The organism is Pseudomonas sp. 21615526, from assembly GCF_013386245.1.
Lineage (GTDB): Bacteria > Pseudomonadota > Gammaproteobacteria > Pseudomonadales > Pseudomonadaceae > Aquipseudomonas.
Window position 1 is genome coordinate 1 of the sequence record NZ_JACAOM010000074.1, and the last position, 57,671, is coordinate 57,671.

At 59.0% G+C, this 57,671-nt stretch carries 48 protein-coding genes, 2 tRNA genes and 1 other RNA gene (1 of these 51 running past the window's edge); 16 read left to right on the top strand and 35 right to left on the bottom strand.

Annotated features, from left to right (window positions below; translation table 11 throughout):
• Window positions 1-214 precede the first annotated feature (214 nt).
• The 16 genes from HX786_RS21105 to rlmE all read right to left on the bottom strand — a co-directional run bounded on the left by HX786_RS21105 (window position 215) and on the right by rlmE (window position 16,484).
• Entirely contained in the window at window positions 215-835 is a 621-nt protein-coding gene (locus HX786_RS21105; RefSeq protein WP_003212178.1) for a BON domain-containing protein, read from the bottom strand.
• A 295-nt stretch (window positions 836-1,130) separates the two neighbouring features.
• Window positions 1,131-3,236, bottom strand: a complete 2,106-nt coding sequence (gene pnp, locus HX786_RS21110; protein ID WP_003212180.1) for a polyribonucleotide nucleotidyltransferase — start codon at window positions 3,234-3,236, stop codon at window positions 1,131-1,133.
• Window positions 3,237-3,430: 194 nt separating this feature from the next.
• The gene (gene rpsO / locus HX786_RS21115; protein WP_003177875.1) at window positions 3,431-3,700 is read right to left on the bottom strand and encodes a 30S ribosomal protein S15; all 270 of its coding nucleotides are present in this window, start codon (window positions 3,698-3,700) and stop codon (window positions 3,431-3,433) included.
• Window positions 3,701-3,858: 158 nt separating this feature from the next.
• Entirely contained in the window at window positions 3,859-4,776 is a 918-nt protein-coding gene (truB, locus tag HX786_RS21120; RefSeq protein ID WP_003212182.1) for a tRNA pseudouridine(55) synthase TruB, read from the bottom strand.
• Window positions 4,777-4,779: 3 nt separating this feature from the next.
• Entirely contained in the window at window positions 4,780-5,181 is a 402-nt protein-coding gene (gene rbfA, locus HX786_RS21125; RefSeq protein WP_003212184.1) for a 30S ribosome-binding factor RbfA, read from the bottom strand.
• Between the two features lie 159 nt (window positions 5,182-5,340).
• On the bottom strand, window positions 5,341-7,863 hold the full coding sequence (gene infB, locus HX786_RS21130) for a translation initiation factor IF-2 (RefSeq protein WP_003212186.1): 2,523 nt from the start codon (window positions 7,861-7,863) through the stop codon (window positions 5,341-5,343).
• 27 nt (window positions 7,864-7,890) lie between these two features.
• Window positions 7,891-9,372, bottom strand: a complete 1,482-nt coding sequence (nusA, locus tag HX786_RS21135; RefSeq protein WP_003212187.1) for a transcription termination factor NusA — start codon at window positions 9,370-9,372, stop codon at window positions 7,891-7,893.
• A 47-nt stretch (window positions 9,373-9,419) separates the two neighbouring features.
• Window positions 9,420-9,878, bottom strand: coding sequence for a ribosome maturation factor RimP (rimP, locus tag HX786_RS21140; RefSeq protein ID WP_003235029.1), 459 nt, complete (start codon window positions 9,876-9,878; stop codon window positions 9,420-9,422).
• 140 nt (window positions 9,879-10,018) lie between these two features.
• Window positions 10,019-10,095: transfer RNA gene (locus HX786_RS21145), tRNA-Met, on the bottom strand.
• Window positions 10,096-10,191: 96 nt separating this feature from the next.
• A tRNA-Leu gene (locus HX786_RS21150) sits at window positions 10,192-10,277 on the bottom strand.
• Between the two features lie 21 nt (window positions 10,278-10,298).
• Complete coding sequence (gene secG, locus HX786_RS21155; RefSeq protein ID WP_026078118.1) at window positions 10,299-10,682, bottom strand: preprotein translocase subunit SecG; 384 nt, start codon at window positions 10,680-10,682, stop codon at window positions 10,299-10,301.
• Between the two features lie 4 nt (window positions 10,683-10,686).
• Window positions 10,687-11,442 (bottom strand): triose-phosphate isomerase, encoded by a 756-nt coding sequence (gene tpiA, locus HX786_RS21160; protein WP_178912552.1) that lies wholly within the window; start codon window positions 11,440-11,442, stop codon window positions 10,687-10,689.
• Between the two features lie 66 nt (window positions 11,443-11,508).
• Entirely contained in the window at window positions 11,509-12,846 is a 1,338-nt protein-coding gene (gene glmM / locus HX786_RS21165) for a phosphoglucosamine mutase (protein WP_003212196.1), read from the bottom strand.
• Between the two features lie 16 nt (window positions 12,847-12,862).
• Window positions 12,863-13,714: a dihydropteroate synthase gene (gene folP, locus HX786_RS21170; RefSeq protein WP_087693399.1), complete on the bottom strand. Its 852-nt coding sequence runs from the start codon at window positions 13,712-13,714 to the stop codon at window positions 12,863-12,865.
• An 8-nt stretch (window positions 13,715-13,722) separates the two neighbouring features.
• Window positions 13,723-15,633, bottom strand: a complete 1,911-nt coding sequence (ftsH, locus tag HX786_RS21175; protein WP_008436840.1) for an ATP-dependent zinc metalloprotease FtsH — start codon at window positions 15,631-15,633, stop codon at window positions 13,723-13,725.
• 200 nt (window positions 15,634-15,833) lie between these two features.
• On the bottom strand, window positions 15,834-16,484 hold the full coding sequence (gene rlmE, locus HX786_RS21180) for a 23S rRNA (uridine(2552)-2'-O)-methyltransferase RlmE (RefSeq protein ID WP_003212203.1): 651 nt from the start codon (window positions 16,482-16,484) through the stop codon (window positions 15,834-15,836).
• A 105-nt stretch (window positions 16,485-16,589) separates the two neighbouring features.
• Here rlmE and yhbY point away from each other — a divergent pair, with 105 nt between their 5' ends.
• On the top strand, window positions 16,590-16,898 hold the full coding sequence (gene yhbY, locus HX786_RS21185) for a ribosome assembly RNA-binding protein YhbY (protein WP_003212205.1): 309 nt from the start codon (window positions 16,590-16,592) through the stop codon (window positions 16,896-16,898).
• A gap of 8 nt (window positions 16,899-16,906) precedes the next feature.
• Here the strand turns inward: yhbY and HX786_RS21190 are convergent, their stop codons facing one another.
• From HX786_RS21190 to grpE, 8 genes are all read right to left on the bottom strand, one after another.
• Window positions 16,907-17,311 (bottom strand): hypothetical protein, encoded by a 405-nt coding sequence (locus HX786_RS21190; protein ID WP_003212207.1) that lies wholly within the window; start codon window positions 17,309-17,311, stop codon window positions 16,907-16,909.
• Window positions 17,312-17,339: 28 nt separating this feature from the next.
• Complete coding sequence (gene greA / locus HX786_RS21195) at window positions 17,340-17,816, bottom strand: transcription elongation factor GreA (RefSeq protein ID WP_003212209.1); 477 nt, start codon at window positions 17,814-17,816, stop codon at window positions 17,340-17,342.
• Window positions 17,813-21,034, bottom strand: coding sequence for a carbamoyl-phosphate synthase large subunit (gene carB / locus HX786_RS21200; protein ID WP_003212212.1), 3,222 nt, complete (start codon window positions 21,032-21,034; stop codon window positions 17,813-17,815). Before carB ends, greA begins: the two co-directional genes overlap by 4 nt.
• Before the next feature lie 105 nt (window positions 21,035-21,139).
• Window positions 21,140-22,276 carry a glutamine-hydrolyzing carbamoyl-phosphate synthase small subunit gene (gene carA / locus HX786_RS21205; RefSeq protein ID WP_003212214.1) on the bottom strand — a complete coding sequence of 379 codons (1,137 nt, stop codon included), beginning with the start codon at window positions 22,274-22,276 and terminating at the stop codon, window positions 21,140-21,142.
• A 259-nt stretch (window positions 22,277-22,535) separates the two neighbouring features.
• Entirely contained in the window at window positions 22,536-23,342 is an 807-nt protein-coding gene (gene dapB / locus HX786_RS21210) for a 4-hydroxy-tetrahydrodipicolinate reductase (RefSeq protein ID WP_134325716.1), read from the bottom strand.
• Between the two features lie 10 nt (window positions 23,343-23,352).
• Entirely contained in the window at window positions 23,353-24,477 is a 1,125-nt protein-coding gene (gene dnaJ / locus HX786_RS21215) for a molecular chaperone DnaJ (protein ID WP_003212219.1), read from the bottom strand.
• A 316-nt stretch (window positions 24,478-24,793) separates the two neighbouring features.
• Window positions 24,794-26,710, bottom strand: a complete 1,917-nt coding sequence (gene dnaK / locus HX786_RS21220; protein ID WP_003212222.1) for a molecular chaperone DnaK — start codon at window positions 26,708-26,710, stop codon at window positions 24,794-24,796.
• A 102-nt stretch (window positions 26,711-26,812) separates the two neighbouring features.
• A complete protein-coding gene (gene grpE / locus HX786_RS21225) occupies window positions 26,813-27,373 on the bottom strand; it encodes a nucleotide exchange factor GrpE (protein ID WP_003212224.1) in 561 nt (186 codons plus the stop codon).
• 253 nt (window positions 27,374-27,626) lie between these two features.
• Here grpE and recN point away from each other — a divergent pair, with 253 nt between their 5' ends.
• Window positions 27,627-29,300: a DNA repair protein RecN gene (recN, locus tag HX786_RS21230; protein WP_087693402.1), complete on the top strand. Its 1,674-nt coding sequence runs from the start codon at window positions 27,627-27,629 to the stop codon at window positions 29,298-29,300.
• A gap of 96 nt (window positions 29,301-29,396) precedes the next feature.
• Here the strand turns inward: recN and fur are convergent, their stop codons facing one another.
• Window positions 29,397-29,801: a ferric iron uptake transcriptional regulator gene (gene fur / locus HX786_RS21235; protein WP_003212228.1), complete on the bottom strand. Its 405-nt coding sequence runs from the start codon at window positions 29,799-29,801 to the stop codon at window positions 29,397-29,399.
• 98 nt (window positions 29,802-29,899) lie between these two features.
• Between fur and HX786_RS21240 the strand changes: the two genes are divergently transcribed.
• The gene (locus HX786_RS21240) at window positions 29,900-30,427 is read left to right on the top strand and encodes an outer membrane protein assembly factor BamE (protein ID WP_003212232.1); all 528 of its coding nucleotides are present in this window, start codon (window positions 29,900-29,902) and stop codon (window positions 30,425-30,427) included.
• Window positions 30,428-30,489: 62 nt separating this feature from the next.
• Here the strand turns inward: HX786_RS21240 and HX786_RS21245 are convergent, their stop codons facing one another.
• Both HX786_RS21245 and HX786_RS21250 read right to left on the bottom strand, forming a co-directional pair.
• Window positions 30,490-30,804 carry an RnfH family protein gene (locus HX786_RS21245; protein ID WP_178912553.1) on the bottom strand — a complete coding sequence of 105 codons (315 nt, stop codon included), beginning with the start codon at window positions 30,802-30,804 and terminating at the stop codon, window positions 30,490-30,492.
• Window positions 30,797-31,231, bottom strand: coding sequence for a type II toxin-antitoxin system RatA family toxin (locus HX786_RS21250; protein ID WP_003212236.1), 435 nt, complete (start codon window positions 31,229-31,231; stop codon window positions 30,797-30,799). The genes HX786_RS21245 and HX786_RS21250 overlap by 8 nt, the downstream gene beginning before the upstream one ends.
• Before the next feature lie 168 nt (window positions 31,232-31,399).
• Between HX786_RS21250 and smpB the strand changes: the two genes are divergently transcribed.
• On the top strand, window positions 31,400-31,882 hold the full coding sequence (gene smpB, locus HX786_RS21255) for an SsrA-binding protein SmpB (RefSeq protein WP_003212238.1): 483 nt from the start codon (window positions 31,400-31,402) through the stop codon (window positions 31,880-31,882).
• A gap of 55 nt (window positions 31,883-31,937) precedes the next feature.
• On the opposite strand, the gene HX786_RS21260 is transcribed toward smpB, so the two are convergent.
• A complete protein-coding gene (locus HX786_RS21260; protein WP_003212240.1) occupies window positions 31,938-32,705 on the bottom strand; it encodes an FCD domain-containing protein in 768 nt (255 codons plus the stop codon).
• 261 nt (window positions 32,706-32,966) lie between these two features.
• Here HX786_RS21260 and HX786_RS21265 point away from each other — a divergent pair, with 261 nt between their 5' ends.
• The 4 genes from HX786_RS21265 (at window position 32,967) to ssrA (ending at window position 38,510) form a co-directional block, all read left to right on the top strand.
• Complete coding sequence (locus tag HX786_RS21265; protein ID WP_178912554.1) at window positions 32,967-34,661, top strand: lactate permease LctP family transporter; 1,695 nt, start codon at window positions 32,967-32,969, stop codon at window positions 34,659-34,661.
• A gap of 70 nt (window positions 34,662-34,731) precedes the next feature.
• Window positions 34,732-37,542 carry an FAD-binding and (Fe-S)-binding domain-containing protein gene (locus tag HX786_RS21270; RefSeq protein WP_178912555.1) on the top strand — a complete coding sequence of 937 codons (2,811 nt, stop codon included), beginning with the start codon at window positions 34,732-34,734 and terminating at the stop codon, window positions 37,540-37,542.
• A gap of 186 nt (window positions 37,543-37,728) precedes the next feature.
• The gene (locus HX786_RS21275) at window positions 37,729-38,013 is read left to right on the top strand and encodes a hypothetical protein (RefSeq protein WP_008436825.1); all 285 of its coding nucleotides are present in this window, start codon (window positions 37,729-37,731) and stop codon (window positions 38,011-38,013) included.
• A gap of 103 nt (window positions 38,014-38,116) precedes the next feature.
• Window positions 38,117-38,510, top strand: a transfer-messenger RNA (tmRNA) gene (gene ssrA / locus HX786_RS21280).
• Window positions 38,511-38,587: 77 nt separating this feature from the next.
• Here the strand turns inward: ssrA and tatC are convergent.
• The 3 genes from tatC to HX786_RS21295 are packed head-to-tail and all read right to left on the bottom strand — an operon-like array spanning window position 38,588 to window position 39,937.
• Entirely contained in the window at window positions 38,588-39,364 is a 777-nt protein-coding gene (tatC, locus tag HX786_RS21285) for a twin-arginine translocase subunit TatC (RefSeq protein ID WP_043226579.1), read from the bottom strand.
• An 11-nt stretch (window positions 39,365-39,375) separates the two neighbouring features.
• A complete protein-coding gene (gene tatB / locus HX786_RS21290) occupies window positions 39,376-39,690 on the bottom strand; it encodes a Sec-independent protein translocase protein TatB (RefSeq protein WP_003212255.1) in 315 nt (104 codons plus the stop codon).
• A gap of 10 nt (window positions 39,691-39,700) precedes the next feature.
• Window positions 39,701-39,937, bottom strand: a complete 237-nt coding sequence (locus HX786_RS21295) for a twin-arginine translocase TatA/TatE family subunit (RefSeq protein WP_003212256.1) — start codon at window positions 39,935-39,937, stop codon at window positions 39,701-39,703.
• Between the two features lie 236 nt (window positions 39,938-40,173).
• Here HX786_RS21295 and HX786_RS21300 point away from each other — a divergent pair, with 236 nt between their 5' ends.
• A complete protein-coding gene (locus HX786_RS21300) occupies window positions 40,174-41,121 on the top strand; it encodes a GlxA family transcriptional regulator (protein WP_003212258.1) in 948 nt (315 codons plus the stop codon).
• 68 nt (window positions 41,122-41,189) lie between these two features.
• Here the strand turns inward: HX786_RS21300 and HX786_RS21305 are convergent, their stop codons facing one another.
• The 3 genes from HX786_RS21305 to HX786_RS21315 all read right to left on the bottom strand — a co-directional run bounded on the left by HX786_RS21305 (window position 41,190) and on the right by HX786_RS21315 (window position 43,525).
• Window positions 41,190-41,651 carry a DUF4440 domain-containing protein gene (locus tag HX786_RS21305; protein WP_003212260.1) on the bottom strand — a complete coding sequence of 154 codons (462 nt, stop codon included), beginning with the start codon at window positions 41,649-41,651 and terminating at the stop codon, window positions 41,190-41,192.
• Window positions 41,652-41,774: 123 nt separating this feature from the next.
• Window positions 41,775-42,629 (bottom strand): DJ-1/PfpI family protein, encoded by an 855-nt coding sequence (locus HX786_RS21310; protein ID WP_003212262.1) that lies wholly within the window; start codon window positions 42,627-42,629, stop codon window positions 41,775-41,777.
• Between the two features lie 149 nt (window positions 42,630-42,778).
• Window positions 42,779-43,525 carry an SDR family oxidoreductase gene (locus HX786_RS21315; protein ID WP_003212263.1) on the bottom strand — a complete coding sequence of 249 codons (747 nt, stop codon included), beginning with the start codon at window positions 43,523-43,525 and terminating at the stop codon, window positions 42,779-42,781.
• Window positions 43,526-43,953: 428 nt separating this feature from the next.
• Here HX786_RS21315 and HX786_RS21320 point away from each other — a divergent pair, with 428 nt between their 5' ends.
• The 3 genes from HX786_RS21320 to HX786_RS21330 all read left to right on the top strand — a co-directional run bounded on the left by HX786_RS21320 (window position 43,954) and on the right by HX786_RS21330 (window position 47,106).
• Window positions 43,954-44,982 carry a hypothetical protein gene (locus HX786_RS21320; RefSeq protein ID WP_003212264.1) on the top strand — a complete coding sequence of 343 codons (1,029 nt, stop codon included), beginning with the start codon at window positions 43,954-43,956 and terminating at the stop codon, window positions 44,980-44,982.
• An 18-nt stretch (window positions 44,983-45,000) separates the two neighbouring features.
• Entirely contained in the window at window positions 45,001-45,537 is a 537-nt protein-coding gene (locus HX786_RS21325) for a nucleotidyltransferase family protein (protein WP_178912560.1), read from the top strand.
• 111 nt (window positions 45,538-45,648) lie between these two features.
• Window positions 45,649-47,106, top strand: a complete 1,458-nt coding sequence (locus HX786_RS21330; RefSeq protein ID WP_178912556.1) for a glycosyltransferase family 39 protein — start codon at window positions 45,649-45,651, stop codon at window positions 47,104-47,106.
• Window positions 47,107-47,112: 6 nt separating this feature from the next.
• Here HX786_RS21330 and HX786_RS21335 read toward each other — a convergent pair whose 3' ends face one another.
• Window positions 47,113-48,336, bottom strand: coding sequence for an OprD family porin (locus tag HX786_RS21335; RefSeq protein ID WP_178912557.1), 1,224 nt, complete (start codon window positions 48,334-48,336; stop codon window positions 47,113-47,115).
• Window positions 48,337-48,508: 172 nt separating this feature from the next.
• On the opposite strand from HX786_RS21335, the gene HX786_RS21340 reads away from it, so the two are divergent.
• From HX786_RS21340 to HX786_RS21355, 4 genes are all read left to right on the top strand, one after another.
• Window positions 48,509-49,405, top strand: coding sequence for a LysR family transcriptional regulator (locus HX786_RS21340; protein WP_177040610.1), 897 nt, complete (start codon window positions 48,509-48,511; stop codon window positions 49,403-49,405).
• A 108-nt stretch (window positions 49,406-49,513) separates the two neighbouring features.
• Window positions 49,514-50,953: a YfcC family protein gene (locus HX786_RS21345; protein WP_178912558.1), complete on the top strand. Its 1,440-nt coding sequence runs from the start codon at window positions 49,514-49,516 to the stop codon at window positions 50,951-50,953.
• Window positions 50,954-50,972: 19 nt separating this feature from the next.
• A complete protein-coding gene (locus tag HX786_RS21350; protein ID WP_178912561.1) occupies window positions 50,973-52,775 on the top strand; it encodes a CocE/NonD family hydrolase in 1,803 nt (600 codons plus the stop codon).
• A 64-nt stretch (window positions 52,776-52,839) separates the two neighbouring features.
• Window positions 52,840-57,671 carry the 5' portion of a membrane-targeted effector domain-containing toxin gene (locus tag HX786_RS21355; RefSeq protein WP_178912559.1) on the top strand. It continues 913 nt past the right edge of the window, so 4,832 of the gene's 5,745 nt are visible here — the first part of the coding sequence; the start codon lies at window positions 52,840-52,842; the stop codon falls past the right edge of the window.

The window sequence follows — 57,671 nt, forward strand, 5'->3', positions numbered from 1 at the left end:
GCTACGCAGCCCAACGGGGGCAAGCCCCCTCGCCACAAGAGCCTCGCTGACCTCCCCACTTTTCTACCCACAATAGAACAGGCCCCGACACAAGTGCCGGGGCCTGTAATGACCACATCCGTGTGGTCGGTCGCATGAACCTGTGAGGTGCATTGAGCGGATAACTAGACTCGCTCGTGGCCGCCTCCGCCTAGCTCAGGCGATTCGTTAAGCGTTACTCTGCTTTCAGGCCGTCGGCCGATACAGCTTTAACGCCTTTGATTTTCTTGGTGATGTTCACCGCGGTAGTTTTCTGCGCTTCAGTCACTGCGACGGTCGACGACAGGGAAACTACACCTTTGTTGGTTTCGACTTTGATGTCGGTGCCAGGAATACCTTTCTCGGTTACCAGGTCAGCTTTCACTTTGGTGGTGATCCAAGTGTCCGAGGTGGACTCTTTGGCACCAGCAGCTGCACTTTTGGTTTTGTCGACGTTATCAGCCTTGGTAGCGCCGCCAGCCATCAGGCCGTCAGCCGAAACTGCGGTTACGCCTTTGATTTTCTTGGTGATCGCTACAGCAGTAGCTTTCTGAGCGTCGGAGATAGCAACTGTCGAGGACAGGGAAACCACACCTTTGTTGGTCTCAACCTTAATGTCCGAACCAGGAATACCTTTCTCGGTCAGCAGGTCAGCTTTGACTTTGGTGGTGATCCAGGTATCCGAAGTGGACTCTTTAGCCTTGGTGACTTCACCGGCCGCCAGCGTCATAGGGGCTTGGGAAGTCTGAGCAAAGGCTACGTTAGCACCCATGGCCAGGGTCAGAGCGGTAGCAGTAGCGAGAGCGAACTTCTTCATACGAGTAACTCCTGTTTTATTAAAAGTCTGCAGTACGTAAACCTTGATGCTGCAGCGTTAACAGGGATATTGCAGACAGTGTGCCAACTCGATGCGACCAATTAAATCCTTATAAAACAATACGTTATGAAAACAGGTGATTTTCGGAATCGTGCAACTTGCATGAAGACGAACGTGCCTGCATGCAAGTTGCGGCTTTTGGGGTATGGCTAAACGCCTGATTTCGCGACACTTTCCCGCAGGCATAAAAAAAGGACTCCGAAGAGTCCTTTTTCAGCTTGCAGCGACGGGGTGATTAAACGCCCGAAGCCTTGGCTGCTGCTACGTCCTTGATGGACAGCTTGATACGGCCGCGGTTGTCCACGTCCAGTACCAGTACTTCCACTTCCTGGCCTTCTTTCAGGATGTCGGTCACTTTCTCAACGCGAGCGTCGCTCAGCATGGAGATGTGAACCAGACCGTCCTTGCCCGGCAGGATGTTGACGAATGCGCCGAAGTCGACGATGCGCTCAACCTTACCGACGTAGATCTTGCCGATCTCGGCTTCAGCAGTGATACCCAGCACGCGCTGACGTGCCGCTTCAGCCGCTTCCTTGGTTTCGCCGAAGATCTTGATCGAGCCGTCGTCTTCGATGTCGATCGAAGCCTTGGTCTCTTCACAGATCGCACGAATGGTCGCGCCGCCTTTACCGATAACATCACGGATTTTGTCGGTGTCGATTTTCATCGCGATCATGGTCGGAGCATTTTCCGACAGTTCGGTACGGGACTGGCCAATGATCTGGTTCATCTGACCGAGGATGTTCAGGCGCGCTTCCAGGGCTTGGCCCAGAGCGATTTCCATGATTTCTTCGGTGATGCCCTTGATCTTGATGTCCATCTGCAGCGCGGTAACACCTTTGGCGGTACCGGCTACTTTGAAGTCCATGTCGCCCAGGTGGTCTTCGTCGCCCAGGATGTCGGTCAGGATGGCGAACTTCTCGCCTTCTTTAACCAGGCCCATGGCGATACCGGCAACCGGTGCCTTCATCGGAACGCCGGCATCCATCAGAGCCAGGGAAGCGCCGCAGACCGAAGCCATGGAGCTGGAACCGTTGGACTCGGTGATTTCCGACACAACACGAATGGTGTACGGGAACACGTCGGCGGCAGGCAACATGGCTGCAATCGAACGACGGGCCAGACGGCCGTGACCGATTTCGCGACGACCAGCACCACCCATGCGACCACACTCACCTACCGAGAACGGAGGGAAGTTGTAGTGCAGCATGAACGGGTCTTTTTTCTCGCCTTCCAGGGTGTCCAGCAGCTGTGCGTCACGGGCAGTACCCAGTGTTGCAACAACCAGGGCCTGGGTTTCACCACGGGTGAACAGGGCCGAACCGTGGGTTTTTGGCAGAACGCCGACTTCGATGTTCAGCGGACGTACGGTGCGGGTGTCGCGGCCGTCGATACGTGGCTTGCCGTTAACGATGTTTTCGCGAACGGTGCGGTATTCGATTTCGCCGAAGGCTGCTTTGACTTCGCTGGAAGAAGGCTGGCCTTCTTCACCGGAAAGCTTGGCAACAACCTGGTCCTTCAGTTCACCCAGGCGAGCGTAACGGTCGGCCTTGATGGTGATGGTGTAGGCGTCGGAGATAGCGGTGCCGAACTCGGAGCGGATAGCGCCCAGCAGTGCGGTAGCTTCTGGCTGAGGAGCCCAGGTCCAGGTTGGCTTGGCAGCTTCAGCGGCCAGTTCCTTGACAGCGTTGATCACAACCTGGAACTCGTCGTGAGCAAACAGTACAGCGCCCAGCATCTGGTCTTCGGTCAGCTCTTTGGCTTCCGATTCAACCATCAACACGGCTTCCGAAGTACCGGCAACGACCATGTCCAGGCTCGAAGCTTTCTGTTGTTCGTAAGTCGGGTTCAGCAGGTAGCCGGTGCTTTCGTGGAATGCAACACGGGCAGCGCCGATCGGGCCATCGAAAGGAATACCGGAGATGGCCAGGGCCGCCGAGGTACCGATCATCGCAGCGATGTCCGGATCGGTCTTCTTGCTGGTGGAAACGACGGTGCAGACAACCTGCACTTCGTTCATGAAGCCTTCTGGGAACAGCGGACGGATCGGACGGTCGATCAGTCGGGAAGTCAGGGTTTCTTTCTCGGAAGGACGGCCTTCACGCTTGAAGAAACCACCAGGGATCTTACCTGCAGCGTAAGTCTTTTCCTGGTAGTGAACGGAAAGAGGGAAGAAGCCTTTGCTTGGGTCAGCGGTCTTGGCGCCTACAACGGTCACCAATACGGTGACGTCGTCGTCAACGGTAACCAGCACTGCACCGGAGGCTTGACGGGCGATACGGCCTGTCTCGAGGGTAACGGTCGACTGACCGAACTGGAATTTTTTGATAACCGGGTTCACGGTGTCCTACCTTCTTTGTGGCTCTTGGGGAACTTGTCTTCTTGCGAAATTCTTGGGCAATGTCGGGAATCGGCCCAACGCCTGTCCAGGGTAAAACGTGTATCCAGATAAAACTTGAGGCTGGAAGCCTGCCATGGGCCAGCGGGAAACCCACTGACACACGACAGCCAACCAACCTCTAGCGCAATCGCTTATTAGCGACGCAGACCCAGGCGACCGATCAGAGTCTGATAACGACCCAGATCCTTGCCTTTCAGGTAGTCCAGCAGCTTACGGCGCTGGTTTACCATGCGGATCAGACCACGACGGGAGTGGTGATCTTTACCGTTGGCCTTGAAGTGACCTTGCAGCTTGTTGATGTTGTGGGTCAGCAGTGCAACTTGCACTTCTGGCGAACCAGTGTCACCAACAGCTTGCTGATAGTCAGCAACGATTTGTGCTTTTTCTTGAACGTCGAGAGCCATGAGGCAATCCTTTTTTCAGGAAACCACCCAAAGGGCAGTTTCAACAGGCCAGGGACAAATCCCTGTATCTAAAAATGAGTAGTGACCATGCCTGCTAACAGCCACCCTCGTTCCAGTTTGCGTAAAAGCTACTGCGCTTTACCACAAACTGGTTTCGGTCATTCTGACCGAATCAGTCGACGCGGCGCGATGCGCCCGTCTTCGCTCACTTCACCGATACCGATAAAGCGACCGTTGTGATCTTGTACCCGCACCATGCCGAACTTCGGGGCATCCGGTGCACGTACCGGCTGGCCGTTAAGCCAGTAGAACGCGCTGTGCTCCGAGAAGTGCAGCAATGGCCAATCCAGTAAACCGCTGTCCGATGGCATCAGGAAGCGATCAACCGCTTCGTTGCCGCCTTCGGCATGCACTGCCTCCAGTTCTTCCAGCGTGACCGTCTGGGCCAGGGTGAAAGGGCCTGCCTGGGTGCGTCGCAGTTCTGCAACGTATGCGCCACAGCCTAGTTGCTCACCGATATCTTCCACGAGGGTGCGGATATAGGTGCCTTTGCTGCAGTCCACCGCCAACCGGGCAGTGTCGCCTTCAGCGGCGAGCAATTCCAAGCGCGCAATAGTAACAGAACGCGGTTCGCGCTCCACCACTTCCCCTGCACGTGCCAGCTTGTAAAGAGGCTGGCCATCACGCTTGAGAGCCGAGTACATCGGCGGTATCTGACTGATTTGCCCACGAAAAGCAGGTAAGGCAGCTTCGATATCAGCACGACCAACGGTCACCTCGCGAACCTGCAAAACATCACCTTCGGCGTCTGCCGTGGTGGTGGTCTTGCCCAGTTGCATCAGGGTCTCGTAGCCCTTGTCGGAATCGAGCAGGTATTGCGAAAACTTGGTGGCCTCGCCGAAGCACAACGGCAACACGCCGGTGGCCAAGGGGTCGAGGCTGCCGGTGTGCCCTGCCTTCTCGGCATTGAGCAGCCAGCGAACCTTCTGCAACGCCGCATTGGAGGTAAAACCAATGGGTTTGTCGAGCAGAATGATGCCGCTGACATTACGACGGATGCGTTTGACCTGAGCCACCGATTACTCCTTGGCGTCTTCAGGCGTGGCGGATTCCGGGTGCTGATTGTCTTCAGCCACGGCCCGCTCGATCAGTGCCGACAGGTGCGCGCCACGCACGACACTTTCGTCGTAGTGGAAGTGCAACTGAGGAACGCTGCGCAGCTTCATTTCACGGGCCAACTGCATACGCAGGAAACCTGCGGCGGAGTTGAGCACCTTGATGCTTTGCGCGATTTCTTCGCTGTTGTCCTGGCCCATCACGGTGATGAAGATCTTGGCGTGACCAACGTCACGGCTGACTTCAACGGCGGTGATGGTGACCAGGCCAACACGTGGGTCTTTTACTTCACGACGGATCAGCTGTGCCAGCTCACGCTGCATCTGATCGCCGATACGTTGGGTACGGCTGTATTCTTTTGCCATGTCTTGTTACCTGTTGCTGCCACACGGTGAAACCCGTGGGGTCTGAAAGCGGCAAACGCCCGGCCTGACAAAAGCCAGACCGGGCGTTGCGTTTAGAGTCCGGACACAGCGCCAGGCATTTGCATGCCCGGGCGCTGCGTGGCCCTTGAAGTACGCGAGTTAGAGGCTGCGAGCAACCTGGACCTTCTCGTAGACTTCGATCTTGTCACCCGCCTTGACGTCGTTGTAGCTCTTGACGCCAATACCGCATTCCATGCCGGCACGTACTTCGGAAGCGTCATCCTTGAAGCGGCGCAGGGATTCCAGCTCGCCTTCGAAGATAACGATGTCTTCACGCAGTACACGGATTGGACGGTTACGGTGCACAACACCTTCGATAACCATGCAACCGGCGATCGCGCCGAATTTCGGCGAGCGGAACACATCACGCACCTCGGCCACACCCAGGATGTTCTCCCGGACGTCGCTGCCAAGCATGCCGGTGAGGGCTTTCTTGACGTCTTCGATGATGTCGTAGATGACGTTGTAGTAACGCATGTCCAGGCCTTCCTGCTCGACGATCTTCCGTGCGCCAGCATCGGCACGCACGTTGAAGCCGAACAGTACAGCGTTGGAGGCCAGCGCCAGGTTGGCATCGGATTCGGTGATACCACCGACACCGCCGCCGACCACACGCACTTGCACTTCGTCGTTACCCAGGCCATTCAAGGCGCCGTTCAACGCTTCGAGGGAACCACGAACGTCAGATTTGAGGACGATGTTAAGCGTCTTCTTCTCTGCCTGGCCCATGTTCTCGAAGATGTTTTCCAGCTTGCCGGCGTGAGCACGGGCCAGCTTGACTTCGCGGAACTTGCCTTGACGGAACAGAGCCACTTCACGGGCTTTCTTCTCGTCCGACAGCACGCTCATCTCGTCGCCAGCGTCCGGGGTACCGTCCAGGCCGAGGATCTCGACAGGGATGGAAGGACCGGCTTCCTTGATTGGCTTGCCGTTCTCGTCGAGCATGGCACGTACACGGCCATAGTTCGAACCGACCAGGACCATGTCGCCTTGGCGCAGGGTACCGTCTTGAACCAGAACGGTTGCAACCGGGCCACGACCCTTGTCGAGACGCGATTCAACCACAACACCACGACCCGGGGCCGATGGGGTTGCTTTCAGTTCAAGAACTTCGGCTTGCAGCAGGACAGCTTCGAGCAGTTCGTCTACACCGGTACCGACTTTCGCCGAAACCGAAACGAATGGCGTATCACCGCCCCACTCTTCGGAAGTCACGCCGTGAACCGACAGTTCGCTACGGATGCGATCGAGATCGGCGCCCGGCTTGTCGATTTTGTTCACTGCAACAACCAGAGGAACACCAGCGGCTTTAGCGTGCTGGACAGCTTCAATGGTCTGCGGCATTACGCCGTCGTCCGCTGCAACTACCAGGATCACGATGTCAGTCGCCTTGGCACCACGGGCACGCATGGCGGTAAACGCGGCGTGACCAGGGGTGTCGAGGAAGGTGACCATGCCGCGTTCGGTTTCAACGTGGTATGCACCGATGTGCTGGGTGATGCCGCCGGCTTCGCCTGCAGCTACCTTGGCACGACGGATATAGTCGAGCAGCGAGGTCTTACCATGGTCAACGTGGCCCATTACGGTCACGACTGGCGCACGGGAGAAAGTCTCGCCTTCAAACTTCAGGGACTCGGCCAGGGAATCTTCCAGGGCGGTGTCGCTGACCAGGGTCACTTTGTGGCCCAGCTCTTCAGCAACCAGTTGGGCAGTTTCCTGGTCCAGTACCTGGTTGATGGTCGCTGGGGTACCCAGTTTGAACATGAACTTGATGATTTCAGCAGCCTTGACCGACATCTGATTGGCGAGATCGCCAACAGTGATGGTCTCGCCGATCTGCACATCACGCACGACAGGGCCGGTTGGGCTCTGGAAACCGTGGGCGTTGCGCTTCTTCAGCTTGGCCTTGCCGCGACCACCGCGACGGAAGCTGTCGCTTTCTTCGTCGGTAGTACGTGGGGCAACGCGTGGCGCTGGCGCCTTCTCTTTGACCGAAGCACGGTGTGGAGCGTTTTTGCGCTCACCATCGCCACTGCCACGACGATTGTTATCGTCGGCACGTGGTTTGTCCGGGCGGCGAGGCTCTTCGCGTTTGCGAGCGTCGGCTGCTGGAGCTGGCGCGGCGGCAACCGGAGCGGCCTCACGAACAGCTTCAACAGGCGCGCTAGGCGCAGCAACGGCCTCAGTGTTAGCAGGTTGCGCAGCAGCAGGCTGGCGACGCGCTTCTTCTTCGGCGCGACGCTTGGCTTCTTCTTCAGCCTTCTGACGAGCAGCATTTTCTACTGCGCGACGTTCTTCCAGTTCGCGTTTGCGCTCGGCTTCGATTTCTTCCGGGCTGCGCTGTACGAAGACTTTCTTCTTGCGTACTTCAACGCTGATGCTCTTGCTGCCAGCAACACGCAGGGTGCTGGTGGTTTTGCGCTGCAATGTAATCTTGCGCGGTTCTTCCACTTTCGCCTTGTGGCTGCTCTTCAAGTGAGTCAGCAAAGACTGCTTCTCACTATCGCTCACACCTTCATCGGCGGCGGTGTGCGGCAGACCTGCCTCACGCATCTGCTGCAACAGGCGCTCTACCGGTGTTTTGACCTCATCGGCCAGTTGTTTCACCGTGACTTGCGTCATGCACTTCTCTCCTCAGGCCGCGCCTAATTACTCGAACCAATGGGCTCGGGCGGCCATGATCAACTTGCCGGCACGATCATCGTCAATGCCGTCGATGTCGAGCAGGTCGTCAATAGACTGCTCGGCCAGGTCTTCGCGGGTAATTACGCCGCGCACCGCCAGTTCCATCGCCAAATCCTTGTCCATACCCTCAAGCGAGAGCAGGTCTTCGGCCGGATGGGCGTCTGCCAGCTTTTCCTCAGTAGCGATGGCTTTAGTCAACAAACGATCCTTGGCCCGAGCGCGAAGCTCGTTGACGGTGTCTTCGTCAAAGCCGTCGATGTTGAGCATTTCTTCCAACGGTACGTAGGCAATCTCTTCCAGGCTGGTGAAGCCTTCATCTACCAGCACCTGTGCCAGGTCTTCGTCGACTTCCAGCTCGTCGATGAAGTTGCGCAGGATGTCACCGGTTTCTGCTTGCTGCTTAGCCTGGATGTCCGATTCGGTCATCACGTTCAGGGTCCAGCCGGTCAACTGGCTGGCCAAACGTACGTTCTGACCACCGCGACCGATGGCCTGAGCCAAATTGTCTGCGCCAACGGCGATGTCCATTGCATGGGCATCCTCGTCAACGATAATTGCCGCCACTTCAGCAGGCGACATTGCGTTGATCACGAACTGCGCAGGGTTATCGTCCCACAGGACGATGTCCACACGCTCACCGCCCAATTCGCCCGACACTGCCTGGACGCGCGAACCGCGCATACCAATGCAAGCACCTTGCGGGTCGATGCGTTTGTCCTTGGAGCGGACCGCGATCTTGGCGCGTGAACCCGGATCGCGGGACGCAGCCATGACTTCGATCAGGCCTTCGGCAATTTCCGGCACTTCGATGCGGAACAGCTCGATCAGCATTTCCGGCGCGGTACGCGACAGGATCAACTGAGGGCCGCGGTTCTCGGTGCGGATTTCCTTGAGCAGCGCACGCAAGCGCACGCCAACCCGGAAAGTTTCGCGGGAAATGATGTCTTCGCGGGCCAGCAACGCTTCAGCGTTGTTACCCAGGTCGACGATCACGTTGTCGCGGGTGACTTTTTTCACGGTGCCGGAGATGATTTCCCCCAGGCGCTCGCGATAAGCGTCAACGACTTGAGCGCGCTCGGCTTCGCGGACCTTCTGCACGATGACTTGCTTGGCAGTCTGTGCAGCGATGCGGCCGAACTCGATGGATTCGATCTTTTCTTCGACGACATCACCGACCTGGGCGCCCGGATGCGTTTCAGCAACCTTGCTCGGCCAGGTTTCGATGGCCGGATCATCAAGATCGGCTTCTTCGACGACCGTCCAGCGACGGAAAGTCTCGTAGGCACCGGTGTGGCGGTTGATTTCCACACGCAGATCAACTTCGTCTTCAAAACGCTTTTTGGTAGCAGTGGCCAGGGCCAGCTCCAGCGCTTCAAAAATCACGTTTGCCGGTACGCCCTTTTCATTGGATACCGACTCAACAACCAGCAGTACTTCTTTGCTCATCGTACGCCTCGCCTTTCGCAAGCCATTGGATCCGCGGGATCCGCGTCTCAGTCAAAACTGGGAATAATGTTGGCCTTGTCGATCATATCGATCGGCAACAGGAACTCATGGTCTTCTACCTGCACCACGACGTCCTGCTCTTCTACACCGCGCAGAAGGCCCTGAAAGTTGCGTCGCCCTTCAAAGGGAGAGCGCAGCTTGATCTTCACTTGTTCACCGGCAAATTTTGCAAACTGATCAATAGTGAACAGTGGGCGTTCCATGCCAGGCGAGGAAACTTCGAGGGTGTATTCAACGGAGATCGGATCTTCAACATCCAGGACACCGCTGATCTGACGGCTGACAATGGCACAATCGTCCACCAGCACGCCGCCCTCTTTATCGATATAAACGCGCAACATTGAGTGGCGACCTTGAGCCGAAAACTCAATACCCCAGCATTCATAGCCTAGGGCCACGACCACCGGGGCCAACAAGGCCTGCAACTCTTCTAGCTTGCTCGACACCTGAACCCCCTCGTGCATGTATGTGCATGCTGTGCAAAATAAAAAAATGGGCGAAACGCCCATCCTTGAAACGCCGTCGAACAGCGGCGTTGAAAGTGTCCAGCTAACAAAAAGCCCCTTAAAAGGGGCTCCGCTAAAACTGGTTGCGGGGGCCGGATTTGAACCGACGACCTTCGGGTTATGAGCCCGACGAGCTACCAGACTGCTCCACCCCGCGACAAAGCTGGGGCGGAAGTATACGACCGATCCCTTACAGGGTCAATGTAACCTTCCACCTACAAGAAAGCCCGCAACAGCGGGCTCTCCTGATAATTGGTACCGAGAAGGGGACTCGAACCCCTACACCCTATGGGCACAACCACCTCAAGGTTGCGTGTCTACCAATTCCACCACCTCGGCAATACAGCGTTTACAACCTTCTTACTTCTGCTCTTGAGCTGGAGGTACGTCAGTCGCTGGAGTAGCCGACTTTTGCTCTTGAAGCACCGGGACATCATCAGAAGCCGGTTTTGCTTTTGGTACTTCCAACACTGCTGGGTTTGGGAGACCTACTTGAGTCAGCACATGAGCTTTCTCTTTAGCAAAGTAACCTAACCCCAAGCTGGTTATGAAGAAACCGGCGGCAAGTATAGCAGTAAACTTACTAAGAAAGGTAGAGGAACCTTGGCTTCCGAACACAGTATTTGAAGCACCTGCCCCGAAAGACGCACCAGCGTCCGCACCTTTACCCTGCTGCAGCAAAACCAGAGCAACTACGCCCAGTGCACCCAGCAGATGAAAAACAACGATGACTGTTTCCAGCATTTTTTCAGTTTCCCGCGGCGCGACAAATCGCACCGAACTCATCTGCATTCAGGGAAGCTCCACCAATGAGCCCCCCATCGATATCCGGCATGCCGAACAGTTCGACCGCATTGGCCGCCTTCACGCTGCCGCCGTATAGAAGCCGCACACCTCGTGCGACCTCAGAATTCTCTGCCGCCAACTGCGCGCGGATGGCTGCGTGCACATCCTGCGCCTGTTGCGGCGAAGCAGTCAGCCCGGTGCCAATGGCCCAGACCGGCTCGTAAGCAATTACTGCATTTGCAAAGGCACCGACTCCCAGCTCCTCGATGATGCTGCCCAGCTGACGCCCGACAACCTCAAGAGTTTTACCGGACTCACGCTGCTCAAGGGTCTCCCCTATGCACAACACCGGAACCAAGCCGCAAGCCTGTGCCGCCGCGAATTTTCGATTGAGTGTCCCATCACGCTCGCCCATGATCTGGCGGCGCTCGGAGTGCCCAACAAGCACCAGGGAACAACCCGCATCAACCAGCTGACTCGGTGCAATCTCACCGGTCAACGCACCTTGCATGGATTCCACCGCAGAGTTCTGCGCGCCGATCTGGATCGACTTGCCTTTCAAGCCATCAATCACTTGATTGATATACAAGCAAGGCGGGAATACCGCGACATCAACACCGCTAGGCAAGGCCAAATGACGAAGGCCATTGATCAGCTCAGCGACACTGGCGCGGGTACCGTGCATCTTCCAGTTACCAGCTACCATAGTGCGACGCATGCTGTACCTCGTCGGTCAAAGTGGGCGCAGATGTTACCCAACCACATCATCACTGGCAAGCCGAATTCAGGCGCAAACTTCAGTTACCAGTTTTGCCAGCTCTTCGGCATAGCCGCGAACCTGTGTTTCGTCCTCGCCCTCGACCATTACACGCACCAAAGGCTCGGTACCCGACTTGCGCAGCAAGACCCGGCCACGCCCCGCCATGGCGGCAGTCACGCGCTCACTGGCCTCTTTGACAGCCGGATGCTCGATAGGGTTGTCACCGCCTGCAAAGCGCACGTTGAGCAGCACTTGCGGGCACTTGCGCAACGCCTGCCGCGCCTGGGCCAGGCTTTCTTCACGGCGACGCAGCGCCAGCAGCACCTGCAGCGCCGCAATGATCGCATCCCCGGTAGTCGTGTGCTGGAAGCAGACGATATGACCGGAATTTTCGCCACCCACCTGCCAATTACGCTCCAGCAGGTCGGCAATCACGTAGCGGTCACCGACATTGGCGCGCACAAACGGGATCCCCAGATCTGCCAGGGCCAGCTCCAGGCCAAGATTGCTCATCAAGGTACCGACGACGCCGCCTTGCAGCTTGTTACGCTCATGCAGGTCACGGGCGATGATGAACAACAGGTCGTCGCCATCGACGATCGCGCCAGTGTGGTCGACCATCAATACGCGGTCGCCATCACCATCGAACGCGATGCCCAAGTCGGCATGCTCAGCCAGGACAGCCGCCTGCAACTGCCCCATGTGGGTTGAGCCGCAGTTGTCGTTGATGTTCAGGCCGTTCGGCTGCGCCGACAGTACAGTAACGTCTGCGCCAAGCTCCTTGAACACACTCGGTGCGACTTTGTACGTCGCGCCGTGGGCGCAGTCGATGACGACCTTCAACCCGGCAAAATTGGTGCTGCTAGGCACGCTGCTTTTGCAAAACTCGATGTAACGGCCGGAAGCGTCGTTAATCCGCGAAACCTTGCCCAGCTTGCTCGATTCGACGACGGTCATCGGCGCATCCAGCAACTCTTCGATCATATGCTCGATCTCATCCGGCAGCTTGGTGCCCTGGCCTGAGAAGAACTTGATGCCGTTGTCATCGTGGGGATTGTGCGAAGCGCTGATCACGATACCGGCTTCAGCATGAAAGGTACGCGTCAGGTAAGCGATCGCCGGCGTAGGCATCGGCCCCAACAGCATCACATCAGCGCCGGCAGCAGACAGACCTGCCTCCAGCGCAGACTCAAACATATAACCCGAGATACGCGTGTCCTTACCCACCAGGATACGGCAGGCCCCCATGCTGCGGAACGCCATGCCGGCGGCCCAGCCCAGCTTGAGCATGAAATCGGGAGTAATCGGGAATTCGCCGACCCGACCGCGAATGCCATCGGTGCCAAAATACTTTTTAGTCATAAGTGCTCCATCATTCTTATTCGGCTGATTCAACCGCTGCGATCATCCGCACTACATCTATCGTCTCGGCCACGTCATGCACGCGCAAGATGCGCGCACCCTTGACCACGGCAAGTGCCGCAAGTGCCAGGCCGCCATGCAGCCGCTCACCCACGGGACGATTCAACGCCAGACCTATCATGCTCTTGCGCGAAACCCCGACCAACAAGGGGCGACCAAGGGCATGCAGGGATTCCATATGCTTGAACAGGCTTAAATTGTGCTGCAAGGTCTTGGCAAAGCCAAATCCCGGGTCGAGGATTATCCGCTCGGGAGCAATCCCCACCGCCGCGCATTGAGCCATGCGCTCGGCAAGGAAGCCTTTCACTTCACCGACCAGATTGTCGTAATGCGGGTCGTCCTGCATCGTGCCCGGCTCGCCAAGCATATGCATCAGGCAAACCGGCAGCCCCGTCGCGGCGGCCGCATCCAGAGCGCCATCGCGCTGCAAAGAGCGCACATCGTTGATCAACCCTGCACCCAGCCGCGCAGTTTCGCGCATAACAGCAGGGGTCGAGGTATCGACAGAGATGATGACGTCCAGCTCTTGATGGATGCGCTCGACAATCGGAGCAACCCGCTCCAGTTCCTCCAGGGGAGAAACTGCGCGCGCGCCGGGCCGGGTTGATTCGCCACCGACGTCAATCAGAGTCGCACCGGCAGCCACCATCGCTTCCGCATGGCGCAACGCAGCATCAAGCTGACTGAAGCGACCACCATCGGAAAAGGAATCAGGGGTTACATTAAGAATGCCCATAACGTGTGTATGGGCCAAATCAAGAACCCGGCTGCCGCAAGGCAACCGGGTCGAGGACAACGCAGAAGTCATTTCAAACCTTAATGGTCAGCAGCCGGGCCGCCGATCGGGGCTTCAGGGCGTTCGTTCTGTACCACTGGCGGCGTGCCCGAAGTACCCGAACCACCTTCCCAATCGCGAGGCTCGCGAGGCGTACGACCAGCCATGATGTCGTCAATCTGCTCGGCATCAATGGTCTCGTACTTCATCAGGGCATCAGCCATGGCGTCGAGCTTGTCGCGGTTGTCGGTGAGGATCTGCTTGGCCGTGCCGTAGCACTGGTCAATGATGCTGCGCACCTCGGAGTCGATCAGCTTGGCTGTCTCGCCGGAGAAGCTGGCAGCTTGACCACCACCACCGCGACCCAGGAATACTTCGCCTTCTTCCTCGGCATACATCAAAGGACCGAGTTTCTCCGACAGACCCCACTTGGTCACCATGTTCCGTGCAATCTGGCTGGCACGCATGATGTCGTTGGAGGCACCGGTGGTAACACCGTCGAAGCCCAGGGTCATCTCTTCGGCGATCCGGCCGCCATACAGCGAGCAGATCTGGCTGATCAAGGCACGCTTGGAGAGGCTGTAGCGATCCTCTTCCGGCAGGAACATGGTGACGCCCAGCGCCCGGCCACGAGGAATGATCGATACCTTGTAGACCGGGTCATGCTCAGGCACAACGCGACCAACAATGGCGTGACCGGCTTCATGATAAGCGGTGTTCTGCTTCTCTTTCTCGGACATGACCATGGATTTGCGCTCGGCGCCCATCATGATCTTGTCTTTCGCCAGCTCGAACTCCTTCATTTCAACGATGCGCTTGCCGGTACGGGCGGCAAACAGCGACGCCTCGTTCACCAGGTTGGCAAGGTCGGCACCGGAGAAGCCTGGAGTACCACGGGCAATCACGGCCGGAGCCACGTCGTCGCCCATTGGCACTTTGCGCATGTGTACTTTCAGGATCTGCTCACGACCGCGGATGTCTGGCAAACCGACAACGACCTGACGGTCAAAACGGCCCGGACGCAGCAACGCGGGGTCGAGTACGTCTGGACGGTTGGTTGCGGCGATCACGATGATGCCGTCGTTCATTTCAAAGCCGTCCATCTCAACCAGCAACTGGTTAAGCGTCTGCTCACGCTCATCATGACCGCCGCCCATGCCGGCGCCACGATGGCGACCAACGGCGTCGATTTCATCGATGAAGATGATGCACGGAGCGTGCTTCTTGGCCTGTTCGAACATATCGCGAACACGGCTGGCACCTACACCGACGAACATTTCGACGAAGTCGGAACCGGAAATGGTGAAGAAAGGTACTTTGGCTTCGCCGGCAATGGCCTTGGCCAACAGGGTTTTACCGGTACCTGGCGGGCCAACCATCAGCACACCGCGAGGAATACGGCCACCCAGGCGCTGGAACTTGCCCGGATCGCGCAGGAATTCAACCAGTTCGCCCACTTCTTCCTTGGCTTCGTCGCAGCCGGCAACGTCAGCCAGGGTGGTTTTCACCTGATCTTCGGAAAGCAGGCGTGCCTTGCTCTTGCCGAAGCTCATCGGCCCGCCCTTGCCTCCCGCACCACCTTGCATCTGGCGCATGAAGAACATGAACACGGCGATAATCACCAGTATCGGGAAGCTGGCCACCAGGAGCTGGGTCCAGATGCTCTGCTGCTCAGGCTGCTTGCCTTCGACAACCACATGGTTATCCACCAGGTCGCCGATCAGGCCATTGTCCTGGATTGCCGGACGGATGGTCTTGAAGCTGTCGCCATCGTTGCGCTTGCCGGTAATCACGTAGCCATCAACCGCTACGCGCTCGACCTTGCCATCCTTAACTTGCTGGATGAAGTCGGAATAGTTGAGGGTCTGCGGCTCGTTAGGGCTGGAGAAGTTGTTCATCACCGTCACGAGGACAGCCGCGATGATCAACCACAGGATCAGATTCTTTGCCATATCGTTCAATTAACTACCCTCTGAAGCAAGCTCCGCTACTGGCGCGTGCTTCGCATGATATTCACCGGCCTAACTTACTACATTACCTACAACTCTGGCAGGCGCCGTCTGTAACCCTTTGTGAAACTTTGACTACACAATATTCGTAAAGCTTCGTGACGAAAGCGATATAAAAAAACCTATCGCCTCCGTCAAATTTCTCAAAAACGCTCTTCACTGGCAGCGCCTTCAATGCCACGGAAGCCGCGACCCAGCAAATACTGCTCGCGAGACCTGTCCCGGGAAGAGTCAGGCTTGCGTGTCTGTACCTTGTCGAACAGTTTGCGGATGTTCTTGTGATACTCGTCGAAGCCTTCACCCTGGAAGACCTTGACCAGGAAGTCACCACCCGGACGCAGTACCCGTCCTGCCAGGTCCAGTGCCAATTCACACAGGAACATGGCTCGCGGCATATCAACAGCCGGTAATCCACTCATATTGGGGGCCATATCGGAAATCACAAGGTCTACCTGCGAATTTCCGACGGCCTCAAGGATCTGTGCCAGCACTTCGTCCTGGGTAAAATCGCCGTGAACAAAGGTCACGTCAGGGATGCTGTCCATTTCCAGGATGTCGGAAGCGATCAAACGACCTTGTCCACCAATCAGACGACTGGTCACCTGGGACCAGCCACCCGGGGCGGCACCCAGGTCGATAACGCTCATGCCAGGACGGATCAACTTGTCCTTTTCCTGGATCTCCAGCAGTTTGTAGCTGGCCCGGGAACGGTAGCCATCCTTTTGCGCCATTTTGACGTAAGGGTCGTTGAAATGCTCTTGCAGCCACTTAAGGCTAGTTTTGGAACGGGCCACGGGCCACCTCGAAAATAAAACGGGTCGTGATTAACTGGGCGGTCCCGGACTCGCTCGGGTAAACTGGCCGCCGCTTTTTACAAGATCAGACGCAGGGGTCAGATTATGCCGCTCACTCAAGAGCAGAAGAAACAGTACAAATCCATTGGCCACCATCTGAAACCAGTTTTGATTGTGGCTGACAACGGTTTGACTGAAGGTGTGTTAGCCGAACTTGAACGCGCATTGGGCGATCACGAGCTAATCAAGATCAAGGTCAGCATCCTTGATCGCGAGGCGCGCCTGGCAGCTATTGCAGAACTGTGCAAGGCTGGCAAAGCGGACCTGGTTCAGGTCATCGGCAAGATGGCGCTGCTGTATCGCAAGAACTTCAGCGCCAACAAGCAACTGTCGAACGTACACCGCTTCAAGTGAAACAAGGGTCACGGGCGTGCTTCGCACGCCCTGCCACTCCATCCTGGCGCCGGCTGTACAACCAGCACCAACCCGGAAAACCCTAGCACAAGATAGCTGAACAGCTGCCAGCGCAACGCCTCCGGCAGAAAGATGCGCACCACGCAAAACATTGCGCACGCATACAGCGCCATCAACAGCAGTTGCCCGCGAATATCCCGCCACAGACTCCCCAAGCCTTCGGCCTTGATCAGCACCAGCGCCTGAAGCGTCACGCACGCCGCTGCAAAACCTACCAGCAACGCGCTTAATAATCCGCTGACCTCATCGATCAGCAACGGTGCCAGGCCAATCAGGCCCAGCGCCGGCAGCACACCAATATGTAACAGCCATAGGCCGCCAACCCAAAGCATCTGGGCAAACTGCCAAAGCATGGCGCCCGCACGAAGCGGGCGCCGTCTTTCAGATGTGACGAACTTCGACAATCTCGTACTCGATCACGCCACCAGGCGTCTTGACGGCCACCACGTCACCCTCTTCCTTGGCAATCAAGGCGCGGGCCAGCGGCGAACCGACGGAGATCTTGCCGAGTTTGAAGTCGGCCTCGTCTTCACCCACGATGTGGTAAACCACGCTTTCGTCAGTCTCGACGTTGGCGATTTCCACGGTGGTGCCGAAAATCACCTTGCCGGTATGCGGGATGGTCGTGACGTCGATAACCACCGAATTCTGCAGGCGGCCTTCGATGTCACGGATCCGCGCCTCGACCATACCTTGCTGCTCGCGGGCAGCATGGTATTCAGCGTTTTCCTTCAGGTCACCCAATTCCCGGGCCGTACCGATGTCCTGGCTCAGCTTCGGACGGACGACCTTGGTCAGGTGGGCGTGCTCTTCTTCCAGGGCTTTTGCGCCCTGAACGGTCATTGGGTATTTGATCATGCCTTCAATCCTGCGTGTAGATCCTGCAAGCGACGCACGGTTTTTTCAGGACCGAACTTCAGCGCTTCGCAGATAGCTTCGCCAGCAGCAATGGTGGTGGTGCAGTAGATCTTGTGCTGCAAGGCGTTACGACGAATGGAGTAGGAGTCCGCGATCGACTGGCGACCTTCGGTGGTGTTGATGATCAAGGTGACTTCGTCATTCTTGATCATGTCGACCACGTGTGGACGGCCTTCCGTTACCTTGTTCACGCGACGCACTTTCAGGCCGGCAGCCTCGATCAGCTTGGCGGTCCCGGCAGTGGCCACGACTTCGAAGCCCAAGTTGATCAGATCACGGGCCACGCCTGCAACCAGCGGCTTGTCATCATCGCGCACGCTGATGAACGCAGTACCGCCGGTAGGCAGCACTTCGCTGGCGCCCATCTGGGCTTTGGCGAATGCTTCACCGAAGGTATCGCCCACGCCCATCACTTCACCGGTGGACTTCATCTCCGGGCCCAGGATCGGGTCCACACCAGGGAATTTGGCGAATGGGAACACCGCCTCTTTCACACTGTAGAAGTTCGGAATGATTTCCTTGGTGAAGCCGATTTCCTTCAAGGTCTTACCGGCCATCACACGGGCAGCAATCATTGCCAGGGAAACACCGATGCACTTGGAAACAAACGGCACGGTACGCGAGGCGCGCGGGTTGACTTCGATGACGTAGATGTCTTCGCCTTGCAGCGCCAACTGTACGTTCATCAGGCCGACCACGCCCAGCTCCAGGGCCATTTTCTTGACCTGTTCGCGCATCTCGTCCTGGATGTGTGCAGGCAGCGAGTATGGCGGCAGCGAGCAAGCGGAGTCACCGGAGTGAACGCCAGCCTGTTCGATGTGCTGCATGATCGCGCCGATCACCACGTCGGTGCCGTCGCAGACCGCATCCACGTCCATCTCGATGGCGCAGTTGAGGAAGTGGTCCAGCAGCACCGGGCTGTCGTTGGACACTTTCACCGCATCACGCAGGTAACGCTTGAGTTCGTCTTCTTCGTAGACGATTTCCATCGCCCGGCCGCCCAGCACGTAGGACGGACGCACCACCAGCGGGTAACCAATCTTGCTGGCCGCGCGGATCGCTTCGTCTTCGCTGCGCACAGTGGCGTTTGGCGGCTGACGCAGGTTCAGGCGCTCAACCATCTGCTGGAAGCGCTCACGGTCTTCGGCGCGGTCGATAGCGTCAGGGCTGGTACCGATGATCGGCACGCCAGCAGCTTCAAGTGCGCGCGCCAGTTTCAACGGGGTTTGGCCGCCGTACTGGACGATCACGCCTTTTGGCTTCTCGACACGGCAGATTTCCAGTACGTCTTCCAGCGTTACCGGCTCGAAGTACAGACGGTCGGAAGTGTCGTAGTCAGTAGAAACAGTTTCCGGGTTGCAGTTGACCATGATGGTCTCGTACCCGTCTTCGCGCAGGGCGAGAGCGGCGTGTACGCAGCAATAATCGAACTCGATGCCTTGGCCGATACGGTTTGGACCGCCGCCCAGGATCATGATCTTGTCGCGGCCCGACGGCGCGGCTTCGCACTCTTCCTCGTAGGTGGAGTACATGTATGCAGTGTCGGTGGCGAACTCGGCCGCACAGGTATCAACGCGCTTGTAGACCGGGAAGATGTCCAGCTTGTGGCGATGGGTGCGCAGGTTCTTCTCGGTCACGCCCAGCAGCTTGGCCAGACGCATGTCGGAGAAACCTTTGCGCTTGAGGCGGAACATCAGGTCGCGGTCGATGGAGGACAGACCGAGGGTCTTGACCTTCTCTTCTTCCTTGATCAGATCTTCGATCTGCACCAGGAACCACGGGTCGATCATGTTCATGCCGAAGATGTCTTCGACGGTCATGCCGGCGCGGAAAGCATCGGCCACGTACCAGATACGCTCGGCACCCGGCACGGTCAGCTCGCGCTTGAGCACGCTCATGCTTTCCGGGTTGCTCAGGTCGAGCTTCTCGTCCAGGCCGCAAACGCCCACTTCCAGGCCGCGCAGGGCTTTCTGCAGGGACTCCTGGAAGGTCCGGCCGATGGCCATGACTTCACCAACCGACTTCATCTGAGTGGTCAGGCGGGCGTCGGCTTTCGGGAATTTCTCGAAAGCGAAGCGTGGCAGCTTGGTGACGACGTAATCGATCGACGGCTCGAAGGAAGCCGGTGTTGCGCCGCCGGTGATTTCGTTCTGCAGCTCGTCCAGGGTGTAACCGATCGCCAGCTTGGCGGCGATGCGCGCAATCGGGAAGCCGGTAGCTTTCGATGCCAGCGCCGAAGAACGCGATACACGCGGGTTCATCTCGATCACAACCATGCGGCCAGTGTCCGGGCAGATGCCGAACTGGACGTTGGAGCCACCGGTTTCCACACCGATCTCACGCAGCACCGCCAAAGAGGCGTTACGCATGATCTGGTATTCCTTGTCCGTCAGGGTCTGTGCCGGCGCAACGGTGATCGAATCACCGGTGTGCACGCCCATCGGGTCGAAGTTTTCGATCGAGCAGACGATGATGCAGTTGTCCTTCTTATCGCGGACAACCTCCATCTCATATTCTTTCCAGCCGATCAGGGATTCGTCGATCAGCAGCTCTTTGGTCGGAGACAGGTCCAGGCCGCGGGCGCAGATTTCTTCGAACTCTTCACGGTTGTAAGCGATACCGCCGCCGGTGCCGCCCATGGTGAAGGACGGACGGATGATGCACGGGAAGCCCAGGCGCTCCAGGACCGCGTTGGCCTCTTCCATGCTATGGGCGATACCGGAACGCGGGCAATCAAGACCGATGGACTTCATGGCCTTGTCGAAACGCGAACGGTCTTCAGCCTTGTCGATGGTGTCGGCATTGGCGCCGATCATCTCTACGCCGAACTTCTCCAGGACGCCTTCGCGCTCCAGGTCCAGTGCGCAGTTCAGGGCGGTCTGGCCACCCATGGTTGGCAGCAGTGCGTCCGGACGCTCTTTCTCGATGATCTTGGCAACGGTCTGCCACTTGATCGGCTCGATGTAGGTGGCGTCGGCCATGTCCGGGTCGGTCATGATGGTGGCCGGGTTGGAGTTCACCAGGATGACGCGGTAGCCCTCTTCGCGCAGGGCTTTACAGGCCTGGGCGCCGGAGTAGTCGAATTCGCAGGCCTGGCCGATCACGATCGGGCCAGCGCCGAGAATCAGGATGCTTTTTATGTCTGTACGTTTTGGCATGGGTTTGTCACTCAAATCCGCAGGTCAGTCGGCAAGCCGTCTTGAACAATCTTTGAAGAGCCCGAGGGGGCCGCCGGTTTCCCGGGCCGCCCTCAGGCCGCTCAGTTAGCGTCGCTTGGCCATCTCATTGATGAAACGGTCGAACAGCGGCGCTACGTCGTTCGGGCCCGGGCTTGCTTCAGGGTGGCCCTGGAAGCTGAACGCGCTCTTGTCGGTGCGCTCGATACCTTGCAGGGAACCGTCGAACAGCGACTTGTGAATCGCCCGGACGTTGCCCGGCAGCGTCGCTTCATCCACCGCAAAACCGTGGTTCTGGCTGGTGATCATCACGACGCCAGTGTCCAGGTCCTGCACCGGGTGGTTGGCACCGTGGTGGCCGTGACCCATTTTCAGGGTCTTGGCGCCGGAAGCCAGGGCGAGCAGCTGGTGGCCGAGGCAGATGCCGAATACCGGGATCTCGGTTTCCAGCACTTCCTTGATCGCCTTGATGGCGTAGTCGCAAGGCTCCGGGTCACCCGGGCCGTTGGACAGGAACACGCCGTCCGGCTGCAGGGCCAGTACGTCGTTGGCCGGGGTCTGCGCAGGCACCACGGTCACGCGGCAACCGCGCTCGACCAGCATGCGCAGGATGTTGTGCTTGATACCGTAGTCGTAGGCCACGACGTGGTACGGCAGTTCGGAAGCTTCGATGGTCGCGTGGCTGTCGGTCTTCAAGTCCCAGACGGTGGAGCGCCACTCGTACGTTTCCTTGGTGCTGACGACTTTCGCCAGATCCATGCCTTTCAGGCCAGGGAAACCTTGGGCCGCTGCAATCGCTGCTTCTTCGGAGATGTTGTCACCGGCCATGATGCAGCCGTTCTGCGAGCCTTTTTCACGCAGGATGCGTGTCAGGCGACGCGTATCGATACCGGCGATCGCCACAACGTTGTTGGCTTTCAGGTAATCGGACAGGGACATCGTGTTACGCCAGTTGCTCGCTACCAGTGGCAGGTCACGAATGACCAGGCCAGCCGACCAGACACGATCAGACTCGGCGTCTTCCGGTGTAGTACCGGTGTTGCCGATGTGCGGATAGGTCAGGGTAACGATCTGTTGGGCGTAGGAAGGATCAGTAAGGATTTCCTGATAGCCGGTCATGGCGGTGTTGAACACCACCTCTCCAACGGTCTGACCGTCGGCTCCAATGGCTTCGCCGCGAAAAATGCTGCCATCAGCAAGGGCGAGTATGGCTGGCTTAGTCAAGAAGACCTCCCGTAAATAAAGCCTGAAAGGGCGATCGCAGGTTGTAAAAAAGCGGAGTGACGTATGGACACGTCACCCCGCTTCTTCACTGAATTATTCTGCGCGCTTTTAGTGGACACACTAAAGCTGTAGCTTACAGAAAAAGGCTTTTTTGGTCCACCGCTAATGAGCCTTAAAGGCAGGGGAATGCGACAGGACGTCGCCTAGCGGGTAAAAACGGGGCCTCAGCATATTCCTGAGACCCCGTTTTAGCTACTTCTTAATGCAGGTCCAGCACGTCGCGCATGTCGTACAGGGCCGGCGTACGACCCTCCAGCCACAGCGCCGCACGTACGGCACCCTTGGCGAACGTCATGCGGCTAGACGCCTTGTGGGTGATCTCAAGACGCTCACCCTCGGTTGCGAACAGCACGGTGTGATCGCCCACCACATCACCGCCGCGAACGGTGGCAAAACCGATGGTGTCGTGGGCGCGGGCACCGGTATGGCCTTCGCGGCCATACACCGCCACCTTCGACAGGTCACGACCCAGGGCATCGGCAATCGCCTCGCCCATACGCAATGCCGTACCGGACGGCGCATCGATCTTGTGCCGGTGATGAGTCTCGATGATCTCGATGTCAGCCTCATCACCCATCACCCGCGCCGCCATGTCGAGCAGCTTCAGCGACAGATTGACGCCGACGCTGAAATTGGCCGCGAACACGATTGGAATATCCTTGCCCGCCTCCACCAGCAGCTGCTTTTGCTCGGCGCTCAGGCCCGTTGTGCCGATCACCATGGCCTTGCCCGCCTTGCGGCAGAACGCCAGGTTTTTCAGCATCACGTCCGGCAGGGTGAAATCGATCAGCACGTCGAACTCGTCGGCAACCTGCTCCAGATTGCCGGACAACGAAACGCCGATCCGCCCCAGGGACGCCAACTCACCGGCGTCCGCACCAATCAAGGTGCTGCCGGGACGAACAATCGCCGCCGTCAGCCCGGAGGCCGGCGAGCGCGCCTGCACGGCCTCGACCAGGGTCTTGCCCATGCGCCCGGCAGCGCCCATCACCGCGATACGTCGCATACTCACTTCCTTACAGGTCGCCGAAGAAGCGCTTCACGCCTTCGAACCAGCCGGTGGTTTTTGGCGAATGAGTGTCATCGCCGGCCAGGGAGCTGCGGAACTCTTCCAGCAGTTCGCGCTGACGACGCCCCAGGTTCACCGGCGTCTCTACCGCCACACGGCACATCAGGTCACCAGCACCGCCACCGCGCACCGGCGCAACGCCTTTGCCACGGATACGGAATTGCTTGCCGGTCTGCGTACCCTCAGGGATCTTCAGCTTGACCCGACCGTCCAGCGTCGGAATCTCGAGCTCGCCACCCAGGGCCGCATCGACAAAGCTGATCGGCACTTCACAGAACAAATGCTTGCCGTCGCGCTGAAAGATCGAGTGCTCGCGCACATTGATCACCACGTACAGGTCGCCCGTCGGGCCGCCCTGAGTGCCCGCCTCGCCTTCGCCCGACAGACGAATGCGGTCGCCGGTATCAACACCCGCCGGCACTTTCACCGAGAGGGTCTTGTACTCTTCGACACGCCCTTCGCCGTGGCACGAGTCGCACGGATCGGAAATGATCTTGCCCTGCCCGTGGCAGCGCGGGCAGGTTTGCTGCACCGAGAAGAAGCCTTGCTGCATGCGTACCTGGCCGATACCGCCGCAAGTCGGGCAAGTGATCGGCGAGGAGCCCTTCTTGGCGCCCGAACCGTCGCACGGCTTGCAATTGACCAGCGTCGGAACACGGATATTGACGCTGGTGCCGCGCACCGCTTCTTCCAGGTTCAGCTCCAGGGTGTAGCGCAGGTCGCTGCCACGCTGGGCACCGCCACGCTGGCCACCGCGGCCGCCGCCAAAGAAGTCGCTGAACACGTCGCCGAAAATATCGGAGAAGTTCTGCCCGCCGAAACCGGCACCGCCGCCACCCATGCTTGGGTCGACACCGGCATGGCCATACTGGTCGTAAGCGGCGCGCTTGTTCGGATCACACAGGCATTCGTAGGCCTCATTGGCCTCTTTGAACAGCTCTTCGGATTCTTTGCTATCCGGATTACGGTCCGGGTGGTGCTTCATCGCCAGGCGACGGTAAGCCTTTTTCAGGTCCGCCTCGCTGGAGCCACGCTCCACACCCAACACTTCGTAATAGTCACGCTTTGCCATAAGTCTTTGCACTCTTAAGGACGTCCGGCAAAACCCTCCTGAGCCTTGCCAAACTCGTTGAGCCCCAATACAGGCCCGGACCCAACTCACGTCAATTCAACGATCCTGGTCGTTACTGCTTTCAACCGGAAACCGGCCAAAAACGCGGTGACTGTCGTCCGGAAAGCAGGAGCATTCCCGATCACACCGCCAGCATCCGAGCGTTGTCGCATGCTGTAAAAATTCGCGTACCCCAGACACGCCAACGCGGGAGCAAGCTCCCGCGCGGCGACATCCTACCAGTCACCGCTTGTGAGCGGTCAACCGGGCGACCAAGTTACTTCTGGTCTTTGACTTCTTCGAACTCGGCATCGACAACATCGTCGTGCTTGGCTTCAGGTTCTGCCTGGTGTGCAGCACCATCAGCCGGCTGGCCTTGTTCGGCGTACATTTTCTGAGCCACTGGCGCAGAGACTTTCGACAGCTCTTCAACCTTGGCTTCGATAGCAGCCTTGTCGTCGCCTTTAACGGCGGCTTCCAGGGCAACTACTGCGGCTTCGATTGCAGTTTTCTCTTCGGCAGTCACTTTGTCGCCAGCGTCAGCGATCATTTTGCGAGTCGAGTGAACCAGTGCATCACCCTGGTTACGGGCAGCGGCCAGCTCTTCGAACTTGCGGTCTTCGTCAGCGTTGGCTTCAGCGTCACGGATCATCTGCTGGATTTCTTCCTCGGACAGACCCGAGTTAGCCTTGATCACGATCGACTGAGTCTTGCCGGTGGCCTTGTCTTTGGCGCCTACGTGCAGAATGCCGTTGGCGTCGATGTCGAAGGTCACTTCAATTTGCGGCACGCCACGTGGTGCTGGTGGAATCTCGGCCAGGTCGAACTTGCCCAGGGACTTGTTCTGACCGGCTTGCTTACGCTCACCTTGCAGCACGTGAATGGTCACGGCGCCCTGGTTGTCATCGGCAGTCGAGAACACTTGCGATTTCTTGGTAGGAATCGTGGTGTTTTTCTCGATCAGCGCAGTCATCACGCCGCCCATGGTTTCGATACCCAGGGTCAGCGGGCTTACGTCCAGCAGCAGAACGTCTTTCACGTCGCCGGCCAATACCGCGCCCTGGATGGCAGCACCCATGGCAACTGCTTCGTCCGGGTTCACGTCTTTACGCGCTTCTTTACCGAAGAACTCGGTCACCAGCTTCTGAACCAGTGGCATACGGGTCTGACCGCCCACCAGGATCACGTCGTTGATCGCGCCAACGTCGATACCCGAGTCTTTCAGCGCAATGCGGCAAGGCTCGATGGTGCGTTGAACCAGGTCTTCTACCAGCGCTTCCAGCTTGGCGCGGGAGATTTTCACGTTCAAGTGCTTAGGACCGGTAGCGTCTGCAGTGATGTACGGCAGGTTCACGTCGGTCGAATTGCTCGAAGACAGTTCGATCTTGGCTTTCTCAGCGGCTTCTTTCAGGCGCTGCATGGCCAGCGGGTCACCCTTGAGGTTCATGCCGCTTTCTTTCTTGAATTCGTCAACGAGGTAGTCGATCAGACGAATGTCAAAGTCTTCACCGCCCAGGAACGTGTCACCGTTGGTGGCCAACACTTCGAACTGGTGCTCGCCATCGACTTCAGCGATTTCGATCACGGAAACGTCGAAGGTACCGCCACCCAGGTCGTAAACGATCACAGTGTGGTCGCCCTTGGCCTTGTCCATACCGTAGGCCAGAGCGGCTGCGGTTGGTTCGTTGATGATACGTTTCACGTCCAGGCCAGCAATACGGCCGGCGTCTTTGGTCGCCTGGCGCTGGCTGTCGTTGAAGTAGGCCGGAACGGTGATCACCGCTTCAGTCACGGCTTCACCGAGGTAGTCTTCGGCGGTTTTCTTCATCTTTTTCAAGATTTCAGCCGAGATTTGTGGCGGCGACATTTTCTGGCCGTTCACTTCAACCCAGGCGTCACCGTTGTCAGCCTTGGCGATTTTGTACGGGACCATCTTGATGTCTTTCTGTACGACTTCTTCGTCGAACTTACGACCGATCAGACGCTTCACCGCGTACAGGGTGTTATGCGGATTGGTCACAGCTTGACGCTTGGCGGACTGGCCCACGAGGATTTCGCCGTCGTTGGCATAAGCCACGATGGACGGAGTGGTGCGTGCGCCTTCGGCGTTTTCAATAACTTTGGATACGCCGTTTTCCAGCACGGAGACGCAGGAGTTGGTAGTCCCCAGGTCGATACCGATAATTTTGCCCATGATTTACTCTCCCGAAACTTAGATTTTTTTGCCGCAGCAGTGGTGGCTAACTGCGGCAGTACTTAAACGCTTGACTTATAGATGGGGCCGTTACGACTTATTTCAAGCCTGCTCATCAATAGAAGGTGCAACCGGTGCAGGAGCCTTGCTCACCACAACCATTGCCGGGCGCAGCAAGCGACCGTTGAGCTGGTAACCCTTCTGGAACACCTTCAATACGCTGTTCGGCTCAAGATCAGCGTTTTCCTGCATCGCCATTGCCTGGTGATGCTCGGCATTGAACGGCTCGCCGCCTTGCGGATCGATGGCTTCCAGCTGATAACGCTTCAGGGTGTCCTGGAACATTTTCAGGGTCAGTTCGATCCCTTCGCGCATTGGGCGGATGTTTTCGTCGTCCGGGTTGGACAGCTCAAGGCCACGCTCCAGGCTGTCGATGATCGGCAACAGATCACCGGCAAATTTTTCCAGGGCGAATTTGTGAGCTTTTTCTACATCCTGCTCGGCGCGGCGGCGGACGTTCTGCAGATCGGCGGCAACACGCAACGATTGATCCTGTGCGCCTGCCAATTGCTCTTCGAGCACTTGCACACGAGCGGCCAGGTCTTCACCTGCGGCCTGGTTGGCGTCTGGATTTTGCGTATCCTGCGTCTGTTCGTCAGCCATAGATTTCTCCTTTCAAAATCATGCGCGAACTCGACTCGCGCTTCTGTTCCGGTATATGGGGCCACAATTTTCAGGTTCAAGGGTTGAGGCGTTACCAAAAGTCTTTCACTTGTCCTGGATCAATTCTTATCAATCATTCCCTGTTGCGCTTAAAAAGCGATTTATTCAAGCAAATCGGACTAAGCATCAGGATTGTCACCTCCAAATAAAACACTGTATAAATAACCAGACCTAAAGCCTGGGAGCGGCCGTCATGCTGGTGCACCTGTCCGTACATAACTACGCCATCGTTGAACATCTGGATCTTGAACTGGATCGCGGGATGAGCGTAATCACAGGCGAAACCGGCGCCGGCAAGTCGATCATGCTCGACGCTCTGGGCCTGACCCTGGGTGATCGCGCCGACAGCGGGGTGGTACGCCCGGGCGCCGACAAGGCCGACATCCTCGCCACCTTTGACCTGGCCGATATCCCGGAAGCCGAGGCCTGGCTTGCCGAGCGCGACCTTAACAATGAAGGCCCGTGCATCCTGCGCCGGGTGATCACGGCCGAAGGGCGCTCCCGCGGCTATATAAATGGCACGCCCTGCCCGCTCGGCGATTTGAAAGCCCTGGGCGAACTGCTGATCGATATCCACAGCCAGCATGAACACCAGTCCCTGCTGAAAACCGACACCCATCGCCGACTCCTCGACGAATACGCCGGTGCCACCGATCTTGCGCGCCAGGTGCAATTGGCTGCGCAGCGCTGGCGCCAGACCCGCCAGGAGCTGGAGCGCCTTTCCAACTCCGGCGATGAGCAGCGTGCCCGCCACCAATTGCTCAGCTACCAACTGGAAGAGCTGGAAAGCCTGGGGCTCGGCGAGACGGAACTGGAGCAACTGGAACAGGAACACAAGAACCTCACCAACGCCGAAACCCTGCTGGGCATCTGCCGGCAAGTGGTGGAGCAGTGCAGCGAAAGTGATTCCGGCAATGTGCTCAACGCCCTGACTGCAAGCCTGAACCGACTATCCAGCGTGAATAACGCATCAGGCTCGCTGAACGAAGCCACCACCTTGCTGACCAGCGCGCAAATCCAGGTAGAAGAAGCCGTGGGCGAGCTGAACCGCTTCCTCGATCACTTCGATGCCGACCCAGCCCGCCTGCAGGATATAGAAGAGCGCCTGGATACCATCTACACCCTGGCGCGCAAACACCGGATCCAGCCGACCGAAGTCGCAACCATGCAGCAAAAGCTGCTGGATGAAATTGAAACCCTGAACGCCAACGACGAATCCATCGAGCGGCTGGGTGAAGAGCTGGCGTCCTTCGCTCGCCATTATCACGAGAAAGCCCGAGAGCTCAGCGACCTGCGCCATCAGGCAGCGACCGGCCTGGCCAGCGCGGTGGAGCAGGAAATCCAGCGCCTGGGCATGCCCGGCGGGCGCTTCACCATCGAGCTGCACACCAATACCAGCAATGAGCTGCTGCCCAACGGCCTTGAACAGGTAGAACTGTTGGTCAGCGCGAACCCGGGCCAGCCACTCAAGGCACTGGCAAAGGTAGCTTCCGGCGGCGAGCTGTCGCGGATCAGCCTGGCGATTCAGGTGATCACCGCCCAGACCTCTCGCGTGCCCACGCTGGTATTCGATGAAGTGGACGTAGGGATCGGCGGCCCGACTGCCGAGATCGTGGGCCAGTTGCTGCGCCGGCTGGGCGATCGCGGCCAGGTACTGACCGTCACCCACTTGCCACAAGTAGCCGCCCAGGGGCATCAGCACTTGTTCGTGCACAAGGTGCGAGGCAGCGATGCGACCCATACCGCCGTGTCCAAGCTGAACAAGACTGAACGGGTAGAAGAAGTGGCGCGGATGCTCGGCGGCATCGACCTGACCAAGGAGTCCTTGGCTCACGCGAAAAAAATGGTGGTAACCGCGAAGGTCTGAAGCCTGGCTTACTGAGTATTTTCTTTCTATAGAAAGCACGAAGGCGACCCTAGGGTCGCCTTCGATCGTTTCGCAGAGCGAATCTGCGTAGCTTTCTTACTTTTTCTTACGTATGTAGAGAACCAGATTGTGGTCCACCAAATCGAATCCATGCTGCTCAGCGATCATATGCTGGAGCTTCTCGATTTCCGGACTGGTGAACTCGATAACCTCATTGGTATCCAGGTCAACCATGTGGTCGTGATGACCGCCGTCGGCCAATTCGAACACTGCATGACCGCCGTCGAAATTATGACGAACCACCAGTCCTGCTGCTTCAAACTGGGTCAGAACACGGTAAACCGTGGCCAGGCCGACGTCCTCGTTAGACTCCATCAGCGCCTTGTATACATCCTCGGCACTCATGTGGCGCTGCTCAGCAGAATCGAGCATTTGTAGAATCTTGACTCGTGGCAGAGTCACTTTAAGACCGGCTTTGCGTAGTTCGCTATTTTCAACCATGGTTAGCTTTCTCGCGGATGCTGCTTCGCAGCTTCTCTTAATACGGGTATGATCGGCGTTTACGTTGTCCCAGCCAAGATAGTGGAAGTCGCCCACCGATGCAAAACACCAAGCTCTTGCTAACCAGTTTCACCTTTGTGGGACTGCTCGCACTCGCCGGTTGTTCATTCCCCGGGGTTTACAAAATCGACATCCAGCAGGGCAATGTCGTCACGCAGGACATGATAGACCAGTTACGCCCGGGAATGACCCGACGGCAAGTACGGTTTATCATGGGCAATCCCCTGCTGACCGACACATTCCATGCCGATCGCTGGGATTATCTCTATAGCATCCAACCTGGTGGCGGTGAACGCCAGCAGGAGCGGGTCAGTGTCATCTTCAATGGCAATGACCAGCTCGTCAGCCTGTCGGGGGACTTCAAACCGGGCGTAAGCCGCGATGAAGCCTTGCTGGGCAAGGACAACGGCACCACCGCTCCTGCGCCCGCGCAGAACGAGGAGAAGCCCAAGTCCGAGGTACCGGCCAAGCCCGGCTCCTTGCTGGACGAGATCCAGAAAGGCGTCGACGGCGTACAAACCGTTCCGGTGCCGACTCCAGAACCCCTGGATGCCAGCCCGCAATAAGTTTGCAGCGCTCGATAAAAAGCCCGGCATGCCGGGCTTTTTGTTGCCTGCTGTTTCGCAAGCTATGAATTCTGCTGCTTTGCCTTGGCAGCCTTGGCTGCACGCAAACGACGTATCTCCATCGGATCTGCGAGCAATGGCCGATAGATCTCGATTCGGTCTCCAGCCTGCACCACACGCACGTCAGCGTCTGCCACCACCTTGCCGAAAATCCCCAAGGGGCAATCCTGCAGATTCAGCTCCGGAAATTGCGCAGCCATCCCCGAGCCCAACACTGCGGCCCTGAGGGTTGAGCCCGGTGCTACTGCCAGGCTCATCAACACCTGGCGATCCATCGCGGCATACACCACCTCGATTTCAACCAATGGCTCAGCCATGCATTTGCTTGGCGCGCTGGCAAAACGCGTCCACCAGAGTATTGGCCGCCTGATTGAACAGTGGCCCCAGGGTGGCACGCACGATAGGGCCGGCATAGTCGAACGACAGGTCCAGGCTGATCTTGCAGGCTTTCTCGTTCAACGCCTTGAACACCCACACACCGTGCAACTGAGTGAACGGACCTTCTTCGAGATTCATCTCGATGGACTGCCCGGGCACCAGCGTGTTGCGCGTGACAAAGTGCTGGCTCAAGCCGCCCTTTGCCACCCCCACGCTGGCAACCATGTGCTCATCACTGCTCTCCAACACCTCGGCAGTCGAACACCAAGGCAGGAACTCCGGGTAACGCGCCACGTCGTTGACCAGGTCATAGAGCGCCTGTGCCGGATAAGGCAGCAGGGCCGAACGTTGAATATGCGTCGTCATGTGAGCGTTATTTCCACAGCTGAGCGGCAAACATCGCGAAAGGACAACAGGATTCGCGAAAGAAAAAAATCAAAAACCAGCCTGCATTGTCCGGGATTCATTCAACACGCTCAAGCACGCAGGTTGACCGTAGCCGACGCGCTCGCAACTCCCTATAATGCCGCCCCTATGGCTAAACAAAAGAAACACCCAACAGGGACCATCGCGCAAAATAAAAAGGCGCGACACGATTACTTCATCGAACATCGTTTCGAGGCTGGTCTGGTCCTGGCCGGCTGGGAAGTAAAAAGTCTGCGTGCCAGCAAGCTGCAGCTGGTCGACAGTTATGTGCTGCTCAAAGACGGCGAGGCATGGCTGCTCGGCAGTCATATCACGCCGCTGATGACCGCGAGCACCCACGTGATCGCCGACCCGGTGCGCACGCGCAAGCTGTTGCTCAATGCCCGCGAGCTGGAAAAGCTCCACGCCGCCGTGCAGCAAAAGGGCTACGCCTGTGTCTGCCTGTCGTGGTACTGGAGCAAGCACCTGGTCAAGTGCGAGATCGCACTGGGCAAGGGCAAGAAGGAATACGACAAGCGTGATACCGAGCGCGAGCGCGATTCCAACCGGGAATTGCAGCGTGCCGTGCGTAACAAGGGCAAGGAAGACTGACTTTCTTGTGACTTGATGTGGATGAGGGAGCCGGCTCCCTCATCCACAGCATTTGCTACATCCCTTTGCGCCGCTCCGCCCGGGCCATGCGCTGAACCTCCTGCCGCACTTCCTCCAGCACTTCCTGCACATACAGCAGGTGACGTGTTGAGACTTCCCGTGCCTGCTCTGCACGCCCCTCGATAATCGCCAGATACAGGTCCCGATGCTGATTGATCAGCATGTCGCGGGTCTCCGTACGCTGCTGGTACATGCCGCCAATATTGGTCACCACATTACGCTTGAGCAGGTCGAACAAGCCGCGAATGGTGTGCAGCAATACCGCGTTATGGCTGGCCTCGGCGATGGCCAGGTGAAACCTCGCATCCGCCGCGCCCTCTTCCGCCCGGCTCACTTCATCCGAGCGCGTGTAGCAATCCTGCAACTCCTCGAACGCTGCCGTTAGCCGCTCGCGGTCCACCTCAGTGGCACGCAACGCTGCGTAATACGCGCACGAGGCCTCCAGGGTCTGACGAAACTCCAGAAGATCACGCTGAGCCTCCGGATTATTTTCCAGCAGATGCAGCAGCGGATCACTGAAGGTTGAACCCAGCGACTCCACCACATAATTGCCACCACCTTGGCGACTGATCAGCAAACCTTTTGCCACCAGCTTCTGGATCGCCTCACGCAACGACGGCCGCGACACCCCGAACTGCTCGGCCAGTGCGCGCTCGGCCGGCAAGCGCTCGCCCGACTTCAGCGTGCCCTCAAGGATCATGCCCTCAAGCTGCTCGACGATGTCGTCAGACAAACGGCGCTGACGCACCTGATCAAACCCCATAACTCACTCTCCACCATCCCGACCACTCGCCGGGGCCCCTATTCTGGCCTATCGCCGCGTATCCGGCACCTATCAGAACGCCCTCGTTTAAGCCAATCAGCCCCCACCAACCCCGACCTACGACCAAAGATTCACAAGCGGCAAATTGACACATCCCCCAGAAGGCTTTTAACCTAGCCAACGGTGATTGTAAATTGGTAATACCAATTACCCAAATCATCCAAGCAGTGCCTGACCAACAACAATTAGGGGCCACCCCATATGCAAACCTGGCAACAGCTCTACAGCCCGCTCGGCAGCCTCGGCCTGTCCGCACTGGCCGCCGTCATTCCTATCGTATTTTTCTTCCTGGCCCTGGCGGTGTTTCGCCTCAAAGGCCACGTTGCGGGCAGCATCACCCTGGCACTGTCGATCCTGGTGGCGATCTTTGCCTTCCAGATGCCGGTCGACATGGCGCTCGCCGCCGCCGGTTATGGCTTCGCCTACGGCCTATGGCCAATCGCCTGGATCATCGTCGCCGCCGTATTCCTGTACAAACTGACGGTCAAGAGCGGCCAGTTCGAAATCATCCGCAGCTCCGTGCTGTCGATTACCGACGACCAGCGCCTGCAAGTGCTGCTGATCGGCTTCTGCTTCGGCGCGTTCCTGGAAGGCGCCGCCGGTTTCGGCGCACCGGTGGCGATTACCGCCGCACTGCTGGTAGGCCTGGGTTTCAACCCGCTGTACGCCGCCGGCCTGTGCCTGATTGCCAACACCGCCCCCGTTGCGTTCGGCGCACTGGGGATTCCGATCATCGTGGCCGGGCAAGTGACCGGGATCGACGCGTTCAAGATCGGCGCCATGGCCGGCCGCCAGTTGCCGCTGCTGTCGCTGTTCGTGCCGTTCTGGCTGGTGTTCATGATGGACGGCCTGCGCGGCGTCAAGGAAACCTGGCCTGCCGCGCTGGTTGCGGGCCTGAGCTTCGCCGTTACCCAGTTCTTCACCTCGAACTACATCGGCCCGGAACTGCCGGACATCACCTCGGCCCTGGCCAGCCTGATTTCCCTGACCCTGTTCCTGAAAGTCTGGCAGCCCAAGCGCAATGCCGGCGCGCAAATCGTTGGCGCAACGTCCGGCACTGCCGTCACTGCCAGCGCCGGGGGCTTTGGCCTGCCTCGCAACACCCTGGCTTCGCCTTACAGCCTGGGGGAAATTTTCAAGGCCTGGTCGCCGTTCCTGATCCTGACCGTGCTGGTCACCATCTGGACCCTCAAGCCGTTCAAGGCGATGTTCGCCGCCGGCGGCGCGATGTACAGCTCGGTATTCAACTTTGCGATCCCGCACCTGGATCAACTGGTGATCAAGGTTGCGCCCATCGTTGCAACCCCGACAGCCATCCCGGCGGTATTCAAGCTTGATCCGATTTCCGCGACCGGCACGGCGATTTTCTTCTCCGCCCTGGTATCGATGCTGGTGCTGAAGATTGATTTCAAAACTGGTCTGACCACCTTGAAAGAAACCTTTTATGAGCTGCGCTGGCCGATCCTTTCCATCGGCATGGTGCTGGCCTTTGCCTTCGTCACCAACTATTCGGGCATGTCATCAACCATGGCCCTGGTGCTGGCGGCTACCGGCGCGGCATTCCCGTTCTTCTCGCCATTCCTTGGCTGGCTCGGGGTATTCCTGACGGGTTCTGATACTTCATCCAACGCCCTGTTCAGCTCGCTGCAAGCCACCACCGCGCACCAGATCGGCGTCAACGACACCTTGCTGGTAGCAGCGAACACCAGCGGCGGCGTGACCGGCAAGATGATCTCGCCGCAGTCGATCGCCGTGGCATGCGCCGCGACTGGCCTGGTGGGCAAGGAATCCGACCTGTTCCGCTTTACCCTCAAGCACAGCCTGTTTTTCGCGACGATCGTCGGGCTGATCACCTTGGCCCAGGCTTACTGGTTCACCGGTATGCTGGTGCACTAAGACCTGCACGCGATAGGGTAAGAACCGACGCCGGGCAGCGATTCCGGCGTCTGCTATTTCTGGAGGACCGATGAGCCTGCCTGCTGCTTTTCTGAGCGACGCCGCACAACTGATCCCGAAAGATCGTCGTTTCGACGATCCACTTTCCACACTCGCCTTCGGCACCGACGCGAGTTTTTACCGACTGATCCCACAACTGGTAATCCGTGTTGAGTCGGAAGATGAAGTGGTGGCGTTGCTGCAACTGGCTCAACGCGATCGCGTGCCGGTGACCTTTCGTGCGGCGGGCACCAGCCTTTCCGGCCAGGCCATCAGCGACTCGGTACTGATCGTGCTGGGGGACAATTGGAACGGGCGCGAGATTCGCGGCCAGGGCACACAAATCCGCTTGCAGCCCGGCGTGATCGGGGCGCAGGCCAACGCCTGGCTGGCACCGTTCGGGCGCAAGATCGGCCCGGACCCGGCGTCGATCAATGCCTGCAAAATTGGCGGCATCGTCGCCAACAATGCCAGCGGCATGTGCTGCGGCACGGCGCAGAATACCTATCACACCCTGGCGGGCATTCGCTTGGTACTGGCCGACGGCAGCCGCCTGGACACGGAAGATCCGGCCAGTGTTGCGGCCTTTCGCCAACGTCACGGCGACCTGCTTGAACGCCTGGCAACCCTGGGTCGCGAAACCCGGGCAAATGCTGAACTGGCTGCAAAAATCCGCCACAAATACCGTCTGAAAAATACCACCGGGTTGTCACTCAACGCCCTGGTGGATTTCGACGAGCCACTGGATATCCTCAGCCATTTGCTGGTCGGCTCCGAAGGCACCCTGGGCTTTATCAGCGCAGTGACCTACGACACGGTGATCGATCACCCCAACAAAGCCTCGGCCCTGATCGTGTTCCCGGATGTGGAAACCTGCTGCAACGCGGTGACCGTACTCAAAACCCAACCTGTTTCAGCGGTTGAACTACTGGACCGCCGCAGCATGCGTTCGGTGCAGGACAAACCCGGCATGCCGGCTTTCGTACAGCAGCTATCGGAAAATGCCTGCGCCCTGCTGATCGAATCCCGCGCCGCCTCGCCCTCGCTGCTGCATGAGCAACTGGCGCTGATCATGGCCTCCCTGGCCAGCTTCCCAGTGGAGAAACAAGTCGACTTCACTGAAGACCCGGTGGAAAACGCCCGCCTGTGGGCGATCCGCAAAGACACTTTCCCCGCCGTGGGCGCCGTGCGTAAAACCGGCACCACCGTGATTATCGAAGACGTGACCTTCCCGGTGGAACAACTGGCCATTGGCGTTAATCGCCTGATCGAGCTGTTCGACAAACATCACTACGACGAAGCGATCCTTTTCGGACACGCCCTGGAAGGCAATCTGCACTTCGTCTTCACCCAAGGCTTCAACAGCGCGCAAGAAGTCGCACGCTACCAGGCGTTCATGGACGACGTCGCCCAGTTGGTGGCCGTGGAGTTTGGCGGCTCGCTGAAGGCCGAGCATGGCACCGGTCGCAACATGGCGCCCTTCGTCGAGCTGGAATGGGGCAGCAATGCCTACCAATTGATGTGGCAGCTCAAGCGCCTGCTCGACCCCAACGGCATTCTCAACCCGGACGTGGTGCTCAGCGAAGACCCGCAAATCCACCTCAAGCACCTCAAGCCACTGCCCGCCGCCGACGAGCTTGTGGATAAGTGCATCGAGTGCGGTTTCTGCGAACCGGTTTGCCCGTCGAAAGGACTGACCCTGAGCCCGCGCCAGCGCATTGTGATCTGGCGCGATATCCAGGCCAGGAAACGCGCCGGTATCGACACCACTGAACTGGAAGCGGCGTATCAATACCAGGGCATCGATACCTGCGCGGCCACCGGGCTTTGCGCCCAACGCTGCCCGGTAGGCATCAATACCGGCGACCTGGTGAAAAAGCTGCGCAGCCGCGACGCCGACCGTACGAAAACCGCCGAATGGTTGTCGACGCATTTCGCCACGGCACTGCAAGGTGCGCGCTTCACCCTGCACGTAGCCAACGGCGCGCGCATGCTGCTGGGCGCGCCGCGACTGGCGAAGCTCTCGGCCACGGTAACCCGGCTGTCCAAGGGGCAAATCCCCCAGTGGACCAACGCCATGCCGCAACCGGAAAAGGCCATTCGCTTCAGCCCCGCCGTGAGCGATGAGCGACCCCGCGTGGTGTACCTCGCCGCCTGCGTATCACGCGCGATGGGCCCGGCAGCCGGCGACCACGAACAGATGTCGCTGTACGACAAAACCCGTGGCCTGCTGGAAAAAGCCGGTTATCAGGTAGTCTTCCCCGACAATCAGGACAACCTCTGCTGCGGCCAACCATTTGCATCCAAGGGCTACGCCGAACAAGCCGAACACAAACGCCAGGAACTGATCGGCGCCCTGCTCCACGCCAGCCGTGGCGGCCTCGACCCGATCTACTGCGACACCAGCCCGTGCACCCTGCGCCTGGTCCAGGACCTGGCCGAAACCCGTCTCGACCTCTACGACCCCGTGCGTTTTATCCGCACGCACCTGATGGACCGCCTCGACTTCACCCCCCAGGAAGCCCCGATCGCCGTGCACGTCACCTGCAGCACCCAACACCTGGGAGAGAGCCAGGCGCTGATCGACCTGGCCAGGCAGTGCAGCAAAAACGTGGTGATCCCCGAAGGCATTCATTGCTGCGGGTTTGCCGGCGACAAAGGCTTCACCACGCCCGAACTGAATGCCCACTCGCTACGCAGCCTGAAGGACGCGGTGCAGTATTGCAGCGAAGGCATCTCCACCAGCCGTACGTGTGAGATTGGCCTGACACAACACGGTGGAATTGATTACCACGGCCTGGTGTACCTGGTGGATCGAGTGACTCAGGCGCGCGCCCACTAGGGCCGCCCTCTTTGGGTGCAAAACCTAATGTTTTCGGGGTTTTTCGACTAATCCAGCGACAAAACAGAACCCCTGCGCGCCGGCGTAGTCATCTGCATAGGCCTCGACAAACGAGGCTTATCAGTGACCTCGCTGGCTGCACGGAAAACCGGCAGCATCGAGCCCTATTTGCACAAGGAGATACCCATGAAGCGTTCCGCTCTTGCTGGTTTGTTCATTACCGCTGCGATGCTGGCGTCCCCCGCGTTTGCGGCTGGAACAAAAGACGATCTGTGCCAAATCAACCTGGACAAAATCAACAACGGTAAAGCGTTGCTCGCCACCGACACCAGCGGCAAATCTGGCGAAATCGACACCGCCGTTTCCCAAGCCAAGGCAGCCCATGCGGCAGGCGATGACAAGAAATGCATCGAGATCACCTCCAAGGCCCTGCAAAGCCTGCAAGACTCGGACAAAGGCGGCAATCAGTAACTCGCTGATTGCCCGAGGCCAACCTTCGGGTTGGCCTTCTGTGACCGATTGACGTACACTGCACAGGCTTGTCACTCACTAAGAAACAACGAGTTACAAGCACGGGGCCGTTTAGGATTCGACGCCGGTTGCGAAACTTTAGGTGCATGCCGAGTTGGTAACAGAACTCGTAAATCCACTGTTGCAACTTCTTATAGTTGCCAATGACGAAACCTACGGGGAATACGCTCTCGCTGCGTAAGCAGCCTTAGCCCTTCCCTCCTGGTACCTTCGGGTCCAGCAATCATCAGGGGATGTCTGTAAACCCAAAGTGATTGTCATATAGAACAGAATCGCCGTGCAGTACGTTGTGGACGAAGCGGCTAAAACTTACACAACTCGCCCAAAGCACCCTGCCCTTCGGGTCGCTGAGGGTTAACTTAATAGAAACGGCTACGCATGTAGTACCGACAGCGGAGTACTGGCGGACGGGGGTTCAAATCCCCCCGGCTCCACCACTTCATCATCTAAAGACGTCCACGGACGTCTTTTTTTGTGCCTGAAATTCAGTAACCAGCAGATGCCGACAACGAACTCACAACCGGGCCACTGGCGATTGTTCCAAGTCGTCTTCGTACTCGCCACGGGGGGTCACCATCGAACTGCATAGCACACCGATTTCGAACAGCAGCCACATCGGCACAGCAAGCAGCGTCTGCGAAAAAATATCCGGCGGCGTAAGAATCATGCCAACCACAAAGCAGCCTATGACCACGTACGGACGAATCTTCTTCATGTATTTGACGTCTACGATGCCGATCCACACCAGCAGCACCACGGCAACGGGAATCTCGAACGCGACGCCAAAAGCGAGAAACAACGTCATGACGAAATCCAGGTAACTGGCAATGTCGGTCATCATCGACACCCCTTGCGGGGTGACGCTGGCGAAGAAGTGGAAAATCAACGGGAACACAAGGAAGTAGGCGAACGCCATGCCTGCGTAGAACAGGGCAATGCTGGAAATCAGCAGCGGTACCGCGACGCGCTTTTCGCGCGTGTACAAACCTGGCGCGATGAAACCCCAGATCTGATAAAGGATCACCGGCATAGCCAGGCACAACGCGACCATAATGGTCAGCTTGAACGGTGTAATAAATGGCGACGCCACATCGGTGGCAATCATCGTCGCACCTTCAGGCAAGAATTTGCGCAACGGCGCCGAGACGAATGTGTAGATCCTCTGCGTGAAGTAGAACAGTCCGCAGAAGATCACGAAGATCGCCAGCACACAACGCAGCAAACGCGATCGCAGTTCGGTGAGGTGTGAGACCAACGACATTGGCTGGTCGTTTTCCGGGATTTCGCTCATGGGACTCGTGGTCATGATGTCGGCTCATTGGTGCAATGCGCGTTCATCGAGACTGGCTCAGCCGGAAGAGCAGGCTGCACTGGCTCGAACTCAACCAGCGGCGTGTGTTCTTCCTGCGCGGGGATATGCTCGTGACGCAATTGGCGGCGAATTTCGTCAGCGCCGAGTTCACGCTCGACGTCCTGTTTGATGATGTTGAAGCTGCGTTTCAAACGCCCAACCCAAAGCCCGGCAGTACGCGCGGCACCCGGCAGTCGCTCGGGGCCCAATACCAGCAGGGCAACGAGAGCAACCAGCAACAGTTCAGAGAAACTGATACCAAACATGCGTCACGACCTATTCTTTGCGGATGGGCTCTTCGAATCGTGGTGCTGTGGCGTCGAGGGTCTGCGGCTGATACAGCGGCTGGACTGGAGGTTGTCCGCCAGTTTTTTCTTCATCACTCATGGCTTTGCGAAACCCCTTGATCGACTCACCGACATCGGTACCCAGGGTCTTGAGTTTCTTGGTGCCGAAAACCAATACGACCACCACCAGAATGACGATCCAGTGTTTCCAGTCAAAAATGCCCATGTCACGTGCCTCTTAAGCCTACAAATCGGCTGTTTTGGAGATAGCCCTTAAGCGTCAGACATGCTGACCTCAGACCGTCGACTGTACGTCTGACGCCCGAAGGCGCAAACGACATATTTCCCTTACTTCCGGCCAATTTCGTTTCAGCATCGACGCGCCTCGAAAAATGAGTTGCTATGGCGTAACTCGAGGGTTATCTATAAAAAAAGCCTTCTGAATATTTGAGGTCGCTCAACATGCATCGCGTTGGATTCTTCGTTTGCCATGGTCACGATGCTCTGGATCTTGCAGGGCCACTTTCTGCTTTTAATCAGGTGAGCACCGCTGCCGGCCATACCCCTTATGATCTTCGTGTCATCTCGACGTCCGGTGGGCTGATTGTTGGCAATGCAGGCCTGCCGATCGAAACAAGGCCGGTCGGCAACCGCAAGTTTGATACCGTGGTGTTTGTAGGCGGAGATATCGAGCCGATGCAGTCACCGGAGAACATCGCGGTTGCCAAGCAATTGGCCTCCAAGGCCTCGCGCGTGGCAAGTGTGTGTACAGGGGCTTTTTTGCTGGCGGAAACCGGCCTGCTGGACGGTCTGAGAGCAACAACGCACTGGAGCTACACCGCACAATTGCAGATGCGCTTCCCCAATATCAGGGTTGAGGGCGATAGCATTTATATCGCGGATGGACGCATCTGGACATCGGCGGGCATCGCCTCCGGAATCGACTTGACGTTGGCCATGATTGAACGAGATATGGGCGCGGAAACTGCGCGCAAAGTCTCCAGGCTCCTGGTCGTTCCCTATCGTCGGCCGGGAGGCCAGTCCCAATTCTCCGCGATGTCACAAATGGAGCCAGAGTCGGATCGCATCCGCATCGCCCTGAACTTTGCCAGAGAACACCTGGCAGAGTCGCTGCCTGTCGAGCGACTTGCTGACGCCGCGAGATTGAGCCTGCGACAGTTCGGACGAGCATTCCGCCGAGAAACGGGTGAAACGCCGGCCAAAGCGGTCGAGCGCTTGCGAGTTGAGGCGGCGTGTTTGCGTCTGCAAGACGGGAGTGAACCAATCGAGCAGATTGCGCTGGCCATAGGGTTCACCGATCCAGAACGCATGCGCAGAGCCTTCGTCAAAATCTACGGGCATCCACCGCAATCCATTCGACGTGAGAGCAGGCTCAGCGGTAGCAGTTGATGGTTCGATGGCCCATCAAGGCTTCGGCAGACCGAAGAGTTTCACCCGGGAATCGCCATCACTTCACCTTAAAGGGCGTGATCGTTCCACATGTCGCGATGCAACTTCCAAACGCCATCCTGTTTCAGGAAGATCAGCGTCTGTTTCCCGCTGTACTTGAGCGTTCCATCGGCATCACGGATCTCGGCATCCGATACTTCGGTAACGGTCTGACCGTCACCGTAAAACTCGTAATTGGCGAAAGACACGGTGTCGGACCTGGCCCCAACATGTTGTTTGCTGAAGTATTCCGTGATTGCCGCGGCTCCAGTGATTTTGCCGCCTCCAGGTGGCAAGAGTGCGCCATCCTTCGTATAAAGACGGCCGATCGCCGCATAATCACCTTGTCCGTAAGCTTGCGCAAATCGTGCATTCTCGGCTTTGATGGCCGCCTCAGGCGGGCGCTGCTGGTCACCTGCAGATGCCTCTACAGAGAAGGTAAACAGCGAGACGCAGGCTGTGAGAGCAGCGGCAATAATATGAAACTTCATCTAATGATTTCCCATTTTGACTTGAGTTAATGAGTGCTGCGCCGGATTGAACAGATCGGGCGCGTGTCAATCGGGCATCATTAGGAGTAAGGGATGCGGCCATAATGATGCCTGCCACTTGTTTCAGCGAACGCCCGGAATTCGTGCGAGCCCCTTGGATGCGTTAGGCAATATTTTGTCGACCATCGCGATGACTTCCGGCCGAGCGTCTCTGGGGTGACCGGAGTGGAACGGCGGATCAGGATCGTATTCAATCGCCAGTTGCGTGAATTCGGCGTCCAGGTTCCCGCGCATTTTCGCGGCAACGCGAATGGCGAAGTCGATGCCTGCCGTTACGCCACCGCCGCTCATGAACCGGCCGTTGTCGTCCTCTACGAAACGATCCGGAACGCCGATCGCGCCATATTCAGCCAGTTTGTTGACGAAGGCCCAGTGGCAAGCGCTTCGCTTACCGTTGAGAACGCCGGCGGCGGCCAGTACGAGCGATCCATTGCAAACCGATGTAATGTGCTTGGCCCCTTCAGCCAGCCGCCGGATCTGCGCCAGGTACTCCGGTTGCATCGGCGCCGATAAATCAGACCCGCCGGGAACCAGGATTAAGTCTGTCTGCTTGATATCAGCCAGTCGTTCGGTGTTGCCGTACACGACCCCAAATTCGAGGGTCACGTTGCCCCCATTGAGGCTTGCATAGCGAACATTTGTATTGGGCAGCCGGTGAAAAATCTCGCTAGGGCCAGCGAAATCGAGAAGCGTACCGCCGTCATAATTTACGATCAAAATATTGAAAGGCTCATCTGGGGCAAGTAGCCCCTTGCTGTCAGCCTGGGCAAAAGCGGACGTGGCATTGCCGAGCAAGGCACCGCCCCCCAGGATCGAGCCGAGCGTGGCAATACTTCCGAACTTGAGAACATCGCGTCGGGAACTGCCCACATTGATAGGCCGCTTGCCAGTTGTGTTGTTTTCATTATTGTCGGTCAAGATATTTCTCCTTGCGCCAGCCCTTCCCGCGGTCGCAGATGAAGTTGGGCTGGACTGAAGAACCACCACGACGAAAAGCGTGGCTGGGTGTGATTGAGAGCGGACGAGCCGAAAATACGTCTAGGCCCCCCGAGCAGGAAACCAAGGTCTCACAGTTGCGAGGCACCGCCATCGACGACCAATTCAGTGCCGACGACGTAGCAGGATTCGTCGCTGGCGAGATAGAGCGCCGCGTAGGCAATGTCCTCGGCCTTACCCATGTGGCCTACCGGGACGAATTTCGCGAACTCATTCTTGAAGTGCTGAAGATCGTGCTCTGACATTCCCCATTTACCGAGCAGCGGTGTGTTTATCCCGCCCGGTGCGATTGCGTTGAAGCGGATCTTCCGGTCCAGGAATTCGAATGACCAACTCCGGGCGAGAGACCGCACGGCGGCCTTGGCAGCAGCAGTCAGGGAAATGTTGTGCTTGCCCGTCTGTGCAACAAACGATGTATTCAGAATAAATGAGGCGCCCTCCCGCAAGTCCGGCAGCACCGCCTGAAGTGTGAACACCACGCCCTTGACGTTAATGTCCATGATCTCGTCGTAGAGTGCTTCGTCGATATCGTTGATTGCTGATGGGAACGCTCGGCCCGCATTGGCAAACACGACATCCAGGCCACCGAACGTTTCCTTGATCTCGGCGGCAATCCTGCGCATGTCCTTGATCGAACGTACGTCGCCCTTGAGAACGAGCGCATTCTCACCAAGCTCGGCTTTCACTTGCTCAAATACGGCATCATCGCGCCCCGTAACGGCTACCCGGGCGCCTTCTCCAATGAAGAGCTTCGCGGTCGCGAGGCCAATGCCACTGGTACCGCCGGTGATCAAAGCTGTCTTGTTCTTAAGCCTCATCTTCTGTGCCTCTCTTTGCTTCGTGATTGATCAGGCCCTCGCTCATTGCACAAACACGTTTGTGCGCATGGCGCGCGCTTGATTTCCTGGGCAAATTATGGAAACAGACCCTGATGGCGTAAAGGTCGTATAACCCTCAAAAAACGCCACACCAAGAGGCATCCGAGCATGTGGAGAATTCAGCGTCGCGCCCTGCCTGCACGGGTGGGTACAAGCCTGCGAAAACCTCGCTTCGCTGAACGCGCTCAATAGTGGCAGTGGAGTTTACGTCTACGACGCGGAGCTGGATAAGCAATCAGGATTTGCCATCCCGCGAGAATGGGTAACACCGACAAGGTCAGGGAGTCGTAATAGAAGGCGCCGTGATATTTTGAGCGCAACTTTTCAACTTGGCTCCCTTCTATCAGACAACCGGAAGTCCGATATCCATGCTCAAGCCCTCTCTATTTCTGGCCCTCGCCACCCTCTCCACCCTCGCCAACGCCGACCTCGCAGGCGTCTGGCAGGGCATTCTCGGCAAGACGCCAATCACCGCATGCTTCAACGCCTCGCCCAATACAGGCGGCAGTTACTACTACCAGCGCTTCCTGACACCGATCCAGCTCACCCAGGAAACACCCGATGCTCCCTGGGCCGAAGAAGGCAACAGCGGCGTCTGGCAATTGGAGGCGCCACAGGGCGATTCCCTGAAAGGTTCCTGGAGTAAGACCAAGGGCAGCAATCCACTGCCCCTGGCATTGCAGCGCATGGCAACGCCGCCCGAAGGTTGTGCCAGCGATGCGTATAACGCTCCCATGGAAGCCGCGCCCCTACCGGTCAAGACGCAGAAGCAATCCTTCGCCGGGCACAGCTACCAGCTAAAGACCCAAGGCGCCCAGGTCACGCTCAAGCTTGAGGGCGACAGCCCGGCAATTCAGAAGATCAACCGGCAGTTGGCAAGCCTGGCCGTCAGCGCTGAGGATCAAGCCAATTACTTCAGCGAACGACGGGAATACCTTGGACGCAACGGTGCGGCCTATACCAGCGAAATCAGCGTCGAACCCACGTACTGGTCATCCCAGTGGATCACCGTCAGGTTTTACCGATGGGCCGCCGGTACGGGCGCCAGGGGTATCAGTTGGGGGCTGCATTCCTGGAACCTGCAAACCGGCGAAAGCGTTGACCCATGGACTTGGCTCGGCGGGCACCAGGAATGGTATGACGCTTACTCCGGCCATCTGAAACTGCCCGCCACATTCAGCGCCTGGCTGGAGAAGCAAACCACCACCGATGAAGGTTGCCCGGCAATCACCAGTTACTCGAGCTTCGACCTGAGCTTCGACACTCAAGGCATGAAGCTGTCGACACCGGCCAATGGCGACGGTTGCGACAATGACCTGAGTTTCACCTGGGAGCAGCTGGAGCCTGTTTTGTCGGCCAAGGGTAAAGCCGCGCTTGCCAGCTTGAAGATGCCTTGAGTGCATAACCATCACGCGATGGTGCAGATGCTGATCGGCGGCGATCCTTTACGCTGGCGTTTGCTGGACATCGTCCGCGCCCTCGCCCTCCCCGACTGCTGGATCGGCGCCGGCTTCGTACGCAACGCGGTATGGGATCACCTCCACGGTCGCCCCCTATCACCACTGACCGGTGACGTCGACGTACTGTGGTTCGACGCCACCTGCACCAGCCCCGACGAAGACCGCCGCCTCGAAGCCCTCTTACACGCAGCCGAACCCTCCATCGACTGGTCCGTCAAAAACCAGGCCCGCATGCACCTGCGAAACGGCGACGCGCCTTACCGCAACGCCAGCGACGCCATGCGCTTCTGGCCCGAAACCGCCACCGCAGTAGCCGTCAGAAGAACCGCAGAAGACCTATGCGAAGTTTCAGCCCCTCTCGGCCTGGAAGACCTGTTCAATCTCCAACTCAAACCCACGCCCCGCTTCACCCAGGAAAAACACGCCATCTACCAACAACGCATCACCTCCAAACGCTGGCTAACCCACTGGCCACTGCTGAAACAATCCTGACCCTACAAAAACCTCACATTCATTCACGAATTATTAAGAATCGCCCTCGTATACTCACCGATCGCCCGGACTGTTCCCCCGAACGGCCCCCTGCCCCGGTAGCCAGAATCCATGACGCGTTCCGCTCCTCTGCTGCTCCTGCTCGCTGCGCTGTTGTTTTTCTTTGCCCTTGGCAATCACGAGTTGCAAGGCTCGACCGAGGCCCGTGTGGCCGGGATCGCCATGGCGATGCACCTGGATAACGATTGGGTGGTACCGCGATTGTTTCGTGAACCGTTCCTGGAGAAACCGCCGCTGAGCCTGTGGCTCGACGCCGGCGCGATCCGGCTGTTTGGCGGTACCACGTGGGCAGTGCGTCTGGCGTCCGCGTTTGCCGGGCTGTTCAGCGTGATGCTGCTGTACGGAATGCTGCGCAAGTTTGGCCGGCCCAAGACGCTGGCGTTTGTCGCGGGCCTGATGCTGGCGACCATGGCCAGTTACTGGAGCAATGTGCGCGGCGTCGGTGAGGATTCGCTGCTCACCCTCGGGGTCACCATGGCTCTGCTGGCGTTCTATCAGGCCGCTCGGCCCGCGTCGGAGCGTGACAGTTCCAACCTGGGCACCTGGTTACTGTTCACCCTCGGGATGGTGATCGCCACCTTGAGCAAAGGGGTTCTGGGCCTGGCCATGCCGGGTGTGGTGATCTTCGTCTATCTGGCCAGCACCAGCCTGATGGACAAACAATTCAAGCTGGGCGACTGGATCAAGCCCGGGCTGTTCACGCTGCTGGCGCTGGTGCCGCTGATGATCTGGCTGGGTTTCCTGTACCAGCGCGACGGGTTGCAGGGGGTACGTGAAGTGCTGCTGACCAACAGTGTCGGGCGCTTCAGCGGTTCGTTTGTCGAAGCCGGTCACTATGAGCCGATCTATTACTACATCGTCAAACTGCCCGAAGCCTTTTTGCCCTGGAATATCCTGGTGTACCTGGGGCTGTGGCACTTCCGTAAAAGCCTGGTGCGCAACCGCTACCGGCTGTTTTTCAGCATATGGCTGGTGGCGCAGTTCACCCTGCTGACGTTCGCCTCCAGCAAGCGCACGGTTTATCTGATGGCCTTGACGCCCGCCGCGGCAGTGCTGGCCGCCGAGTATGGCGGCGTGCTGCTGGGCTGGCTGAAAAGTCGTGGGCAGGTTTCACACGTTGCCGAACACGTTTATGAAAACCGACGGGGTCTGGTAGGTGGCTTCTTCACCGTGGTGGTGGCCTGCTACCTGATTGCCGCTTTCTGGTTCGCGCCCAAGGCCGATGTGCGCCAGTCGTTTGTGCCGGTAATCAGCCAGATCCAGGCGATGCAGGCGCAGGGCAAAGAGGTGGTGTTGTATCAGGCCAACGAGCGAATCGCCGGCGCCGGGGTGTTCTACATGCAGGGCTATTTGACGATTCTGCAGACGCCGGAGGAACTCAAGAGTTACCTCGCGGCCAAACCCGGCAACGTGGCCCTGGTGGACAATACTGACCGGCTGAACGTCCCGGTGACGGTGGTCAAGGAGATGGCGATCAACCGTCAGCCGTACTATTTCGTCGAGCAGTAGGGCCTGTCACCACAGCGCCAGGTCGTACGTGAGGTAGACCCGGTAGTTGTCACGATCGCTCGCATAGGTCGAGCGATACGTGGCCTTGCGCAACTCGATGCCTACGCCTTTGAAGGTGCTGTCCTGGATCACGTAGCGCAGGTTGGTGTCCGACTCCCACTCACGGGCTTCGCGGCCCTTGTAGTCACCGTTCTGGCCCTTGTAGTAACGGGTCATGAAGGTCAGGCCCGGCAGCACAGCGACCAAGTCGTAGTCATAACGCAGCATCCAGGTTTGCTCACCGGCCTGGATGAATTTGCCGACACCTGCGTTGCTGAAGGAATACACCGTCGACACGCTGGCGTAGGGCAACGCGGTATTGCCGGTGACTTTCTGATAACCCACGCCCAGCGCCTGCGGCCCTAGCCGGTAGGTGAACAACCCGCTGAACATGTCGCTGTCGACCTTGCCATTGCGTGCCTCGCCCGCTTCGTTGCTGATGAAGTAACGCAAGTCACTGGTCAGGCTGCCGGCCCCCACTGGCTGTTTATGCACCAGGCCAAAGAACTGCTGGCGATAGAATTCACGCATTTCGCCGTAGTACCAGGTGCCGCTCAGCTTGGGCGTGAAGGCGTAGGTAGCGCCGGCAAAATCAAAGTCGCTGCCCTTTTTGCCGCTGTAGCCCTGGGGATAAATATCCACGCTGTCGGTAGAGTTTCGCAGCTTGAACTTGTCCAGATGCCCGGCGTGCACGTACAGGTTACGGACGCCGCTGTACTCGACTTGAGTGCCCTGGAATGTTTGTGGCAACAGCCGGCCATCGTTGTACACCAGCACTGGAATCTTCGGCAGCAGCGTGCCGGTTTTCACCACGGCTTCACCGATGCGCATCTTCGCGGTCACGCCCAGGCTTGAGAATTCGCTGGCCGCGCGGCCATCGTCGTGCACCGGCAACAGCCCGGTGCCGGCATGGGCGCGGCTGGAGTCGAGCCGGATCCCCGACAACCCCAGCGCATCCAGGCCGAAACCCACCGTGCCTTCGGTATAACCCGATTGCAGGTTGAGCAAAAAGCCCTGGGCCCACTCCTTGCGGTCCTCGCCGCCGTCGCGGTAACCGTCGTTGAAATAGTAATTGCGCAAGGTCAATTTGCCGTGGGAATCCTCCCAGAAACCCTGGGCCATCAGTGCCGGTGACAGGCTCGCCAGCAAGCCCGTGCACACCACTCCTCCCCTCGTGAAAAGCTCACGCATAACCGTCTCCCGAATGCCGTATTGTGATTTTTTATGGGCAGTTGCTGCCTGCGATACGCTGGACGGCGCGTCGCATTGCGGCGGACACTAACGGCTCCTCGAACGCCCGGCAACGTTATGCGAGAAGCGCATCAGGCTATGCGCAAAGCCCTCAAACCACAGGAAAATCACGGTGAATCTCAAGCAGCTCGAAGCCTTCAAGGCGATCATGTCCACCGGTTCGACCATCGGTGCGGCGACCCGCATGGGCCTGTCGCAATCCGCGGTCAGCCGGTTGTTGAGCCAGCTGGAAGAGGCATTGGGTTTCGCGTTGTTCCTGCGCAAAAAAGGCCGCTTGATGGCGACCCCGGAGGCTGAAGAACTGCTCGCCGAAGTGGCCGGCCTGGTCGACGGCATGCAGCGTATCCAGCGCCTGGCAGATGAGATGCGCGTGGGCCGTTCGCGCAAGAGCCTGATCAAGGTCGGGGTGCCCACCAGCATGACCCAGGAGCTGCTGCCGCGGATCGTCGCCGAGTTTCTCAAGGGCCGGGAAGACATCGTCGTCGAGCTGCTGACCGGTTCCTACGACATGATCGAACGGGCCGTGCTCGACCGCTCCGCCGACCTCGGTTTTGTGCGCTTGCCTACCGAGATTCCCGACTTCGAGATTGAACCGGTGCTGGAAACCGAAGGCGTGTGCGTGATGCCCGCTGACCATCCGCTGACCCGCCACGCCTGCATCGAAGTGCACCACTTGCGGGACGTGCCGCTGGTAATGCTGGGCCGGCAACGGGCCCTGCGGGCGGAGTTGAACCAGGTGTTTCGCGCAGCCAACCTGACGCCACAGGTGCGGGTGGAAGTGCACTCGGTGGGCGCCGCGTGCAGCTTTGTCGCCGAGGGGTTGGGGGTGTCGATCGTCAATGGTTTGCTGGCCAGCCACTTCATGCATTTGCCGATTGTGGTCCGCCCGTTTCGACCGGCATTGCCCTATGCATTCGGCCTGGCGTTTCGCGCGGATGAACCCAGGTCCAAGGTGGTGACGGCGTTTGCCGAGCACCTCAAGCACCGCCTGGCCGCACAAAACGCATAGCCCAACCCAGCCCGCGCATAACGTTGTCGCCGTTAAAACTTTGCCCTAGTGTCCGCTCCACAAGTGTCACCCGACACAACAATAACAGCGCACACCGGGGCAGCCAGCATGACCGAACCGCAGATCGTCCGTACCCACTCGCCCACTGAAACGCCGGTGGAAAAACCCGCGCAGCGCAAGCAGATCAACCCGGCCATCACTCTGTTGAGCATCGTGCTGCTGGCTGTCGCCTTCACCTACGCGGTGAACTCGGGCAAGTTCCAGCGCCAGAACGGCCTGGTGGTTCCGGGCTCCTATCAGGTGCTGGAAAAGCACGACTCCCTGGGCCAACTGTTCTCCCTCGAACCGCGCAAGGCCAGCGATACGGTCGCTCGGCCGGTATCGTTGGTCGAGGGCTTCATGGCCATTCCCCAAGGCATCGAAAAACGCGCCGCGCTGATTTTCATGGTGCTGTTCATCGGTGGGATGTTCGGCGTGTTGAACAAGGCCGGTGTGATTGATGCCGGTCTTGAACGCCTGCTGGGGCTGACCCGGGGCAATATCTACGTGCTGGTGCCCAGCCTGATGCTGGTGTTTTCCGCCGGCAGCACCTTCATGGGCCTGGCCAAGGAATTCATCCTGATCGTGCCGTTGATGGTGGCCATGGCCAACCGCCTGGGGCTGTCGAACCTGATCGGCCTGGCCATCGTGGCCATCTCGGTGAAGATCGGCTACCTGGCCTCCATCTCCAACCCGGTAGCGCTGTCCGTGGCGCAGCCGATGGTGGGGCTACCGATTTTCAGCGGCCTGAGCATGCGCGTCCTGGCCTACTGCACGTTCCTGCTGGTGGGCATCGCGTTCGTACTGTGGAGTATCCGCAAGCACGGGTTTGATGCCAGCGCGCAGATCACCTTCGAACGCAAACCGCTGCCCCTGCGCCACCTGCTGAACCTGATCGTGCTGGGGGCCGGCATTGGTTTCCTGGTGTACGCCTCGAACCGCTGGGAGTGGAAATACCACGAGCTGTCGGCGTTCTACCTGCTGCTGACCGTGGCGTTCAGCGTAATCGCCGGCCTGGGTGCCAGCACCGCCGCCAGCGCCTTTGTCGACGGCATGAAAAAGGTGCTGATCGCCGGTGTGTTGATCGGCCTGGCGACCGCCGTGGAAATCATCCTCAGCACCGGCCAGGTGCTCGACACCATCGTCAACAGCCTCGCCAACCTGGTGGGCGATCATGGCCCGGTGGTCTCGGCCTACGGCATGTTCTTCGCACAACTGGGCCTGGATGTACTGATCCCGTCCACCTCGGGGCAGGCGGCGGTGACCATGCCGATCTTCGGGCCGCTGGGACAGCTCTCCGGCGTCAGCCCGCAAACCACGGTGTTCGCGTTTTTGATGGGCAACGGCCTGACCAACATGATCACCCCGACCTCCAGCGGCCTGTTGGTATTGCTGGCCACCGCCAACGTCGGCTGGGGCCAGTGGGCACGCTACATCCTGCCGCTGTTTCTGATCTATGCGGTGCTGGCGATGGTGTTGTTGGCCATTGCCGTAGGCACCGGGTACTGAACCCATGAGTGTTTTTCCCATGCAGACGTTGCACAACCAGATGATCGCCATGCGCGACGGCATCCACCTGGCCACCGATATCTACTTGCCCCACGGTCCAGGCCCTTTTCCGGTGGTGATCGAACGCACCCCGTACGACAAGAGCAAACCATCGCGCTCGGAAATCCAGCTCGACGGCCAGCATATTTCCCGCGAGCACATGGCCGCGCGGCTCACGGCCCAGGGCTTTGTCGCGATCTTCCAGGATTGCCGCGGGCGCTATGCCTCCGAAGGCGTGTTCACCAAATACACCGCAGAGGGCGAAGACGGTTGCGACACCCTGGCCTGGATCGTCGAGCAGCCGTGGTGCAACGGCAAGATTGGCAGCATGGGCCTGTCCTACGCCGCCCACACGCAACTGGCGATGGCCTGCCTGCATCCGCCGGGCCTCGCCAGCATGGTGCTGGACAGCGGCGGCTTCGCCAACGCCTACCAATGCGGGATTCGCCAGGGCGGCGCGCTGGAGCTCAAGCAAGCCACCTGGGCGTTTCGCCAGGCCAAGGAAAGCCCGGCGGCACTGGCGGATCCGAAGATCCTCGAAGCCCTCGAACAGGAAGACATCCACCAGTGGTTCAAGCGCATGCCGTGGCACGCCGGGCAATCGCCCCTGCGGCATGTGCCGGAGTACGAAGCCTATCTGCTGGAGCAGTGGGCCCAGGGCGACTTCGGCCCGTACTGGCAAGCACCGGGCATCTACGCCGAAGGGCATTACCACAATCTGCCGGATATCCCGGTGCTGTTCATGTCCAGTTGGTACGACGCCTATGTCAGTTCGACCCTCGCCAACTACGCGGCGTTTTGCGGCGGCAGTACGGCGCAGCATCAGTTGATCATGGGCCCCTGGCTGCATGGTGATCGCAATATCACTCACAGTGGCGATGCGGAATTTGGTGCGCCAGCGGCTTTCGACGGGCAGGTGGCGAAAGACTGGTTGAGCTGCCGCCTGGACTGGTTTGAACGCACCCTCAAGGGTTCGCCGCTGCCTGCACCCGCGGCGGTGAAGGTGTTCTTGATGGGCGGTGGCACCGGTGAGCGCGATCAACAGGGGCGCTTGCAACATGGCGGGCACTGGATCGACAGTCATCAATGGCCGCTACCGGATAGCCGGCAACTCACCCTGCACCTCACCGCACAACGCCAACTGCAACCTGAACCACCGACCACCGAGGGCCAGCTCAGCTACTGCGCCGACCCGGCCGATCCGGTGCCGACCATCGGTGGCGCCCTGACCTCCGGCGCGCCGATTTTTGTCGGCGGCGCTTTCGACCAACGCGAGCGGGCGGACTTCTTCGGTACCCGTGGCGACCAGCGCCCCCTGGCCGAGCGCAGCGATGTCTTAAGCTTCCAGACCGAGCCACTCAGCCACGACCTGATCGTCGCAGGCCCGCTGCGCGTAGAGCTATGGATCGACAGCGATGCGCCCGACACCGACTTCACCGCCAAACTGGTCGACGTCTACCCGGACGGCTACGCCATGAACATCACCGACGGCATCCTGCGGGCCCGCTACCGAAACACCTGGGAGCACCCCACCCTGCTGACCCCGGGTGAGCGGGTCAAGGTGGTGATCGAACCCTTCGCCACCTGCAATCTGTTCCAGCGCGGCCACCGGTTGCGCCTGGATATCGCCAGCAGCAACTTCCCGCGCTTTGACGTCAACCCCAACAGCGGCGAAGCACCCGGCCAGGCAGAACATCCCAGGGTGGCGCGCAACACGCTACACCTGAGTACCGATTGCCCGTCACGCCTGATACTGACCGTGGTCGAGGCCTTGAGTAACTAACTACCGCCATCCACACGCCGAGACTGCGCACCCTCAGGGACCATTGACTCCCTGAGGACCGGCCATGCCCGCCCAGCCCCCGAACACATCACCACTTACCCCGGAACAACTGAACGGCTACCTGCTGCAAATCGGTCATCGTCTACAGATTTTCCCCAACGGCCACGCACCGGCAGCGCAGTCTTCTACCGAGTTGCTGGAGGTGCAGGCATTGCACACCGCCCTGGCAGAAGAAAGCCGCTGGAGCCTGCAGAACGCACAAGTGCATTACACCGTCCCCGGCGACTGGGTGATCCAGGGCGAGCCCGGCCGGTTGAACCGCACGCGCATCAGCCAGGCATTGCACAAGAAGCTGGCCGCCCTGGAAATCGAACGGCGGCCCAACGGCCATCTACGCAAGAACTGGATACTCGACAGCCACCAGCCGATGCTGGAGGCCGAGGCCAGGCTGAAGGTCAAGGATCGCCTGCTCAGCCCTGCCGACCAGCTGCTGGTGACGAATATCGTCAGCGGCCCCGAGCTGCGCCCGGGTATCCATCGCCTGACGTTTCGCTACCGCCAGCAGACCATCGAGTTCGCCGGGGTGTTCGTCCTCACCCGCAGCCAAACACCGGCCACCCACCTGGAAATCGAGGACGGTGATGTGTTGCTGTTCACCCCTTCCCGAGGCCTGGAGGCTTTCACCTCGCTCAAACACCTGGACCGCACGCTGCAGGAGCGCATGAAGCAGTCGGCCTGGCGCCAGGAACTGCTGCAACACTTGCCGCGCCGTTACCAGCACTTGCGCGCGGCGAGTATCTGGCCGCTGGTGCCAGGCCCTATCGACAGCCTCCCGCTGAACGAACACACTTACAATGCCCTGCAGGACAAACAACATCAGGACATCGCGTTTGCCCTTGGCCTGGACGGCCACCCCGCGCCGACAGACGTCGCCAGAATGACCCTCGAACTGGACCAGGCGCTGCGCTGCTCGCCTTGGGACCTGTCCTCGCGCCTGGAACTGCGCGCGCAACAGTTACTGGAAAAACTGCTCCACGAATCCGCCCCCGACTGGTACCGCAGCGCCAATGAGGCCCAGCGCAAAACCCTCGCCGAACACCTGCGCACTTACGAACACCTCAGCCTGCAAGTGCTGGCGCTGCTCGGCCCGGCGGCCTCGCCCGAGGCCATGGCGCGCCTGCAATTGCTTGAGCACCTGGACGACGACCTGGATATCCAGGGCCTGATCCCCGAGCAACTGCAGATCAGCACCGAGCGCACCCTGAAGTCAGGCAACTCGTACAACCAGCACAACAACCTGGTGCAACTGGCGGTACGTGGCTTGCACCGTGGCGATGAACACGCCGGTTCCGAGTTTCTCGAGCACACCCAACTGACCTACGCCCAGCAGCCATTGCCGCCCGAGTTCCAGGACGTCACCCCGGCTTACCTCGCCGACCTGCTGGCCAAGGTTCAACCAAGCCTGACCTTCGCCGAAGAACAAAAGCGCGCCCACAGTTTGCCCGCCGTACAGGAAGCCATGCAGCAGATGCTCGACAGCCGCCTGCACGCGCTGGCCTACAGTGCGTCGTTGCAAAACCATATCAGCGCGGACGACTACGCACTGCTGCAAACCCTGAGTGAAGGCCCCTCGCCCACACTCACTGCCTGCTGCCTGTTCCTGCACAAGGCTCCGCTCAAGGACCTGTGGGTGCTGCGCCAGACCGATGCAACGGGCGCGGTCAAACGCTTGCTGCTGTGCACGCCTCACGCGCCTCGCGCCGAACAGTTCCAGGCCTTTGGCAGCGAGCGGGAATTGCAGGCGCATATCCTCGGCTGGAGCCAGGAGATAGCGTCCGCTCCCGATTCGCGCAGCATGAAAGACTACCTGCTTGAACAGTTGGTCAGCCGGATCCGGCCCAAATACAGCGCGATGCTTTCCGCCCTGGGTTTTACCCCGGCCAGCCTTGAGTATTTGATGATCAGTTTCGGCGCGCCCTCCACCTATGAGGCCTGCCTGGTGGAAATGAGCACCACGACGCTGGCCATGCAGGCCGATGAATACCTGTATCAGATGCCCAAGTGGCTGAGCCAGGCATCGGCAGCCGACCGACAGAAACTCGCCGATCTCAAGGAACAGGCACTGGGCGCGGCACAGGCCTACGCCGCAAGCCCGGGTAGCCCACAACAGTTTCCCGACTTCGACAGTTACTTGCACAAGGCGGCAAAAGCCGCCCTCAACCAACTGCTCGGCAACCCGATCCCGGCGGTAGACCCAAACCTCGTGGGCGTGATCACCCCGCGCGAACGCGTCAGCTACACCACGCTGTACCGCAACGGCTACGACGCCAGCCTGGGCTTTATCAACCCCGACGCCAGCACCACCGCGCAGTTCAAGGGACCGCCCGGCGTCGACCTGAGTCGACTCACCGCGCAAACGGTGAGCAACTCGGTCAGAGGCACCTGGATCGGTGATCGCTATGTCGCCGAGGTCGAGAAAACCCTGCTGGACCCGCAAGGCCCCCACTATGCATGGCGCCGCAACATGGCCCTGGAGGTTGCTCAACTGCACATGCACGTCGCCGCGCTTGAGTGCTGCCTGCAAGGCTGCCTGGCAACAGGCGACCTGGCCTGGCTGGAAAAAAGCATCGACAGCCTGGCCGATAACAGCGATGCCATGCGCAATCGGTATCGGCTCTATCCCCTGCACATCAGCGGGCAAGTGATCGATGGCTGCTACCTGTTCCACCACGCCAACGACCTGCCCCTGCTCTACACCCCGCACGCACCGGATGGCATCGCCTTCAGGCCGCAACGGGAATTCAACGAACGCCTGAAAAACCTTGAAGGCATGGACACCTACTACATCAGCCGGGTCGCCAGCGTTGAGCGCGCGGCGTTCGAGCCGAGGTTGCATGCGTTGGTGGCCGGCCTGCCGGCACAGCTCAAGGGGGTGTATTCCAAGCCGGTGTTCGACGAAGTGCCTCGCACCGCACTGCCGCTGAAGAAACTGCATTACCACACCTACGACAAAAAGCTGCGTCACCGTATCGACGAAGTCAAAAGCACCACCACCGGGCGCTTGCAGATGATCATGGAGCTGGTCAGCGTGATCGGCGAAATCACCATTGCCGTGCTGACCGCGCCCTTCCCGGCACTGAGCCTGGCCTTGGGCGGCTTGCTGGTGTTCAAGGATTCGATGCTCGCCCTGCATGCCTACAGCCGCAACGACACCGCCGCCGCGCTGGGACACTATCTGGGTGCGCTGCTCAATGCCGGCGGGACGTTGTTGACCGACCTGCGGCCCCTGCTGTTCGCCCCCGTCAAGCTCGCCCGTCCGCCGTTGCGCCATATTGCCCGGGTGACCAAGGACCAACAGGCCATGAGCTTGATCAAGCAACTGCAACCGCAACCCCCATTGCCCCAGGGCATGCAGCCCGTGCTGTTTGCCGGCGACAGCCTGTGGGCCTCGCACACCCCGGACAGCCTGGGGCGATTCCTGTTGTTTCGCTACGACAACACCAGCGGGCAATTGCGCTCCACCGGCAAGCTGGTGAACCAGACGGTGGACGGCCAGTGGCAGCGCTCCGGTGTCATCGGTGGCATGCCTGGCCCTGAAAGACTCGGCCAGCCCTATGAGTTGTCGGAAAAGTTTCGTCGCGACGTATCGGCTGTCATCGCCCCTGAGGACCGGTCGGCGCTGTTCCTGCAGATCGCCTACCTGGATCGAGACCTCAATACCCACAGCATCTGGATCTCGCGTCGGCAACTCGCCCCGGCACTCAAACAGCACCTGGACAACGTCAGGGCCCTGACGGATGACGCCGACGCGTTTTTTGCACGGTTGCCCGCCGTGGTTCCCCGGGCCGAAACCCTGAACCCGGCGCCAGACATTGCCCTGCGTGACTTGCTCAAGCTGCTGATCGATGACGCGCACCACCTGGTGGTAGGCGAGGCACCGTTTTCCACCGCGGCTAAACAGGTGCTGATCGAAAACATGCAGTACCTGCGCGAACTGAACGTGACGGTTCTCTATATCGAGCCGCTGTGGCGCGACATTCATCACTTGAAAACCCACTCACGGTTTTCCAGTGGTTTCTCGAAACGGGCCGAGGGCCAGCTCAAATCCATCGACAAGGAAAATTACCGCGACCCCGACGGGTTGCACGGCCACTGGATGCTGGTAAACACCGCCCAACAGCACGGAATTGAGGTCAGACCGTTGAACGCCTCAAGCTCCTACGACCTGGAAAACACCCTGTGCCTGTTTGATTCACGCCCGGCCCCGATTCGCGCCAACCGGCTGACCAACTTTTACTCCCACACCCTCATCAACGATGACCAGGCGAAAAAACCGGGCGAGCGCTGGGTAGCGTTGGTTGATCAAAAACGCATGAGCACCTATCGCGGCACGCCGGGCCTGGCCGACCTGCAAAAGAGCATTGCCCTGCGGGTCGACGACGCCTTCGACCAACCCACCCGAGTCATCGCGGATGTGGCCGGCGGCATTCCCGGCGATGCCCTGGCCAAGGGCGACCTGAAGCTGTCGTTGCACACGGCACGCCAACCGGCGCCGCACCCGGGGCCCTCGGTGGAGCGCTCACACGCGCTACGGCCAACGCGCCCTCTGCCTGTTGAGGCGCCGCGCCACTTCAGCACCTTTGACCTGCCCCATGAACACCTGGGCCTGATCAGCGAGGAAATCACCTTGCCGATAGGCACGCGTGAAGCGCTCTTCGCCACCGCCTACAGGGAGACCGCCAGCAGCCGTCGCGCGGCGCAAACCACCTTCGACCAGACCCGCAGAAAACTTCAGGATCAGGCCCAGGCGTTTTTTACCGAACACACACCGCCTGCTCGGGGAGCACTGCCTGCGGTCGACCCGACCCTGGATGAGGCGAAATTTATCGATCAACT

What these genes read in the sequence shown, in the direction of transcription:
- fur (WP_003212228.1), bottom strand. Translation starts at nt 29,801, where the DNA reads ATGGTTGAAAATAGCGAACTACGCAAAGCCGGTCTTAAAGTGACTCTG.
- HX786_RS21335 (WP_178912557.1), bottom strand. Translation starts at nt 48,336, where the DNA reads ATGCGTGAGCTTTTCACGAGGGGAGGAGTGGTGTGCACGGGCTTGCTG.
- HX786_RS21260 (WP_003212240.1), bottom strand. Translation starts at nt 32,705, where the DNA reads ATGGGGTTTGATCAGGTGCGTCAGCGCCGTTTGTCTGACGACATCGTC.
- rbfA (WP_003212184.1), bottom strand. Translation starts at nt 5,181, where the DNA reads ATGGCAAAAGAATACAGCCGTACCCAACGTATCGGCGATCAGATGCAG.
- HX786_RS21320 (WP_003212264.1), top strand. Translation starts at nt 43,954, where the DNA reads ATGCTCAAGCCCTCTCTATTTCTGGCCCTCGCCACCCTCTCCACCCTC.
- HX786_RS21265 (WP_178912554.1), top strand. Translation starts at nt 32,967, where the DNA reads ATGCAAACCTGGCAACAGCTCTACAGCCCGCTCGGCAGCCTCGGCCTG.
- tpiA (WP_178912552.1), bottom strand. Translation starts at nt 11,442, where the DNA reads ATGCGTCGCACTATGGTAGCTGGTAACTGGAAGATGCACGGTACCCGC.
- HX786_RS21305 (WP_003212260.1), bottom strand. Translation starts at nt 41,651, where the DNA reads ATGAAGTTTCATATTATTGCCGCTGCTCTCACAGCCTGCGTCTCGCTG.
- secG (WP_026078118.1), bottom strand. Translation starts at nt 10,682, where the DNA reads ATGCTGGAAACAGTCATCGTTGTTTTTCATCTGCTGGGTGCACTGGGC.
- recN (WP_087693402.1), top strand. Translation starts at nt 27,627, where the DNA reads ATGCTGGTGCACCTGTCCGTACATAACTACGCCATCGTTGAACATCTG.
- grpE (WP_003212224.1), bottom strand. Translation starts at nt 27,373, where the DNA reads ATGGCTGACGAACAGACGCAGGATACGCAAAATCCAGACGCCAACCAG.
- nusA (WP_003212187.1), bottom strand. Translation starts at nt 9,372, where the DNA reads ATGAGCAAAGAAGTACTGCTGGTTGTTGAGTCGGTATCCAATGAAAAG.
- HX786_RS21315 (WP_003212263.1), bottom strand. Translation starts at nt 43,525, where the DNA reads ATGAGGCTTAAGAACAAGACAGCTTTGATCACCGGCGGTACCAGTGGC.
- greA (WP_003212209.1), bottom strand. Translation starts at nt 17,816, where the DNA reads ATGATCAAATACCCAATGACCGTTCAGGGCGCAAAAGCCCTGGAAGAA.
- HX786_RS21240 (WP_003212232.1), top strand. Translation starts at nt 29,900, where the DNA reads ATGCAAAACACCAAGCTCTTGCTAACCAGTTTCACCTTTGTGGGACTG.
- smpB (WP_003212238.1), top strand. Translation starts at nt 31,400, where the DNA reads ATGGCTAAACAAAAGAAACACCCAACAGGGACCATCGCGCAAAATAAA.
- dnaJ (WP_003212219.1), bottom strand. Translation starts at nt 24,477, where the DNA reads ATGGCAAAGCGTGACTATTACGAAGTGTTGGGTGTGGAGCGTGGCTCC.
- dnaK (WP_003212222.1), bottom strand. Translation starts at nt 26,710, where the DNA reads ATGGGCAAAATTATCGGTATCGACCTGGGGACTACCAACTCCTGCGTC.
- yhbY (WP_003212205.1), top strand. Translation starts at nt 16,590, where the DNA reads ATGCCGCTCACTCAAGAGCAGAAGAAACAGTACAAATCCATTGGCCAC.
- HX786_RS21345 (WP_178912558.1), top strand. Translation starts at nt 49,514, where the DNA reads ATGACCGAACCGCAGATCGTCCGTACCCACTCGCCCACTGAAACGCCG.
- HX786_RS21250 (WP_003212236.1), bottom strand. Translation starts at nt 31,231, where the DNA reads ATGACGACGCATATTCAACGTTCGGCCCTGCTGCCTTATCCGGCACAG.
- carB (WP_003212212.1), bottom strand. Translation starts at nt 21,034, where the DNA reads ATGCCAAAACGTACAGACATAAAAAGCATCCTGATTCTCGGCGCTGGC.
- HX786_RS21330 (WP_178912556.1), top strand. Translation starts at nt 45,649, where the DNA reads ATGACGCGTTCCGCTCCTCTGCTGCTCCTGCTCGCTGCGCTGTTGTTT.
- tatB (WP_003212255.1), bottom strand. Translation starts at nt 39,690, where the DNA reads ATGTTTGGTATCAGTTTCTCTGAACTGTTGCTGGTTGCTCTCGTTGCC.
- HX786_RS21325 (WP_178912560.1), top strand. Translation starts at nt 45,001, where the DNA reads ATGGTGCAGATGCTGATCGGCGGCGATCCTTTACGCTGGCGTTTGCTG.
- glmM (WP_003212196.1), bottom strand. Translation starts at nt 12,846, where the DNA reads ATGACTAAAAAGTATTTTGGCACCGATGGCATTCGCGGTCGGGTCGGC.
- folP (WP_087693399.1), bottom strand. Translation starts at nt 13,714, where the DNA reads ATGACTTCTGCGTTGTCCTCGACCCGGTTGCCTTGCGGCAGCCGGGTT.
- dapB (WP_134325716.1), bottom strand. Translation starts at nt 23,342, where the DNA reads ATGCGACGTATCGCGGTGATGGGCGCTGCCGGGCGCATGGGCAAGACC.
- HX786_RS21245 (WP_178912553.1), bottom strand. Translation starts at nt 30,804, where the DNA reads ATGGCTGAGCCATTGGTTGAAATCGAGGTGGTGTATGCCGCGATGGAT.
- HX786_RS21300 (WP_003212258.1), top strand. Translation starts at nt 40,174, where the DNA reads ATGCATCGCGTTGGATTCTTCGTTTGCCATGGTCACGATGCTCTGGAT.
- HX786_RS21350 (WP_178912561.1), top strand. Translation starts at nt 50,973, where the DNA reads ATGCAGACGTTGCACAACCAGATGATCGCCATGCGCGACGGCATCCAC.
- HX786_RS21270 (WP_178912555.1), top strand. Translation starts at nt 34,732, where the DNA reads ATGAGCCTGCCTGCTGCTTTTCTGAGCGACGCCGCACAACTGATCCCG.
- HX786_RS21190 (WP_003212207.1), bottom strand. Translation starts at nt 17,311, where the DNA reads ATGCTTTGGCAGTTTGCCCAGATGCTTTGGGTTGGCGGCCTATGGCTG.
- rpsO (WP_003177875.1), bottom strand. Translation starts at nt 3,700, where the DNA reads ATGGCTCTCGACGTTCAAGAAAAAGCACAAATCGTTGCTGACTATCAG.
- ftsH (WP_008436840.1), bottom strand. Translation starts at nt 15,633, where the DNA reads ATGGCAAAGAATCTGATCCTGTGGTTGATCATCGCGGCTGTCCTCGTG.
- HX786_RS21105 (WP_003212178.1), bottom strand. Translation starts at nt 835, where the DNA reads ATGAAGAAGTTCGCTCTCGCTACTGCTACCGCTCTGACCCTGGCCATG.
- HX786_RS21275 (WP_008436825.1), top strand. Translation starts at nt 37,729, where the DNA reads ATGAAGCGTTCCGCTCTTGCTGGTTTGTTCATTACCGCTGCGATGCTG.
- HX786_RS21295 (WP_003212256.1), bottom strand. Translation starts at nt 39,937, where the DNA reads ATGGGCATTTTTGACTGGAAACACTGGATCGTCATTCTGGTGGTGGTC.
- tatC (WP_043226579.1), bottom strand. Translation starts at nt 39,364, where the DNA reads ATGAGCGAAATCCCGGAAAACGACCAGCCAATGTCGTTGGTCTCACAC.
- infB (WP_003212186.1), bottom strand. Translation starts at nt 7,863, where the DNA reads ATGACGCAAGTCACGGTGAAACAACTGGCCGATGAGGTCAAAACACCG.